The 57,671-nt window shown below is 60.7% G+C and carries 55 protein-coding genes and 1 tRNA gene (2 of these 56 running past the window's edge); 51 read left to right on the top strand and 5 right to left on the bottom strand.

The window, feature by feature from the left end; all coding sequences use genetic code 11:
• Positions 1–540 carry the 5' portion of a 3-deoxy-7-phosphoheptulonate synthase gene (aroF, locus tag DW136_RS03520; protein WP_118289071.1) on the bottom strand. The gene continues 486 nt to the left of window position 1, outside the view, so the window shows 540 of its 1,026 coding nt (coding positions 1–540); it begins with the start codon at positions 538–540; the stop codon falls past the left edge of the window.
• A gap of 204 nt (positions 541–744) precedes the next feature.
• Between aroF and DW136_RS03515 the strand changes: the two genes are divergently transcribed.
• The 20 genes from DW136_RS03515 (at position 745) to DW136_RS03420 (ending at position 21,516) form a co-directional block, all read left to right on the top strand.
• A tRNA-Arg gene (locus DW136_RS03515) sits at positions 745–821 on the top strand.
• Positions 822–897: 76 nt separating this feature from the next.
• Entirely contained in the window at positions 898–3,621 is a 2,724-nt protein-coding gene (locus DW136_RS03510) for an HAD-IC family P-type ATPase (RefSeq protein ID WP_118289070.1), read from the top strand.
• Between the two features lie 103 nt (positions 3,622–3,724).
• Positions 3,725–4,867, top strand: a complete 1,143-nt coding sequence (locus DW136_RS03505) for a zinc ribbon domain-containing protein (protein WP_158571428.1) — start codon at positions 3,725–3,727, stop codon at positions 4,865–4,867.
• A 107-nt stretch (positions 4,868–4,974) separates the two neighbouring features.
• Positions 4,975–5,517: a peptidylprolyl isomerase gene (locus DW136_RS03500; protein ID WP_118260059.1), complete on the top strand. Its 543-nt coding sequence runs from the start codon at positions 4,975–4,977 to the stop codon at positions 5,515–5,517.
• An 11-nt stretch (positions 5,518–5,528) separates the two neighbouring features.
• Positions 5,529–6,833 carry a tetratricopeptide repeat protein gene (locus DW136_RS03495; RefSeq protein WP_055309859.1) on the top strand — a complete coding sequence of 435 codons (1,305 nt, stop codon included), beginning with the start codon at positions 5,529–5,531 and terminating at the stop codon, positions 6,831–6,833.
• A 127-nt stretch (positions 6,834–6,960) separates the two neighbouring features.
• A complete protein-coding gene (locus DW136_RS03490) occupies positions 6,961–7,992 on the top strand; it encodes a rod shape-determining protein (RefSeq protein ID WP_006236061.1) in 1,032 nt (343 codons plus the stop codon).
• A gap of 78 nt (positions 7,993–8,070) precedes the next feature.
• Positions 8,071–9,012 carry a rod shape-determining protein MreC gene (gene mreC, locus DW136_RS03485; RefSeq protein WP_118289068.1) on the top strand — a complete coding sequence of 314 codons (942 nt, stop codon included), beginning with the start codon at positions 8,071–8,073 and terminating at the stop codon, positions 9,010–9,012.
• Between the two features lie 11 nt (positions 9,013–9,023).
• Entirely contained in the window at positions 9,024–9,590 is a 567-nt protein-coding gene (locus tag DW136_RS03480) for a hypothetical protein (protein WP_117735138.1), read from the top strand.
• 13 nt (positions 9,591–9,603) lie between these two features.
• Positions 9,604–11,673, top strand: coding sequence for a penicillin-binding protein 2 (gene mrdA / locus DW136_RS03475; RefSeq protein WP_118289067.1), 2,070 nt, complete (start codon positions 9,604–9,606; stop codon positions 11,671–11,673).
• A 9-nt stretch (positions 11,674–11,682) separates the two neighbouring features.
• On the top strand, positions 11,683–12,909 hold the full coding sequence (locus DW136_RS03470) for an FtsW/RodA/SpoVE family cell cycle protein (RefSeq protein WP_118289066.1): 1,227 nt from the start codon (positions 11,683–11,685) through the stop codon (positions 12,907–12,909).
• 18 nt (positions 12,910–12,927) lie between these two features.
• Positions 12,928–13,857, top strand: a complete 930-nt coding sequence (locus tag DW136_RS03465; protein ID WP_118289065.1) for a YcjF family protein — start codon at positions 12,928–12,930, stop codon at positions 13,855–13,857.
• A gap of 10 nt (positions 13,858–13,867) precedes the next feature.
• A complete protein-coding gene (locus DW136_RS03460; protein ID WP_055309861.1) occupies positions 13,868–15,745 on the top strand; it encodes a TIGR03960 family B12-binding radical SAM protein in 1,878 nt (625 codons plus the stop codon).
• A complete protein-coding gene (locus DW136_RS03455) occupies positions 15,742–16,554 on the top strand; it encodes a TIGR03936 family radical SAM-associated protein (protein ID WP_118289064.1) in 813 nt (270 codons plus the stop codon). Before DW136_RS03460 ends, DW136_RS03455 begins: the two co-directional genes overlap by 4 nt.
• Before the next feature lie 67 nt (positions 16,555–16,621).
• Positions 16,622–16,996 (top strand): 50S ribosomal protein L21, encoded by a 375-nt coding sequence (rplU, locus tag DW136_RS03450; RefSeq protein WP_035138585.1) that lies wholly within the window; start codon positions 16,622–16,624, stop codon positions 16,994–16,996.
• Between the two features lie 33 nt (positions 16,997–17,029).
• Complete coding sequence (rpmA, locus tag DW136_RS03445) at positions 17,030–17,287, top strand: 50S ribosomal protein L27 (protein ID WP_089573443.1); 258 nt, start codon at positions 17,030–17,032, stop codon at positions 17,285–17,287.
• A gap of 84 nt (positions 17,288–17,371) precedes the next feature.
• On the top strand, positions 17,372–18,838 hold the full coding sequence (gene obgE / locus DW136_RS03440) for a GTPase ObgE (protein ID WP_199580148.1): 1,467 nt from the start codon (positions 17,372–17,374) through the stop codon (positions 18,836–18,838).
• Positions 18,839–18,841: 3 nt separating this feature from the next.
• Positions 18,842–19,519 (top strand): nicotinate-nucleotide adenylyltransferase, encoded by a 678-nt coding sequence (gene nadD / locus DW136_RS03435; RefSeq protein WP_118289062.1) that lies wholly within the window; start codon positions 18,842–18,844, stop codon positions 19,517–19,519.
• An 86-nt stretch (positions 19,520–19,605) separates the two neighbouring features.
• Positions 19,606–20,139 carry a bis(5'-nucleosyl)-tetraphosphatase (symmetrical) YqeK gene (yqeK, locus tag DW136_RS03430; protein ID WP_199580152.1) on the top strand — a complete coding sequence of 178 codons (534 nt, stop codon included), beginning with the start codon at positions 19,606–19,608 and terminating at the stop codon, positions 20,137–20,139.
• Positions 20,140–20,197: 58 nt separating this feature from the next.
• Positions 20,198–20,638, top strand: a complete 441-nt coding sequence (rsfS, locus tag DW136_RS03425) for a ribosome silencing factor (protein WP_369831825.1) — start codon at positions 20,198–20,200, stop codon at positions 20,636–20,638.
• A 137-nt stretch (positions 20,639–20,775) separates the two neighbouring features.
• Entirely contained in the window at positions 20,776–21,516 is a 741-nt protein-coding gene (locus DW136_RS03420) for a transposase (protein WP_118289059.1), read from the top strand.
• Positions 21,517–21,567: 51 nt separating this feature from the next.
• Here the strand turns inward: DW136_RS03420 and dinB are convergent, their stop codons facing one another.
• Positions 21,568–22,821, bottom strand: coding sequence for a DNA polymerase IV (gene dinB, locus DW136_RS03415; RefSeq protein WP_199580146.1), 1,254 nt, complete (start codon positions 22,819–22,821; stop codon positions 21,568–21,570).
• A gap of 201 nt (positions 22,822–23,022) precedes the next feature.
• On the opposite strand from dinB, the gene rpsP reads away from it, so the two are divergent.
• The 26 genes from rpsP to DW136_RS03285 all read left to right on the top strand — a co-directional run bounded on the left by rpsP (position 23,023) and on the right by DW136_RS03285 (position 49,818).
• Positions 23,023–23,364 (top strand): 30S ribosomal protein S16, encoded by a 342-nt coding sequence (rpsP, locus tag DW136_RS03410; protein WP_022094749.1) that lies wholly within the window; start codon positions 23,023–23,025, stop codon positions 23,362–23,364.
• A 42-nt stretch (positions 23,365–23,406) separates the two neighbouring features.
• Entirely contained in the window at positions 23,407–23,652 is a 246-nt protein-coding gene (locus tag DW136_RS03405; protein ID WP_171021534.1) for a KH domain-containing protein, read from the top strand.
• A gap of 34 nt (positions 23,653–23,686) precedes the next feature.
• Positions 23,687–24,178 (top strand): ribosome maturation factor RimM, encoded by a 492-nt coding sequence (gene rimM / locus DW136_RS03400; RefSeq protein WP_233546527.1) that lies wholly within the window; start codon positions 23,687–23,689, stop codon positions 24,176–24,178.
• A gap of 10 nt (positions 24,179–24,188) precedes the next feature.
• On the top strand, positions 24,189–24,947 hold the full coding sequence (trmD, locus tag DW136_RS03395; protein WP_118289056.1) for a tRNA (guanosine(37)-N1)-methyltransferase TrmD: 759 nt from the start codon (positions 24,189–24,191) through the stop codon (positions 24,945–24,947).
• Positions 24,948–24,949: 2 nt separating this feature from the next.
• Positions 24,950–25,513 (top strand): signal peptidase I, encoded by a 564-nt coding sequence (gene lepB, locus DW136_RS03390; protein ID WP_118289055.1) that lies wholly within the window; start codon positions 24,950–24,952, stop codon positions 25,511–25,513.
• Between the two features lie 59 nt (positions 25,514–25,572).
• Complete coding sequence (locus tag DW136_RS03385; protein ID WP_006236091.1) at positions 25,573–26,484, top strand: glycine--tRNA ligase subunit alpha; 912 nt, start codon at positions 25,573–25,575, stop codon at positions 26,482–26,484.
• A 3-nt stretch (positions 26,485–26,487) separates the two neighbouring features.
• Positions 26,488–28,584 carry a glycine--tRNA ligase subunit beta gene (gene glyS, locus DW136_RS03380; protein WP_118289054.1) on the top strand — a complete coding sequence of 699 codons (2,097 nt, stop codon included), beginning with the start codon at positions 26,488–26,490 and terminating at the stop codon, positions 28,582–28,584.
• Positions 28,585–28,618: 34 nt separating this feature from the next.
• The gene (locus DW136_RS03375; RefSeq protein WP_118289053.1) at positions 28,619–29,488 is read left to right on the top strand and encodes a pyruvate, water dikinase regulatory protein; all 870 of its coding nucleotides are present in this window, start codon (positions 28,619–28,621) and stop codon (positions 29,486–29,488) included.
• 406 nt (positions 29,489–29,894) lie between these two features.
• Complete coding sequence (gene ppdK / locus DW136_RS03370; protein ID WP_118289052.1) at positions 29,895–32,645, top strand: pyruvate, phosphate dikinase; 2,751 nt, start codon at positions 29,895–29,897, stop codon at positions 32,643–32,645.
• 210 nt (positions 32,646–32,855) lie between these two features.
• On the top strand, positions 32,856–33,197 hold the full coding sequence (rplS, locus tag DW136_RS03365; protein ID WP_006236098.1) for a 50S ribosomal protein L19: 342 nt from the start codon (positions 32,856–32,858) through the stop codon (positions 33,195–33,197).
• Positions 33,198–33,290: 93 nt separating this feature from the next.
• Entirely contained in the window at positions 33,291–34,079 is a 789-nt protein-coding gene (locus DW136_RS03360; RefSeq protein WP_118289051.1) for a ribonuclease HII, read from the top strand.
• A gap of 189 nt (positions 34,080–34,268) precedes the next feature.
• Complete coding sequence (locus DW136_RS03355) at positions 34,269–34,754, top strand: YraN family protein (protein ID WP_055285132.1); 486 nt, start codon at positions 34,269–34,271, stop codon at positions 34,752–34,754.
• Complete coding sequence (locus DW136_RS03350; RefSeq protein ID WP_118289050.1) at positions 34,754–36,277, top strand: YifB family Mg chelatase-like AAA ATPase; 1,524 nt, start codon at positions 34,754–34,756, stop codon at positions 36,275–36,277. Before DW136_RS03355 ends, DW136_RS03350 begins: the two co-directional genes overlap by 1 nt.
• Positions 36,277–37,209 (top strand): DNA-processing protein DprA, encoded by a 933-nt coding sequence (locus tag DW136_RS03345; protein WP_118289049.1) that lies wholly within the window; start codon positions 36,277–36,279, stop codon positions 37,207–37,209. Before DW136_RS03350 ends, DW136_RS03345 begins: the two co-directional genes overlap by 1 nt.
• Positions 37,210–37,223: 14 nt before the next feature.
• Positions 37,224–38,561 (top strand): methylenetetrahydrofolate--tRNA-(uracil(54)-C(5))-methyltransferase (FADH(2)-oxidizing) TrmFO, encoded by a 1,338-nt coding sequence (gene trmFO / locus DW136_RS03340; RefSeq protein WP_118289048.1) that lies wholly within the window; start codon positions 37,224–37,226, stop codon positions 38,559–38,561.
• A complete protein-coding gene (locus DW136_RS03335) occupies positions 38,558–39,478 on the top strand; it encodes a tyrosine recombinase (protein ID WP_118289047.1) in 921 nt (306 codons plus the stop codon). Before trmFO ends, DW136_RS03335 begins: the two co-directional genes overlap by 4 nt.
• Positions 39,479–39,689: 211 nt before the next feature.
• The gene (gene rpsB, locus DW136_RS03330; RefSeq protein ID WP_006236109.1) at positions 39,690–40,418 is read left to right on the top strand and encodes a 30S ribosomal protein S2; all 729 of its coding nucleotides are present in this window, start codon (positions 39,690–39,692) and stop codon (positions 40,416–40,418) included.
• A gap of 45 nt (positions 40,419–40,463) precedes the next feature.
• Positions 40,464–41,333 (top strand): translation elongation factor Ts, encoded by an 870-nt coding sequence (gene tsf / locus DW136_RS03325; RefSeq protein ID WP_022094736.1) that lies wholly within the window; start codon positions 40,464–40,466, stop codon positions 41,331–41,333.
• Positions 41,334–41,451: 118 nt separating this feature from the next.
• Positions 41,452–42,174, top strand: coding sequence for a UMP kinase (gene pyrH / locus DW136_RS03320; RefSeq protein WP_118259777.1), 723 nt, complete (start codon positions 41,452–41,454; stop codon positions 42,172–42,174).
• A 2-nt stretch (positions 42,175–42,176) separates the two neighbouring features.
• Entirely contained in the window at positions 42,177–42,713 is a 537-nt protein-coding gene (gene frr, locus DW136_RS03315) for a ribosome recycling factor (RefSeq protein WP_006236112.1), read from the top strand.
• Between the two features lies 1 nt (position 42,714).
• The gene (locus DW136_RS03310; protein WP_117790406.1) at positions 42,715–43,509 is read left to right on the top strand and encodes an isoprenyl transferase; all 795 of its coding nucleotides are present in this window, start codon (positions 42,715–42,717) and stop codon (positions 43,507–43,509) included.
• A 2-nt stretch (positions 43,510–43,511) separates the two neighbouring features.
• On the top strand, positions 43,512–44,426 hold the full coding sequence (locus tag DW136_RS03305) for a phosphatidate cytidylyltransferase (RefSeq protein ID WP_233546523.1): 915 nt from the start codon (positions 43,512–43,514) through the stop codon (positions 44,424–44,426).
• Complete coding sequence (gene dxr, locus DW136_RS03300) at positions 44,426–45,613, top strand: 1-deoxy-D-xylulose-5-phosphate reductoisomerase (RefSeq protein WP_118289046.1); 1,188 nt, start codon at positions 44,426–44,428, stop codon at positions 45,611–45,613. The genes DW136_RS03305 and dxr overlap by 1 nt, the downstream gene beginning before the upstream one ends.
• A gap of 25 nt (positions 45,614–45,638) precedes the next feature.
• On the top strand, positions 45,639–47,000 hold the full coding sequence (locus DW136_RS03295; protein WP_118289045.1) for an RIP metalloprotease: 1,362 nt from the start codon (positions 45,639–45,641) through the stop codon (positions 46,998–47,000).
• A gap of 13 nt (positions 47,001–47,013) precedes the next feature.
• On the top strand, positions 47,014–48,096 hold the full coding sequence (gene ispG, locus DW136_RS03290) for a flavodoxin-dependent (E)-4-hydroxy-3-methylbut-2-enyl-diphosphate synthase (protein WP_118289044.1): 1,083 nt from the start codon (positions 47,014–47,016) through the stop codon (positions 48,094–48,096).
• Entirely contained in the window at positions 48,097–49,818 is a 1,722-nt protein-coding gene (locus tag DW136_RS03285; RefSeq protein ID WP_233546522.1) for a proline--tRNA ligase, read from the top strand.
• Positions 49,819–49,998: 180 nt separating this feature from the next.
• On the opposite strand, the gene DW136_RS03280 is transcribed toward DW136_RS03285, so the two are convergent.
• Together DW136_RS03280 and adhE are read right to left on the bottom strand one after the other, a co-directional pair.
• Positions 49,999–50,763 (bottom strand): aminoglycoside phosphotransferase family protein, encoded by a 765-nt coding sequence (locus tag DW136_RS03280; RefSeq protein ID WP_006236119.1) that lies wholly within the window; start codon positions 50,761–50,763, stop codon positions 49,999–50,001.
• 88 nt (positions 50,764–50,851) lie between these two features.
• Positions 50,852–53,500, bottom strand: a complete 2,649-nt coding sequence (gene adhE, locus DW136_RS03275; protein ID WP_117758530.1) for a bifunctional acetaldehyde-CoA/alcohol dehydrogenase — start codon at positions 53,498–53,500, stop codon at positions 50,852–50,854.
• A 331-nt stretch (positions 53,501–53,831) separates the two neighbouring features.
• Between adhE and DW136_RS03270 the strand changes: the two genes are divergently transcribed.
• Both DW136_RS03270 and DW136_RS03265 read left to right on the top strand, forming a co-directional pair.
• Entirely contained in the window at positions 53,832–54,071 is a 240-nt protein-coding gene (locus tag DW136_RS03270; protein ID WP_118289043.1) for a transposase, read from the top strand.
• Positions 54,056–54,607 carry a hypothetical protein gene (locus tag DW136_RS03265; protein WP_118289042.1) on the top strand — a complete coding sequence of 184 codons (552 nt, stop codon included), beginning with the start codon at positions 54,056–54,058 and terminating at the stop codon, positions 54,605–54,607. Before DW136_RS03270 ends, DW136_RS03265 begins: the two co-directional genes overlap by 16 nt.
• 196 nt (positions 54,608–54,803) lie before the next feature.
• Here the strand turns inward: DW136_RS03265 and rpmB are convergent, their stop codons facing one another.
• Positions 54,804–54,992, bottom strand: coding sequence for a 50S ribosomal protein L28 (gene rpmB / locus DW136_RS03260; protein ID WP_022094725.1), 189 nt, complete (start codon positions 54,990–54,992; stop codon positions 54,804–54,806).
• Between the two features lie 451 nt (positions 54,993–55,443).
• On the opposite strand from rpmB, the gene pyrR reads away from it, so the two are divergent.
• The 3 genes in view from pyrR to DW136_RS03245 are tightly spaced (at most 4 nt apart) and all read left to right on the top strand, a layout consistent with a single transcriptional unit that may run on beyond the window.
• Positions 55,444–56,028, top strand: a complete 585-nt coding sequence (gene pyrR / locus DW136_RS03255) for a bifunctional pyr operon transcriptional regulator/uracil phosphoribosyltransferase PyrR (protein WP_006236123.1) — start codon at positions 55,444–55,446, stop codon at positions 56,026–56,028.
• A 4-nt stretch (positions 56,029–56,032) separates the two neighbouring features.
• Positions 56,033–56,977 carry an aspartate carbamoyltransferase catalytic subunit gene (locus DW136_RS03250; RefSeq protein ID WP_035138537.1) on the top strand — a complete coding sequence of 315 codons (945 nt, stop codon included), beginning with the start codon at positions 56,033–56,035 and terminating at the stop codon, positions 56,975–56,977.
• A protein-coding gene (locus tag DW136_RS03245; RefSeq protein ID WP_118289041.1) for a dihydroorotase crosses the window boundary here: on the top strand, positions 56,961–57,671 show its 5' portion. It continues 579 nt past the right edge of the window; only the first 711 of its 1,290 coding nucleotides appear in the window; its start codon is at positions 56,961–56,963; the stop codon falls past the right edge of the window. Before DW136_RS03250 ends, DW136_RS03245 begins: the two co-directional genes overlap by 17 nt.

The raw sequence follows: 57,671 nt of genomic DNA, 5'->3' as shown, positions 1-57,671 counted from the left end.
GTCGATCTTCTTGTCCAAGAAGACCTGCACGTCGCGCGGGTCCATGATCTCGGTGACGATCGGCATGTCGAGCTCGGCCGAGGCTTCGCACAGCAGGTCCAGGCCGGCGGGGCCCATGCCCTGGTAGGCGTAGGGGGAGGTGCGGGGCTTGTAGGCACCGCCGCGCAGCATCGTGGCGCCGGCGGCCTTCACACGGCGGGCGATGCGGATGAGGTTCTCGCCCTCGACGGAGCACGGGCCGGCGATGACCTGGAACTGATCGCCGCCTACATGTACGCCGTGGCCGCAGTCGATGACGGAGTCCTCGGGGTGGAACTTGCGGTTGGCGCGCTTGAACGGCTCGGAGACGCGCTGTACGCGCTCGACGACGTCCATAGACTCGAGCAGGAACGGGTCGATCTTGGTCGTATCGCCCACCAGGCCGATGATCGTCTCGTTCTCGCCGCGCGAGACGTCGGTCTTCAGACCCTTTTTCTCAATCCAGCTGACGATGTGGCTGACGGCCTCGTCGCTGGCGCTCTGCTTTAAAATTGCAATCATGGTGTGCCTCTCACCTCGATGGATAACCCTTGCAAAAACGGCCCGCATCGCGAGCCGTGTATATATGGTGCATGAGAGTTTATACTAATTGCTCCACTTTTGCGTTCTAAAGCGAGTCATCGCGCCACGTCTCCCACGGAATTGCAAAGCTTTTTCTTTTATTTTGTTAGCCCGTGGCGCACTTGGGTATAATGCCAACCGTTCGCCCTATTAGCTCAGGGGATTAGAGCGTCTGCCTCCGGAGCAGAAGGCCGTTGGTTCGAATCCAACATGGGGCACCATCGAACGTAAGACCGTCCGAACCTCGCATGGTCCGGGCGGTTTTTCTTATACCGACGCGACGTGATGGGACGTGGTATGGCAGCAACGGATATCGAGCGCGGACTCTCGACCGCCGAGGTCGAGGAGCGCATCGCCGCCGGTAAGATCAACCGCAACATGGAGCTCAAGACCAAGTCGGTCAAAGAGCTCATCATCGAGAACCTCTGCACGCTGTTCAATTTGATCAACGTGATCTTGGCGATCTTGGTGTTGCTGACCGGTTCGTTTAAGAATCTGACGTTCCTGTTCGTGGTGTTCCTCAATACCGCTATTGGCGTCATTCAATCCATGCGTTCCAAGAAGATGGTCGATAAGCTCACGCTGTTGACATCCAAGAAGGCCATCGCGGTGCGCGACGGCGCCGAGGTGGAGCTCGACTTGGACCAGATCGTGCTCGACGACATCATCCGCCTGGGGCGCGGTGATCAGATTCCCGCCGACGCCGTGGTGGTTTCGGGCGAGGCACTCGTGAACGAGAGCCTGCTGACGGGCGAGAGCGACCTTATTAAGAAACAGCCCGGTTCCGAGCTCATGAGCGGCAGCTTTATCGACTCGGGCCTGCTGCGCGCCCGCGTGATTCATGTCGGCGCCGACAACTACGTGGCCAGTTTTAATAACGAGGCCAAGTACGTCAAAAAGGTCAATTCCGAGATCATGAACGCGCTGAACGCCATCGTGCGCTTTGCGAGCATCATCATGATCCCGCTCGGTTTGGCGTTGTTTGCCTCGAGTGTGAGCGAGCTGTGGGATGCCGCGGCAACCCCGGGCGATAGCGCGCTTTCGTGGTGCTTCTCCGAGCTGTTGGCTGGCCATGTGCCTTCGTCGGCGCTGCTGTCCACGGTGGGCGCCTTGCTGGGCATGATCCCGCAAGGCCTGGTGCTTCTGACCTCGTCGGTGCTCGCCATCGCCACGGTGCGCCTGGCCCGCCGCAAGGTGCTGGCGCAGCAGCTCTACTGCATCGAGACGCTCGCTCGCGTCGACGTGCTGTGCCTGGACAAGACGGGCACCATCACGTCGGGCCGCATGGAGGTCGAGGGCACCTACCCGCTGCCTGTTGAGGGTGTTGGCTTTGGCGTGGACTCGGAGGAGGCGGCTGTTCCCGTCGATACCACAGTGCTCGATTTTGCGCTGGCTAACGTGGCACGTGCGACTTCGGCCGATGCCAACGAGACCTGCCAGGCGCTGCTCAACTATTACGCTGATCGCCCGGTCGAGGTGTCTGAGCCGCTGTCGGTCATTCCGTTCTCGTCGTCTAAAAAATGGAGTGGCGCTTCTTTTGCGCAGGGCTCCTATGTGATGGGCGCCGCGCAGTTTGTGCTTTCGGAGCGTGTGTTTTCGCAGGTCGAGAACCGTGTCGCCGAGCTTGCCGATACCTGCCGCGTGCTCGTGGTGGCGCGCGTGGACGGCTTTACGCCCGATGGCGATATGGTGGGCGAGGCCGAGCCCGTGGGCTTTGTGACCATCCGCGACGAGATTCGTACCTCGGCGGCCGAGACCATCGGCTACTTTAACGAGCAGGGCGTGACCCTCAACGTGATCAGTGGCGACGACCCGCGTACGGTGTCGTCGATCGCGCGCGTGGTGGGCGTGCCGGGAGCGGACGCTTATGTGGACGCCACGACGCTCGATACGCCGGCAAAGCTCGATGCCGCAGTGGACCGCTACCATGTCTTTGGTCGTGTGACCCCGCAGCAGAAGCGCGAGCTCGTGCAGGCGCTCAAGCGCCGCGAGCACACCGTGGCCATGACGGGCGACGGCGTCAACGACGTGCTGGCGCTCAAGGAGGCCGACTGCTCCGTCGCTATGGCGGCCGGTTCCGATGCCGCGCGCAACGTGGCCGAGATCGTACTCGTCGACAACGACTTTGCCTCGATGCCCGCCGTGGTGGCCGAGGGCCGTCGTTCCATCAACAACCTGCAGCGTTCGGCCTCGCTGTTCCTGACCAAGACGCTGTTCTCGATGGGCCTGGCGGCGCTGTGCATCGCGTTGCCGCCGTACCCCTTCGAGCCCATCCAGATGACGCTCATCAACTTCTTCTGCATCGGCGCGCCGGGCTTTGTGTTGGGCCTGGAGCCCAACAATGCTCGCGTGAAGGGGTCGTTTTTGACGAACGTGCTCAAGCGGGCACTGCCGGCGTCGATTGCGGTCATTTTGGCTGCGGCGCTCGATATCTTTGTGGCGCGCGTGTTTGGCTTTAACCAGCTCACGCTGTCTACGATGTGCCTGCTTACATCGTGCGCGGCGAGCGTCAGCCTGATCTGGCGCATCTCGCAGCCTCTCACGCCCTTACGTGTGGTGCTCTTTGTGTTTGTAGTCGCCGGCATCTTGGTGGGCGTTATCGGATTCCCGGAGCTGCTGTCTATTGCCAACCTGTCGATGGGCCAGATGGTTATCTTGGCTGTCATCGTGGTCTTTACCTGCTCGGTGTTCTTTAAGCTCGCCACGATGATGGATTCGTTCAAGCCGCGTCGTCGTCATGCCGCAACTGGTTTTGGCCGCGGTGTTCGCGTCCGCCTGGGTCGCGGTGGCGGCAAGGTGAGCTCGACGGGTTCGACGGCCGAGCGTTTTGCCAAGCGCGTCGCCGCCGACATGGCGCAGCGCCGCGAAGCTCGCACCGTTCGTGAGGCCGAGGCCCGCGCGCTCGAGGGCGTGGCTCAGGCCCAGCCCAAGAAAAAGAAGCCCACGGGCGCCAAGCGCTCCCGCGTAACCAAGTCCGCCCAAGGCATCAAAGTCTCGATGCCAAGCAAGAAGAAGAAGTAGCTACGCGCCCTGCCGATGTTGAATTGGTGCCTTGCTCCTGTGGGGCCGTGTCGATGTTATGCTCTAACCTCAATTGTTTGAATTGCTTCGGAAAGAGGATGCCGTGATCTGCCCGCATTGCCTAAAGACCATCGAGGACGGCGCCTCGTTCTGCCCCTATTGCAACGCATACGTTGGTCCGGGCGATGGCCCCGAGCATACCGAGTTCGTGTTCTGCGAGGGCTGCGGTGCCCGTCTTTCTCCGCATGATCGTACGTGCCCCAAATGCGGACGCCCCGCTCCGGGTATCCTCTCCGAGGACGCGGCCGCATCCGATTTGGCTGCGGGCCGCACGGCGGGCTTTCCGCGCCTAACGCAAGAGCAGATCGATACCGAGGTGCCGCATGCGCCGACCTCTGCCGCTGCGGTTCTTTCGGACGCCGCCGACCCCAATGAGACCTGCGTGCTGCCGGCTTTCGATAAGGATTTCGGTATCCCCAAGGTCGTTATTCCCACGCCGGTTTCCCTGCACGACGATCCTCAAAAACCCAAGCGTAAGGTGCATCCCGACGAGGACGCTTATCACAAGCACAAGCGTCATATTCCCAAGCCGCTCATCGTCATCGCGATCCTTGCCGTCGTGTGCGGTGGTGCCTATTGGTTCGTGACGGCCGATCCCATGGGTGTTATGCCCGGATTCTATGACCAGTTTGGCCAGGCCGCGCAGACGACCTTCCCTACGCGCCAAAAGGGCGAGGCGACTGAGGACGATACCAAGCAGGACGATTCTGCCGAGGTGGTCCAGGAAGAAACCGTGCTGACCGATGATCAGCTCTATACCAGGCTCGATGGTCTGTATCAGACCATCGTATCCTACGGTGACGAGGATCAGATCGGCGAGGTCATCGACTCCTTCAACAACGGCTATCTCCGAACGCCGCTGTCCACCCGTCAGGAGCTGTCGCAGAGTGCCTACGCCCTGCGCGACCAGATCAAAAAGACGCAAGATGAGCTCAACAACCTGAAAGTACAGGACGATACGGTCTATGCGGACGACATCGCCCACCTAAAGCAGCTTGCCGAGTGGATGTATGAGCGCGTTGACGTGATCTGCCAGAGCTGGGATATCTCGCTGGCCATTCCCGATGGTGAGTCGATGAGTTCTCACCAAAGCGAGATCCTGGCGCCCATCGCACAGGGCGGCAACAGCGCGCTGAACCAGTACGATGCCAACGTGGGCTCCTGGAAGCCGCAGCAGCATTCCTAAAATTAGTTCGCCATAGTCGGCATAACCTACGTGCGCAATTGATGTAAGCCCGTGCTTATTGCTACAATTCGTACAAATATGCTTTAAACGCACGAGGAAGGAACCACATGTTTGGTTTTAAGAAAGAGCTCTACACGCCCGAGTATCAGCTTGCCGGCGACGAGTGCGCCGTAATCGAGACGTCGAAGGGTACCATCAAGGTCAAGTTTGACGGCGAGGGCGCTCCCATTCATGTCGCGAACTTCTGCGAGCTTTCAACGATGGGCTTCTATGATGGCCTTAAGTTCCATCGCTATGTGCCCGGTTTTGTCATCCAGGGCGGCGACCCCAATACCCGCGACATGTCCGGCGCCGACGTCGCTGCCGGTCTTGAGGGCCCCGACGGCATGCCCGGTACCGGTGGCCCCGGCTACTGCATCAAGGGCGAGTTTGCCACTAATCCGCGCAATAGCCATGTCGATGGCGCCCTTGCCATGGCACGCTCCATGGACCCCGATTCCGCGGGTTCGCAGTTCTACTTCTGCCTGGGTGCCCAGCATAACCTCGATTCCGGTTACACCGTCTTTGGAACCACGGTCGAGGGTCTCGATGTGATTTCGCAGCTGCGTGCCGGCGACGAGATCGTCCATATCGAGATCGTTCACGAGTAAAGGGGACTTCCTTGAATAGCCAGCTGATCCAACAGGGCCGCGCCGCTTACCGCGCGGGTGATTTTTCCGCTGCAGCCCAGATGCTTGGGGCGGCAAAGACTCCCGATGAGATTATGGGCGAGGCCGATCACCTTCGTGGCAACGCCTTGATGCACCTGGGCATGTATGCCGAGGCCGCCGAGGCCTATGCCGCCGCCCTCAACGACGGCACCTACGGCAAGCGCGGCGCGCTGCTCACCAACCGCGGCAAGGCGCTCGCCGCCGTGGGCGACTACACGACGGCCGCCCAGGCGTTCTCTGCTGCTACGCAGGATGCTTCCTATGCCACGCCGTTTAAGGCCTATCTGGGCCTGGGTAACGCGCTGTTCCAGTCGGGCGACTATGCCAACGCGGGAACCGCCTTCCGTCAGGCTGCCATCGACGGCGCCAATCCGGCTCCTGCCGCCGCACTCGGCGAGCTCGGTCGCTGCTTCATTAAGCTCGGCCGTCCGGCGGATGCCGTGGAGACCTACCGCACGGCTATCGACTTTGCCGGCCCCCGCGACGACACGCGTGCGCTCAACGCCGGCATGGGTCAGGCGCTTTCTGCCGCCGGCCGTCCCTCCGACGCGCTCGACGCCTTTAACGCCGCTACTGCCGATGGCATCTACCAGCTCACCTCCGAGCAGGCCGACGAGCTTGCCCGCGTGCACGATTCGCTTGCCGCGCTGTCTGCCCAAACGGCTATGGCCACGGCTCCGGCGCCCGCGATGGACGCTCCTGCCGTCGATCCGCTCGATCCTACGGGCGCGACCGGTCAGTTTATGCCCGATCCCTCGGACACCGGCTTCTTTACGCTGTCCGAGTCCGAGATGGTCCAGCAGGACCGTCAGGATCGTAAGCAGGCCAAGGTCCGTCGTCGCCATCGCCACACGGGTCTCAAAGTCTTCATCGTGCTGCTTCTGCTCATTTTGATCGCCGCGGGCGGTCTGGGCTTTGCCTACACGCGCGGCTTTGGCTTCCCGTCTCAGGAGTCTGTCGTTACCGATCTGTTCCAGGCTGCCGGCGACGGTGACACCGCAAAGGCCGAGTCTTGCCTGGCCTCGAGCCTGTCCGAGGACGCCAAGTCGATGATCATCTCCTCGATTCCGCAGGGTGCCACCGTGTCCGTCGAGGGCATGGATCAGTCCATGACCGAGACGACCGCTAAGGTGAAGGCATCGCTGTCCAAGGGCGGCGAGCAGGAGTACACCGTCAAATTCGTGCGCTCCGACAACCATATCGGCTGGGCCGTTTCCTCGCTCGATATGGATTTCTCGGCTGCTGACAACCAGTAGTGACCTTATGGGATTTAGCTTTGCCCGGCGCTTCACCGCAAGTGAGGTGCCGGGCTTGCGCTAGTATGATGAGCTAGTAGTTTTCCAGCAATCATCCAACACATCAGGAGTTGCGTTGTTTTCTTTGATGGATATGTTCTTTGGTAGCTATGCGGGCGATCTTGCCATCGACCTCGGCACCGCCAATACGCTTGTCTCAGTGCGCGGCAAGGGCATCGTTATTCGCGAGCCCTCTGTTGTCGCCATCGACAAGAATGACGAGCGCATCTTGGCGGTCGGTATCGAGGCAAAGCGCATGCTCGGCCGTACGCCCGGCAACATCGTGGCCGTTCGTCCCCTGAAGGACGGCGTCATCGCCGACTTCGACGTTACCGAGGCCATGCTTCGCTACTTTATCGACAAGGCGTCCGAGAAGCGCTATCCGTGGACTCCGCGTCCGCGTGTTGTCGTCTGCGTTCCCTCCGGTGTCACGTCGGTTGAGAAGCGCGCCGTTTTTGAGGCCACGATCCAGGCCGGTGCCCGCCAGGCCTATCTGATCGAAGAGCCTATGGCTGCCGCCATCGGCGCCGACCTGCCCGTCGAGGAGCCCACCGGCTCCATGGTCATCGACATCGGTGGTGGTACCACCGAGGTTGCCGTTATCGCTATGGGCGGCATCGTCGTCTCGCAGTCCATCCGTATTGCCGGCGACGAGTTCGACCAGGCCATCCTCACGCACGTTCGCGATGCCTACAACCTGGCCATCGGCGAGCGTACGGCAGAGGACATCAAGATCAAGGTCGGCTCCGCCGTGCCGCTCAAGGACGAGCTCGACGTCGAGGTCAACGGCCGCGACGTGATCACCGGTCTGCCCAAGACCGTGCGCATCGAGAGCGAGGAGATTCGTCGCGCGCTCAACAAGCCGCTCGACGAGATGGCCAAGGCCGTCAAGGACGCACTCGACGCCACGCCTCCCGATCTTGCCTCGGACCTTATGTACTACGGCATTTTGCTGACCGGTGGCGGCGCGCTGCTGCGCGGTCTCGACGTGCGCCTGCGCGATGAGACCGGCGTTTCGGTCAACGTTAGCCCCACGGCGCTCGATAACGTCGTTAACGGCTGTGCCCGCGTGCTCGAGGCCAATGCGTTTGATGGCGGCTTCGTCCAGACCAATGCTTAATTTCCAAAAGGTGGATTCCATTTGGCACGATCTTCGGGTTTCTCCACAAATCTGAATACCAAGCGACAATCAACGGGTATGCGCCCGTTGATTGTTTTCAGCCTGATTTCGGTGTTGTTGCTCACGTTTTATATTCGTGAGGGCGAGGCCGGGCCGATTCATGCCGTGCGTTCGGGCGTGACGACGATTACCTCGCCGGTGCGCTTCGTGGGCTCGGCTGTGGCGGCTCCCTTCAATGCGATCGGCAACGTGTTCTCTAACCTTACGGCGTCGCAGGACACGCTTGACGAGCTTAAGAAGCAAAACGAGGAACTGACCTCTAAGGTTGCTGAGCTCTCCGAGGCTCAAAAGACCGCTGAGCGTCTGGAGGGGCTGGTCGGCCTGCAGTCGACCTACAACCTCAAATCGACCGCAGCTCGTATTGTCGGCGCCTCGGGCGATGCCTGGACTTCGACCGTAACCATCGACAAGGGTTCTGCCGATGGGCTTTCCATCAACATGCCTGTGACGAGTTCGGCCGGTGTTATCGGACAGATCATCGAAGTCTCGGCCAAGACGTCCACCGTGCGCCTGATTGGCGACGAGAACTCGGGCGTGTCCGCCATGGTGCAGGACACGCGCACCCAGGGCATGCTGCAGGGTCAGGCTGACGGCACGCTGCGTCTTGAGTACGTGAGCGTCGACTCCGACGTTAAAGTTGGCGACATCATCGTTACTTCTGGCATCGGTGGCGTGTTCCCCAAGGGCCTTCCGCTCGGCACCGTCTCTTCGGTTGAGAAATCGGCAAACGACGTTTACTACACCATTGTGGTGCGCGCTCAGACCACGGCCGAGAACAATGAGGAAGTGCTGGTCATTACCTCGCTGACCGACGAACAGTCGGCCTCGGATGAAGATGTGAGCACGGCCAACAGCACGCCGCAGGGAACGTCGCGCGATGCTGCGACCAAGACGAAGGACGAGAGCTCGGATGACAGTTCCGACACGTCCGAGACGACCGATTCCGGCTCGAGCGAATAGGGGGCATGTCCATGGATCTACACGAGCAGGGGATGAGCTCCCGCACGTTTGTGATCGCCGCCATCGTGTGCGTGCTGCTGCAGGCAGGCCTCGCACCGCAGATCTCCATTGCGGGCGGTCGCGTCAACTTTATGATTATTCTTGTGTGCCTGAGTGTGTTCTCGGGCGACCCGACCCGTGCCGTCGCGTGCGGTTTTTGCAGCGGCTTGTTCTATGACCTGTCCGCTGCCGTGCCGGTGGGCGTTATGTCGCTCCTACTGACCGTGGGTTCTTTTGCCCTGGTGCACAGCGCCGCCGGTCAGACGGGCGGTACCCCGAGTGCGCGCGGCATCACGGTGGGCACCTTCGCGCTCGTCATTAATGTGATTTACAGCATCATCTTGCTGTTTATGGGTTTGGAGACGAGCTTTGTCGTGGCGATTTTCGGCCATGCGCTGCCGTCTTCGATCCTGACGGGTCTGGTTGCCATTCCATTTTTGATGTCCGGCGTCGTGCCGCAGTCCGGCTATGGATTCTCCGCACGTGGCGGACGCCAGACGGGTATGCGCTTTAAGCCCAAGACCCGCAAGCTCAAATAGGGGAGGCCCGTAGATGTCTTCCCAGATGACGGTTATTATCGCCGGTATCGTGCTGGTCGTGGCCATCGTGGTCGCGCTGGTCATCATGCGTCGGGGCGATTCCCGTTTTACCTACGATACGCAGCATGGAACGGCCCCACGCGCCACCGAGGGCGAGGGCAATACCGCGGCGACCGCCTTTAAGGGCCGCTTTTCCATCCTCACCGCGGGTGTGGGCGCGATGTTTGCGGCGCTTGCCGTCAAGCTGTGGGGCATGCAGATGGTCTCGTCGGACTATTACGAGAAGCAGGCTAATAGCAATCAGACTCGCACCGTTACCACACCCGCTGTGCGCGGCCGCATCCTCGACCGCAATGGCGTGGCGCTTGTCCAGAACCGTCCCTCACTTGCTGTCGTGGCCTACCGCGATCTTGCCGAGGATGAGGTTCTGGTTCGCCATCTTGCCAACGTGCTCGGTATGCCCTACGTGGCGGTTCTGCGCAATATCCAGGACAATTCTGAGGGCGCCCAGAGCCTGCATACCATCGCGACGGACGTCCGTCGCTCCACGGTTGCCTATATTCAAGAGCACGCCGGCGAGTTCCCGGGCGTCAAGATTGCCGAGCGTACTGAGCGCCAGTATCCATATGGCGAGACGGCATGCCATATCTTGGGCTATACCGGCACCATTACCTCCGAGCAGCTCGAGGCCCAGAATAAGAAAACCTCTGGCGATGATGATGCTTCTGCTGGCCGGATTACGTACCAGTCGGGCGATATCGTGGGCCAAGCGGGCGTTGAGAGCTACTACGAAAACCTGCTGCAGGGTATTCGTGGCGAGCAGACCGTCAAGGTCGATGCCTCGGGCAATGTGACCGGTCAGGCCGGCGCCGTGCCCGCGAAGGCCGGCTCCGACATTAAACTCACGCTCGACCTTAAAATCCAACAGGCCTGTGAGACGGCGCTGTCGAGTGCTATCGAGCTTGCCAAGACCACGGGCCACAGTAACGCCGGCAACGGTGCCGTGGTGTGCCTCGATCCCAACAATGGCGAGATCCTGGGCATGGCGAGCGAGCCCAAGTTCGATCCGTCCGTCTTTATCGGCGGCGTCTCAAATGACGTGTGGACTGAGCTTAATGATGACAAGGGTTCGCACCCGCTGCTCAACCGCGCCATTAGCGGACAGTACATGTCGGCTTCGACCATCAAGCCGCTCTCGGCGCTGGCAGGCCTTGAATTTGGAACTTATACCTCCGGCCAGACCACGAACTGCACGGGCTATTGGACGGGCCTAGGCAAGTCGTGGGGTAAGTACTGCTGGCTGCATTCCGGCCACGGCACCATGACGCTGCAATCGGGCATCGCCAACTCGTGCGACCCCGTTTTTTACGACATGGGCAAGGCGTTTTTCTACAACGACCATCATCCCGAGGGCCTGCAGGAGGTCTTTCGTCGCTGGGGCCTAGGCAAGACCTGCGGTATCGATCTGCCGAGTGAGGGCGCGGGCCGTATTCCCGATGCCGAGTGGAAAGAGTCGTACTTCACCGACGCCTCTGCTGAGGACCGCAAGTGGAATGCCGGCGATATGACCAACATTGCCATCGGCCAGGGCGACATCCTGGTGACGCCCCTGCAGATGGCGTGCGCCTATATGGGTCTTGCCAACGGCGGCAAACAGTACGTTCCTCACGTGTTTTTGTCTGCCGTGTCGCGCGATGGCGACGGCGATGCCTATAAGTACAACGGAAAGGGCAAGAAGAAGCGCCTAGAGGCCAAGATCAACAGCGATTCGGATTTGGCTCTTGTTCGCAACGGCATGCACGACGTGATTTACACGGCATCGACGTCCCTGGCGGCTCACTTTGGCACCCTGACGCCGCAGGTATACGGCAAGTCGGGCACGGGCGAGAAAAGCGGCGAGGACGAATACGCGTGGTTCTGCGCCTATGCACCGGCCGATGATCCCAAGTATGTCATCGCTACTGTCCTGGAGCAGGGCGGCGGTGGCTCGGATACCGCGATGCATGTCGTGCGCGACGTGCTCGGCGTGATTTATGACGAGCCCGATACCTCTTCGGCCTCGGGCGATTCTTCGGTTCGATAGGAGGTTGCGATGGATTTTTCTCCGGCGGATCTGTTCCGTTCAACCAAGACCGGCTCTCGCAGCAGCCTGGACCGCGTCAACAAGCAACTTTCGGCCTCGCGCGGCACGTTTCGCCAAAAGGTGCATATCGGCGTGCTCGTGGCTACTGTGGCGCTCGTCGCCTACGGTGCCATCATTATCTGGTCGGCTTCGCAGTTTAAGGCCGATGCCTCGTTCTCACGCCATCTGCTGGGAATTGGCATCGGTGCGGTGCTGGCGGTGCTGGTCTGGCGTACCGACCTGCGCGGTATTTCCAATTTCTCGACGGCGTTGCTCGTCATCGACCTGATCGTGATCCTCTCGCCCAAGATTCCGGGTCTGTCCTATACGGGCGGTCTGGGCATGACGGGCTGGATCAAGATTCCCGGTATCGGCTTGACATTCCAGCCGGTTGAGCTTGCCAAGCTCATCACCATCTTCTTTATTGCTACGCTTGGCTCGCAGTATAACGGTCGCATCGATACCGCTCGCGACTACGTCAAGCTCTGCGGCATGCTGTCCATTCCGTTTTTGGCCGTCGTTGCCATGGGCGACCTGGGCTCGGGCCTGGTCGTGCTGGTTTCGGGCGCCATCGTCATTTGTATGAGCGGTGCACGCCGCGAGTGGGTGCTGTCGACCCTAGCCCTGCTCGTGGGCCTGGTGGCCCTCGTCCTGGCGCTCGATTCGGTCTTTGATTCGCTGCTCGGCCACGATGTGCTCATCAAGCAGTATCAGATGAACCGCCTGACGGTCTTTATCGACCCCGATAATGCCGATTCGGACGATGCGTACAATCTGCAGCAGTCGTTGATCGCGGTCGGCTCGGGCGGTTTCTTTGGTAAGGGCCTGGGGCATGCGACGCAGTCGGCCGGCGGCTTTCTGCCTGAGTTCCACACCGACTTCGTCTTCGCCTTCCTGTCCGAGACCTTTGGCTTTTGCGGTTCCTTTTTGCTCCTGTGCCTCTACGTGCTGCTGATCTTTTCGACGATTCGCGTCGCCTTTAAGTGCGAGTCTCTGTTCCTACGCTTATCATGCGTAGGTATCGTCGGCATGTGGGCGTTCCAGACCTTCGAAAACATCGGCATGTGCATCGGCATGATGCCGATTACCGGTATTCCGCTACCGTTTATTAGCTTCGGTTCGTCTTCGATGATGATTCAGCTGCTGACGGTGGGTATCGTACAATCCATATGGCGGCATCGTTCGGGCGCCGCGTAACCGCTGGAGGGGTTTGCTATGAAAATTCCCGTAGATAAGCTGACCCGCGCTTTTAAGATGGGCGCGTCCGTTAAGAAGGATTCCGATACGCCGGTGCGCGTCTCGGTCTATCTGGATTCGTCCGCCTCGCGCTTTCTGGCCGAGACGGTGCGTGACGCCTTTGTGCCGCAGACGACCTCGGGTATTGTGCGCGTCGAGCGTCTGGGGGAGGAGCGAATTGCTCCAAAGACCGATACCGATGTGGTGCTGGTGCTCTCGTGTGGTTCCGACCGCTTGGAGAGTGCCGTGCAGGAGCTCGTGATCGCCGGCGCGCCCGTGTGCGTGCTTGCCGAGTCCGCTGTTGAGGTGCCGTTTATCGAGGAGTCCACGCCCATGCTCGGCGTGGTAGCGGCAACCGATAAGACGTATCTGCTCGAGACGCTTGCCCGCTGGATTCTCGATCGCACCGACAAGGAAACGGCTTTTGCGGCGAACTTTGCCTTCATGCGCATCGCGGCCGCCAATCGTATCATCACCTCGTGCGCGCTCACCAATATGGCGACCGGTGCGCTGGTGTTTTTGCCGGGCGCCGATTATCCCGTTATGGCGCTGGCGCAGGTGGGCATGCTCTTTGAGCTCGCTGCCGTCTTTGGACGCGGCATTAAGCCTGAGCGCGGCTACGAGGTCGCGGGCGTGCTTGCCGGCGGTCTTGTGATCCGCGCGGTCACCCGCGCGCTCGTCAAGCAGACGCCACATATTGGGTTTGCCGTCAAGGCGCTCACTGCTGCCGCGGGCACCTACGGCATGGGCCGTGCGCTCGTTTCGCTCTACGAGCGCGATGTCGACTACGGCCGTGCCAACGAGGTAGTCACTGCTACGTTCTCCCGCGTTCGCGATCTGGTGACCACGGTCGCGGGCGCTACCCGTCCTATGGCGTCCTACCAGGACGCATCCGATCTCGCAGCTTAGGGGTTTTCCGTTGCGCGTTGCATACCAAGATTGTTTTCATTTAATTGAGCCGCTGCTCGCCAAGGTCGAGAAACCGAGCCGCTATATCGATCACGAGTGGGGCACGCTTTCCAAGGCCGATGCCGACTACCGTTGCTGCTTGATCTACCCGGATGTGTACGAGGTCGGTCTGCCTAACCAGGGCATCGCCATCCTCTACAACATCCTTAACCAGGCCGAGGGCATCTCCTGCGAGCGCGGCTATGTGCCGTGGCCCGATATGGGTGACGCCATGCGCGAGGCGGGCATTCCGCTGCTGTCGCTCGAGGGCGCAGCGCCGGTCGCTTCGTTTGATATCGTTGGCCTACATGTGCCGCACGAGATGGCGGTGACGAACTTCCTCGAGGCTCTCGACCTCGCTGGCATTCCGCTGTTAGCGGCCGACCGAGGTGAAGACGACCCAATTATCATCGCCGGCGGCCCCTCGGTGTACAACCCCGAGCCGTACGCGGCCTTCTTCGATGCCATCCTCATCGGCGAGGGCGAGGAGTCGCTGCTCGAGACCTGCCAGCTGCATCGTCGCCTGCGCGACGAAGGAGTCCCGCGCGCACAGATTGTTGAGCAGCTTGCATCCATTGCCGGCAACTACGTGCCGTCGCTCTATGAGGTTCGTCACGACGAGCCCTGTTCGCCGCATGGCTACACCGTGCCGCGTGAGGGTAAGGATGCGCCGACTGTGGTCTACAAGCGCGTCGTCGAGGATTTCGGCGCCACGAATCCGCTGTCGCAGTCGTGCGTACCCTATGCGCAGCTGGTCCACGACCGCCTGTCTATCGAGATCCTGCGCGGCTGCGCCCGCGGCTGTCGTTTTTGCCAGGCCGGCATGACGTATCGCCCGGTGCGCGAGCGCTCGGCCGACCAGATCGTCTCGTCGGTGATTCAGGGTCTGGAAAAGACCGGCTATGACGAGGTGTCGCTGACCTCGCTCTCCACGACCGACCACTCCTGCATTCGCGACGTGCTCGGCAGGCTCAACCGTCGCCTGGAGGATACGGGTATTCGCGTGTCTATTCCGTCGCAGCGCCTGGATTCGTTTGGCGTGGATATGGCCGAGTCGGTCGCCGGCGAAAAGAAGGGCGGCCTGACGTTCGCGCCCGAGGCTGGCAGCCAGCGCATGCGCGACATCATTAACAAGAACGTGACCGAGGAGGACCTGGACCGTGCCGCCAAGGCGGCCTTCGAGGCCGGCTGGAACCGCATGAAGCTCTACTTTATGATGGGCCTTCCCGGCGAGCGCGACGAGGATATCGTGGCCATCGCCAATCTGGCCGATCACGTGCTGGAGCTCGGTCGTTCCGTGGTGCCCAAGGCTCGTCGCGGCTCGATCTCGGTGTCCATCTCGGTTTCGGTCTTTATCCCCAAGGCTGCCACGCCGTTCCAGTGGTGCCCGCAGCTCGACTACGACGACGTCAAGCGTCGCCAGAAGCTGCTTATCACGAGCGTTCGCAACCGTGCCGTCCGCGTGCATTACCACGATGCCGAGACCTCGCTCATCGAGGCCGCGCTGTCCCGCGCCGGTCGTGACATGACGCCCGTCATCATCGATGCTTGGCGCTCGGGCTCTCGCTTTGACGCCTGGGTAGAGCATTTCTCGCTCGATAACTGGAAGGAAGCTGCCGCCAAAAACGGCATCGACCTCAATGAGCTTGTGCACCTGCCCTACGAGTTGGACTGGCGCCTGCCGTGGGAGCACGTGAGCCCCGGCTGTACGCGCGGCTTCCTCGAGCGCGAGTACCGTCGCTCGCTCGAGGGCGTCACGACTCCCGACTGCACCCGCACGTCGTGCACCGGCTGCGGAATCTGCCCCACGCTTCACGCCAAGAATGTATTGATGGGTGATCGCGCATGAGTGAGCGCCTGACCGACAACCCCACGCTCTTTAGACTTCGTGTTCGCTATGGCAAGCGCGATCGCCTTAAGTACCTGGGCCATCTCGAAGTAATCCATACCATAGAGCGCATCGTGCGCCGTGCGGGACTTCCCTATGCCGTCACGCAGGGCTTCTCTCCACACATGCGCGTGGGCTTCTCTTCGGCGCTACCGGTGGGTACGTCGTCGACCTGCGAGTGGTGTGACCTGTTTATGACCGAGTTCGTGGCGCTCGACGAGGCGTTTGGGCGCCTGGCTGCGGCGTCTCCGGCCGATCTGGCACCCATCGAGGCGGCGTACATCGACGTGCGCACGCCGGCGTTGACGGCGCAGCTCACGCGCCTGTCGTACCGCATCGACCTGCACTTGGATCCCGAGGCGCCCGTAAGCGCCGATGAGGTGCGTCGTGCGATCGACACGCTGCGCGCGGACCATGGCATCGACTACGCGCGTGGCAAAAAGAGCAAGCGCTTGGATTTGGATCACACGCTCGTGGGCTATGAGCTCACGGCGGGGGAGCGCCCGGATCATTTGGTGCTCATGCTCGACACCCATGCCGACAACGAGGGCTCCATGCGTCCGGAAATTTTGCTTTCCGCTGCTGATGTTTTGTTGCAGGGCTTGACCCCGGGCGTCGATGCACCTATTGTTTCCACCGGTATGCAAGACCTCGTGACCATCTGCTCCTACGATGTCGAGCGTCAGAATCAAGCATGCGAGGACGACGAGGGCCGACTCGTCAGCCCCATACCTGTGCGAACTTGTGGATTTGCTCCACATACTCGTTGACGGGGGTATTATCGCCTGCTACTATATTCGGCTGTTGCACTAACTGATGCATGAAGGGCAAGTAAACATGTACGCAATCGTTAACACGGGCGGCAAGCAGTACAAGGTCGCCACCGACGATGTCATCACCGTCGAGAAGATCGAGGGCAATGAGGGCGACAAGGTCACCCTGCCGGTCATCTTCCTCAACGATGGTAAGAAGATCGTCACCGATCCCGACAAGCTGGCCAAGGCCAAGGTTACCGCTCAGATCGTTGAGCAGTTCAAGGGCGAGAAGCAGCTGGTCTTCAAGTTCCACAAGCGTAAGCGCTATCGTCGTCTGAAGGGTCACCGTCAGCAGCTCACCAAGCTGAAGATCGTGAAGGTCCAGGCTACGTCCCGCGCCAAGAAGGCTGTCAAGGCAGAGGCCGAGGCTGTTGCCGAGGCTCCCGTCGCCGAGTAGATTACACTCGTAACGAAAGAGTAGGTATACACAATGGCACACAAAAAAGGACTCGGTTCCTCCCGTAATGGCCGTGACTCCCGCGGTCAGCGCCTTGGCACGAAGCGCTTCGCCGGCCAGACGGTAACCACGGGCACGATTCTCGTCCGTCAGCACGGCACGCACATCCACCCGGGTGAGAACGTTGGCCGTGGCAAGGACGACACGCTGTTCGCGCTGGTCGACGGTACCGTTGAGTTCCACAAGGGTATCAAGCACAGGGTCAGCGTACGCCCGCTCGCGAACGCGTAATTCACCCTTCATAGAGCACATATGTGGGAGGCACTTGAGTTTTAGGATTCAAGGGTCTCCCTCTTTTTGTAGGAGGCGATTCTGTTGTCACAGTTCACCGATATCAGCCGCATTAACGTGTGCGGCGGCGACGGCGGTGCCGGATGCATGTCGTTTAGGCGCGAGGCCTTTGTCCCCAAGGGCGGCCCCGATGGCGGCGACGGCGGTCGTGGCGGCAATGTCGTCATCCAGGCCGATGCTCAGCTGTCTTCGCTGATCGATTACCGCTTTAAGCATCACTTCCGCGCCGAGCGCGGCACGCACGGGCAGGGTGCCCGTCGTAACGGTAAGAGCGGCGAGGACCTGATTCTCAAGGTCCCTATGGGTACCGTGGTGCGCGAGCTCGACCCCGAGACGCAGACCCCGATGTTCGAGATTGCCGATCTGGTGCACGACGGCGAGCGCGTTGTCGTGGCCCCTGGTGGCGCCGGCGGCTTGGGCAACACGCACTTTGTGACGTCGGTGCGCCGCGCGCCCGCGTTTGCTCAGCTGGGCGAACCGGCAGAGGAGCACTGGATTGAGCTCGAGATGAAGCTTATGGCCGATGCCGCGCTCGTGGGCTTCCCCTCGGTGGGAAAGTCCTCGCTCATCGCGCGCATGAGTGCCGCCCGTCCCAAGATTGCCGACTACCCGTTTACCACGCTCGTGCCCAATCTGGGCATGGTGCGTGCCGGCGAATATTCTTACGTCGTTGCCGACGTCCCCGGTCTTATTGAGGGCGCGAGCGAGGGCAAGGGTCTGGGGCACCAGTTCCTGCGCCACATTGAGCGTACGGCTCTGATCATGCATGTCGTCGACATGACGGGCGGTTTTGAGGATCGCGATCCGGTTGAGGATTACCACATCATCAACCGCGAGCTTGAGCAGTATGGCGCCGAGCTTTCGGAGCGTCCGCAGATCGTTGTCGCCAACAAGTGCGATGCGCCGGGCACGGCTGACAAGATTGCCGATCTCAAACGCGCCGCGCTCGACGATGGACATATGTTCTTTGCCGTGTCTGCCGTGACGGGCGCCGGTCTCAACACGCTGATGCTTGCCGTGGGCGAGCAGGTGGCTAAGCTGCGCGCCGAGTTGGCTGTCTCCGATGAGCCGGTCGATCTGCGTGACGATGAGTGGGAGCGTCGCCGCCTGCAGCGCGAGAAGCGTTTCCGTATTGTTCAGGAAGAGCCCCATGCCTTCCGCGTGGTCGGTCGCGCCATCGAGCGCATGGTCATCCAGACCGACTGGGAAAACGAGGAAGCCGTCATTTACCTGCAGCATAAGTTTGCGCGTATGGGTGTTGACGACGCGCTCGAGAAGGCCGGTTGCCGTGCGGGCGACGAGGTCCGCATTTGCCAGCGCGCCTTTGACTTTGAGGGCGCCGAGGACTTCTCGGAGTACGAGGAGCTCGAGGATGCTGGCGAGGACGTTGCCGTTGAGACCATTGACATGACCGATGCTGCGGATGAGGGCGTCGAGGTTGTCGATGCGGCGGGTGCCGCGGACGATGCCGAGACCCCGGAGGGCGAGTAAGCCATGTCGCTGCGCGGTGGAATCGGTTTGCCCGAGCTGCCTATCAAGGATGGGCAGGAGTTTCGGCTTGGCATTATGGGCGGCACCTTTGACCCGATTCATTACGGGCACTTGGTAACCGCTGAGCAGGCGCGTGAGTCCCTCGACTTGGATGCCGTGCTCTTTATGCCGGCGGGCTCTCCTGCTTTTAAGCTTGACAAGCCGGTGACGCCTGCCGAGGACCGTTATGCCATGACGGTCCTCGCCACCGCTGCGAATCCGGCTTTTTTGGCGAGCCGCTTCGAGATTGACCGTCCGGGCGTTACCTATACGGCCGATACGCTTCATGCCCTTCGCGACTTTTACCCGCCGCAGGTAAAGCTCTACTTTATTACGGGCGCCGACGCGATTATCGATATTGTGACCTGGCATGATGCCGAGCGAATCGCTGAGCTTGCTACCTTTATTGCGGCGACGCGACCGGGTTTTGATATCGATACGGCGCGTGCCCGAATCAAAGAGTCGGGGCTGCCGTTCGATGTGCGCTATATTCAGATTCCGGCGCTGGCGATCAGCTCGACGAACATTCGTAAGCGAGTTGCCCGCGGCATGAGCGTGCGCTATCTTACGAGCGAGTCTGTGCTCGGCTACATTCGCAAGCGCAGGCTATATGCCGATTTGGGCCAAGAAGATTTTGAGTGATGGGGGCTACGTTGTCGGTAGAGGATCAGTTTGAGGGCGATGAGCGCGCGCTGCTCAAGCGCATTCAAGAGCTGCTCGATGTTCGCATGAAAGATAAGCGCAAGCGCTATGTGCATTCGCTGGGTGTTGCCGAGACCGCACTTCATCTGGCCGAGGTCTACGGCGTTGACCGCTTTGATGCGGCTGCCGCCGGCTTAATTCACGACTGGGACAAGGTTCTTTCCGATGACGAGCTCGTGGCCCGCGCGCTTCACTATGGCATCAAGGTTGCCGGCTCTCCTTCCGCCGCGACGCCGCTTTTGCATGGCCCTGTTGCCGCCTATGAGCTTCCGCAGCTTTTTCCCGAGCTGTCGCCGGCTGTTTTCCAGGCTGTCGACCGTCACACCGTGGGTGCCTGCGACATGACGCCGCTCGATATGGTGGTCTTTGTGGCAGATGCCATCGAGCCCAACCGCCACGGCGACTATGCCCATGCGCTGCACAAGATGGTGGGGGAGTCGACGCTTGACGAGTTGTTCTTCTCCTGTTTTGCGCAGGGTCTGGTCTATGTGATCCAGTCCGGGCGCTATCTTTATCCCACGGCTATTACGATTTACAACCATTACGCCCAGCTGCGCTAGCTCGGGTGTGTCTAGAAAGAGGTATTCCATGGCCGACGAGACCATGACTGACGAGACCATGACTGACGAGCAGATTCTTGAAGGTGTGGAGCACAAGAGTTTCGTTGCCACGTCCGACCGCACCGCCGCCTCGCTGTCCGCGAGCGGTGTCGCCGCCGAGGATGTCGCCCGCGCCGCCGCGCAGGCCGCCTACGACAAGAAGGGCGAGGACGTGCAGGTGCTCGACCTGACCGAGCTTTCCGACGTGTGCGACTACTTTGTGCTTGCCACCGGTACCAACAACCGCCAGGTCGATTCGATCGTCGACGAGATCGAGGAGAAGGTCGCCGAGGCTTGCGGCGAGCATCCGTTCTCCATCGAGGGCCGCGAGCAGAAGACCTGGATGCTCATGGACTACGGCTCGGTTGTCGTCCACGTCTTCACTCCCGAAGCCCGCGACTTCTACCGCCTAGAAAAGCTCTGGGGTGACGCCCCCCAGCTCCCCCTCAACCTCCTCTAAATGATTTTTCTGGGACGGGGATATAATAATCATTGCTACCGTTTGCCGAACCGCTCACTTTTGTTGGGCGGTTCGGCCTTTTTCTTTCCTTCCTTTTGTATGCTGTGACTACTACAACATCGGAAGGGAGGGCTTCGATGACTCGCGTTGCCCGTGCGTTGTCCGAACTTGGCCATTATCACGTTATGCTCAAGGGTTGTGCTGGCCAGCTGATCTTTGAAGACGATGACGATCGCCTCTATTTTCTTAACCTATTGAATAGACGGTTTACGCCCGCTCATATTCGCCTGCTCGCCTGGTGCCTCATGGACAATCATGTTCACCTGCTGTTTGATGACCCCGATAATCAGATGAGCGTTTCCATGCATGCGATTGATACGGCATATGCGAAACACTTCAATCAAAAAACCGGCCGCCGCGGACCGGTGTTCCAGGAACGATTTAAGAGCGTGATCATTTCTGACGATGAGCAGCTGCTCCGTTGCGTTCGATATATCCATGACAACCCTGCAAAGGCTGGAATTTCTTCTGCTCCTCTTTATCGTTGGAGCAGCTTCCACGAGTATTTCTCTCATCCCGAGATTTGCGATTGTGACGGCATCCTCGATCTATTTGGGGGTACGGAAGCGTTTTATCTTGCGAGTACCGACGGTAAGCCTAATTCTTACTTTCTGCCCGAGGGTAAACACATTTCCGACATGGACGCGCTGGAAGTTGCCCAGGCCCTTTTGGCTCCGCTTGAGCCTTATCAGCTTAGAACTTTGCCGAAATCAGAGCGTAATCGTCTATTGGCAATGCTGAGGCATCGGGGATTTACGATTGAGCAGATTGCGCGTCTGACGGGAATCGGGACCAATATCATTCAAAGGGCGAAATGAAGCTCCAAATGATTATAAAATCCCCGTCCTAGAATACTCATTTCGGACGCACTAGTCGGTGAAGCGGGATTGGCGGCCGAAGGATAGGGCGGTGTCGCCGAACTTGTCTCGGACGGCGTCGATAGCGACGGAGAGGTCGCGTCGGTCGCTGGATTGGGCCCCGCGGTTATCGACTTCGCAGAACAGGTCGGTTTGGATACCGCCTTGGTGGTTGAAGTCGCTCATTCCGATGCCTGCCAGACGCACGTGCATGCCTTCTTGCCAGATGTTGTCGAGCAGTTCGAGTGCAACCGCCACGAAGATGTTCTCATCGTCGGTCGGATGAGGCAGCCGGCGCTGTGCCGTACGCCCGCTGCCATACGAATACTTAAGCTTGAGCGTCACCGTGGCGCCTGTTAGTCCCCGACGGCGCAGACGGCGTCCCACTGACTCTCCCAACAGCGCAATCGCCGCCTCAATATCCCCACGCTCAGTCAAATCTTTAGCAAAGGTGCGTTCATTGCTGACCGACTTGACCTCGCGCTCTTCATCGAGGCTCGTGACTTCAGAGATTTCGAGTCCCAGCGCACGCTGACGCATGCGCTCGCCGTTGACGCCAAAAATAGAGGCCAAGGTGGATTCCGGTGCACGTGATAGCTCGCCGAGGGTGTAGATGCGCATGCGGCGCAGTCGCTCCTCGGCCGAGCGCCCGATGCCGCTCATGGCAGATACCGGCAGCGCGGCCAAAAAGCGCTGCTCGGTTCCGGGGCGCACGATGGTCAGCCCAAACGGCTTATCCCGCTCGCTTGCGATCTTTGCGACCGTCTTGTTGCAGCCCACGCCAATGGAGCACGTCACTCCCAGCGCTGCCACGCGGTCGCTTATACGTCGCGCAACCAGGAGCGGGTCTTCGGGCGCAAAGCGGCCCGGTGTGAGATCGATAAAGGCTTCGTCGATGGATACGCGCTCAACACGCGGGGTCTCGTCGGCGAGAATCGCCATGACCTGCGCGCTGACCTCACGATAGCGATCAAAATGCCCATGCGTCCAAATGGCTTGCGGGCACAGGCGCCGCGCCTCGGCCGAGGGCATGGCGGAGTGCACGCCAAAGCGACGTGCCTCGTAAGAACAGGTGGACACAACGCCCCGCGATTCGGCGTCTCCGCCCACAATGAGCGGCTTGCCGCGCCACTCGGGATGATCGAGCATCTCAACGCTCGCAAAAAACGCATCAAGGTCCATCAGACCCACCGCCGGGCCCGTCCAGGGAGGCGGTGTGACGCCCATGGCATCCTCATAACCGTATGTATGTTCGCGTCTTTCCATGTCATGAGTATACCGCGCAGCTCATGTGGGGTGCGTGTATGTGCTTGCAAATCCCGAATTCTTGTCTAAGATATGGATTTGCCCTCGACTACACCGAAGAAGTTGGTCTCACGGACTTCACCTGCCCGCGTCGATGGCGTATTATGTTCAACTGTTTGTTTGTAGTTGCAGCCTAAAGCTGCTTGGTTGGAGGAGTTTCCTTTGGCAGTCAAGATTCGCCTTGCTCGTCACGGCGCTAAGAAGCGTCCGTACTACCGTGTCGTCGTCGCCGATTCCCGCGCCCCGCGTGACGGTCGTATCATCGAGGAGGTTGGCCGCTACAACCCGATGACCGCCCCCAAGACCATCAACCTCGACCTCGAGAAGATCGCCGACTGGCAGTCCAAGGGCGCTCAGCTCACCGACGCCGTCGCCGCTCTGGTCAAGGCCGCCAACGAGGGCGAGAAGACCGAGACCGTCGTTAAGAAGTCCAAGAAGCAGCTCGCCAAAGAGGCCGAGGCCGCTAAGGCTGCCGCTGAGGCCGCTGAGGGCGCCGAGGAGTAAATCGTGCCTGAGGTTGACGCTGCACAGCTCGAGGGTGAGGCAATGCTCTCAGATCGCATCGCCGATCTCGTCGAATATCTCGTTGTTCAGATCGTCGACGACCCGGATTCCGTGAGCCTCGAGGTCATCGATGGTGACGACGCCTCTACGATTGAGGTTTCGGTCGCCGAGGATGACGTCGCTAAGGTCATCGGCCGTCGTGGCCGTACCATCAAGGCCATTCGCACGCTCGCCCGTGCACTGGCCGCTCGCCTCGACACTGCTGTCGAGGTAGAGGTTCTGGGCTAGGACCTTGAGGTCCCAGTACAAAAACATCGCCCGTGTGGTCAAGCCGCACGGAAGGAAGGGGGAGGTCCTCGCGCAGCCGCTGCGGGGGCTTCCTTCTGTATTAGAGCCGGGTATGCGCGTCGCCCTGACGCCGCCGGCGCTCAAGCGCGACCGCTTTTGCACGGTCGTGTCCGTCACCGATACGGGCGATGGCGATCTGGTCTCGTTTGAGGGCATTGACGACTTGACGGCCGCCGAGGGCATCATGGGATGCTACGTGTTGGCAAATCGTGACGACTTTGAGCTCGATTCGCTCGACGCTGCCTATACCGACCTGTTGGGTCGCGAGGTGGTCGACGAGCGCTTCGGTTCGCTCGGCACGATCGTCGAGATCATGTCGACGCCCGCTAACGATGTTTGGGTTGTCGAGGATGATCGGTACGGCGAGGTACTGATTCCCGTGATCGAGCAGGTTGTGCTCGATCTTCCCGACACGGGAACAATTTCCGTCCACGTTATGGACGGCCTGATCGATATGGACAAGTAGGGAGGACAACATGCTGATCGAGACCCTTTCGGTCTTTCCCGAGATGTTTGAGCCCGTCATGTCCACGTCGATTTTGGGCCGCGCCCGCAAGGCCGGCCTTTTTGATTTTAAGGCGTATAACCTGCGCGACTGGACGCACGACCGCCATCGTACCGTCGATGACGAGCCGTACGGCGGCGGGCAGGGCATGCTCATGAAGGTCGAGCCTATTGCTGAGGCCATCGAGGCCATTAGTGCGGAGGGTCCCAAGCCGACGGTGGTGTTCTTCACCCCGTGCGGCGAGCCCTTTACGCAGCATGTGGCCGAGCGCCTGCTCAAAAGCGAGCGCCTGCTGTTTGTGTGCAGCCGTTACGAGGGCGTCGACGAGCGCGCGTATGCGTATGCCGACGAGCGTCTGTCGATCGGCGACTATGTGCTTACGGGTGGCGAGCTACCCGCTATGGTCGTTGCCGACGCTGTCGTGCGCCTGATTCCCGGCGCCCTTGGTGACGAGATGAGCAACGTCGACGAGTCGTTCTCGACCGCCGAGGACGGTGGCCTGCTCGAGTACGCGCAGTACACCCGTCCCGCCGAGTTCAACGGCGAGGGCGTGCCGCCGGTGCTCGTGAGCGGTGACCATGCCAAGGTCGATGCCTGGCGTCGCAAGAACGCCATCGAGCGCACCTGCCGCTGGCGCCCCGACCTGATCGAGACGGCGCGGCTTACGCCTGAGGAGCGCGCGTACGCGCAAGAGATTTTGGACGCTTCTTATTCGCTAAGCGAGGAGTGAGAATGGTTCCATCGCAGCATTCCGTGCTAAAGGGTGCGTTTGAGTGGATCGTGGTCGTCGCGATTGCGCTCGTCGCCACCTTTTTGATTCGCTCGTTTGTGGTTGAACCCTTTGTGGTGCCTACCGGCTCCATGGAGTCCACGATCGAGATTGGCGATCAGATCCTGGCGCAAAAGGTGAGCCTCGAGCTCGGGCAGCCCGTCAAACAAGGCGATATCGTGGTATTCCACAACCCCGATGGCACCTCCGAGCACGATGTTCTCGTCAAGCGCGTTATTGCCACGGCCGGCCAGACGGTCGACCTGCAGGACGGACACGTGGTCGTTGACGGCCAGGCGCTCGACGAGGACTACACGACCGGCATGAGCTGGCCGCTTTCGGTCCAGGCCCCTGGCGCTCAGGTGAGCTATCCCTACACCGTTCCCGACGGGTGCGTGTGGGTGATGGGCGACAACCGCGAAAACTCTGCCGACTCGCGCTACTTTGGTCCCGTTGATCGTTCTGATTTGATCGCCGTGGCGCTTGTGCGCTACTGGCCGCTCAACCGCATCGGCGCTATCGACTAAAAACCGCTATAGTACAGTACCTAACCGTGTAATCGTTTCGACGAGGGGATATTAGAGGCATGAACGCTTCATCGCTTTCCTTCCAAGACATCATCCTGCGCCTCCAGCAGTACTGGGGCGAGCAGGGCTGCGTCATTATGCAGCCCTATGACTCCGAGGTCGGTGCCGGTACCTTCCATACCGCGACCACGCTGCGCTCGCTCGGTCCCGCCGAGTGGCGCACCTGCTATGCGCAGCCCTGCCGCCGTCCCGCCGACGGCCGCTACGGCGAGAACCCCAACCGCATGCAGCACTACTATCAGTTCCAGGTGCTCATCAAGCCCTCGCCGGTCAACGCCCAGGAGCTCTACCTGGGTTCGCTGGCCGCCATTGGCCTGGACCCCAACGACCATGACGTCCGCTTTGTCGAGGACGACTGGGAGAGCCCGACGCTCGGCGCCTGGGGCCTTGGCTGGGAGGTCTGGCTCAACGGCATGGAGGTCACGCAGTTTACGTACTTCCAGCAGGTGGGCGGCATCGAGGTCGACCCCGTGCCCGTCGAGATCACCTATGGCCTGGAGCGCATCGCCATGTACGCCCAGGGCGTCAACTCCGTCTACGACCTGGTGTGGAGCTATCTGCCCGACGGCACGCCCATGACCTATGGTGACGTGTTCCTCGAGAACGAGCGCGAGTTCAGCGCTTACAACTTTGAGGTCGCCAACGTCGAGATGATGCGTCAGAAGTTTGACGACTACGAGGCCGAGTGCCATTCCTGCCTGGAGCGCAAGCTGCCGCTGCCCGCATACGACTGCGTCATGAAGTGCAGCCACGCTTTCAATCTGCTCGATGCCCGCGGCGCGCTGTCCGCGGTCGAGCGTGCCAACTACATCCTGCGCGTCCGCGCCGTCGCTAAGGCGTGCTGCGAGGCCTACATGGCCGAGGTCGCCGGAGTCAACGAGAATGCCGACCAGGAAGGCGAGGTGGCGTAAGCCATGGCAGACGCTAAGGATTTCCTGTTTGAGATCGGTACGGAGGAAATGCCCTCCGCACCGCTGAACAATGCTGTCAAGCAGCTTGGCACCATGATTGCCAAGGGCCTCGACGAGGCCGGTCTGGCCCACGGCGAGGTCCGCGTGGTCTCGAGCCCACGTCGTCTGGCTGCACTCGTTGCCGACGTCGCCACCGCGACCGATGAGGTTCACGAGGTCAAGCGTGGTCCTGCGGCCAACATTGCCTTCGATGCTGACGGTAACGCCACCAAGGCCGCCCAGGGCTTCGCTCGCAAGTGCGGTGTGGCTGCCGAGGATCTGGTCCGTCGCGAGGACACCGACGGTCGCGAGTATGTCTTTGCTGAGAAGAACATTCCCTCCGCACCGGCTACGCCGATTCTGACCGCCCTGTGCGAGAAGACTATCGCTGGCCTGCAGTGGCCCAACTACCGCTCCCAGCGCTGGGGTCACGAGCATGCGACCTTTGTTCGTCCGGTCCGTTGGATCTGCTGCCTTTTGGGCGAGGATGTTGTGCCCGTGTCGTTTGCCGACGTGACAAGCGGCAACACCACGCGCGGTCATCGCGTGCTTGGCCCCGGTGACCATGTGGTCGCCAGCCCCGCTGTTTACGAGCAGGTGCTCGAGGACGCCGGCGTGCTTTCTGCCGAGCGCCGTCGTGAGGCCATTCTTGCCGGTATCGCCGAGGTCGAGGCTGCGCGCCCCGGCTGCCACGTCGATACGCCCAAGAAGGTCTTTGAGGAGGTCATTAACCTCTGCGAGTGGCCGACGGTTCTCGTCGGTACCTTTGATGAGGAGTTCCTCAAGGTCCCGCACGAGATCATCTGTGAGTCCATGCTCACCAACCAGCGCTACTTCCCGATCTACGACGGTGAGGGCAAGCTCACGCGTGAGTTCGTGGTCGTCTCCAACAGCAAGCCCGAGAACGCCGAGCGCGTGATCGACGGCAACGAGCGCGTCGTGCGCGCCCGTCTGGACGACGCCAAGTTCTTCTACGAGGAGGACTTGAAGATCTCCCTCGACGAGTTCCGTGAGCTCCTGGCCAAGGTCGCTTTCCAGGAGAAGCTCGGCAGCGTGCTCGCCAAGTCCGAGCGTATTGAGCAGCTCGCGCTTGCGATTGCCCGTGAGGCACACCTCGGTGCTCACCTTGCAGCCGACGCCGGCCGTGCCGCACACCTGTGCAAGGCCGACCTGGTTTCCAACGCCGTCGTTGAGTTCACGAGCCAGCAGGGCGTGATGGGCGGTTATTACGCGACCGCGATGGGGGAGAACGACGAGGTCGCCCATGCTATTCGCGATCACTATCGTCCTCGCTTTGCCGGTGACGAGCTGCCCGAGGGCACCGCTGGCTGCATCGTGGCCTGCGCCGACAAGCTCGATACCATCGCCGGTATCTTTTCCATCGGCGAGCCCCCGACCGGCTCTTCGGACCCCTATGCGCTGCGTCGTGCCGCTATCGGCATCATCAACATCCTGCGCGACCGCCTGCCGATCGACCCCACGTCGCTCATCGACTTCGCTCTCGAGCTCTATAGCGAGCAGGGTATTGAGTTCAATGCCGCCGAGGTCGCCCAGCAGGTCCGTGACTTCTTCCATGGCCGCTTGGTGAGCATGGCCCGCGACGAGAAGATTCCGGCCGATACCGTCGCCGCCGTCTCCGCGGTGCACATCATCGCCCCGTCCGTCTTCTTCGCCCGCTGCGCCGCGCTCGACGAGGCCCGCAAGAACGATGCCGAGACCTTCGACAACCTGGCTACCGCCTATGCCCGCGCCGCGCACATCTCCAAGCCCGAGCTGGGTGCGGAGTATGACCGCAGTCTGATGGGTGAGGCCGAGCTCGCGCTTGCCGACGCCTCCGAGGCTGCTCAGACTGCTGTCGATGCCGCCCTCGCTGCCGAGGACTACCCGGCCGCATTTGCCGCCCTTGCCGCCCTGCGCGCGCCCATCGACCGTTTCTTCGACGAGGTTATGGTCATGGACAAGGACGAGCAGCTCCGCGATAATCGCCTTAAGCTGCTCAACCGCTTCGAGGCCGTTTTCTCCGGCATCGCCAACATTGGTGAGCTTGCCCGCAAAAAGTAAGCTAGCCTGCGCGTAAGCGCAAAAGGAGCCCCGCATGGATTGCCCGGTCACCGCTCGTCCCACCGTTATCGTTATCTCCGACTCGCTCGGTGATACCGCTTGTGAGGTGGTGCTTGCGGCGTCCGGGCAATTTGATGAAGGGGCTTTTCACGTTTTGCGCCTGCCCAAGGTGACCTCCGTGGAGCAGGTCAAGTCATTTGTGGGGCCGCGCGTCGATGCCGACCATCGCGATATCGCCGTGTTCCACACCATTGTCGACCCGGCCCTTCGTGCTCGTGTGCTCGACTACTTGGGCATGCTGCACATTCGCTCGGTCGACCTGATCGGTCCGACGCTCGCCGTGCTGTCGTCGCTCATCGGTGTGCCGCCCAAGGGCGTTGCGGGCGTGATTCACAAGACCGATGACCGCTATTTTCATCGCATTGAGGCTATGGAGTATTTCGTTGAGCACGATGACGGGCGCGGCTGCGACGATCTGTCGGGTGCCGATATCGTGCTGCTGGGCGTATCCCGCACGTCCAAGACGCCGCTGTCGATGTATTTAGCCTATCAGGGTTACAAGGTTGCCAATGTTCCTTTGGCCCATGGCATGGAGCCGCCGAAGTCAATTTACGAGGTCGACCCGATGCGGTTGTTCGGCTTGATTTCGACCGTCGATGTGATTTTCGAGATTCGTGATAGTCGCCTGGGCGACGACTACGCCCGCGCCGTCGCCGGCTCCTATGCCGAGCCTGAGAGCGTGCGCAGCGAGCTCGAGGAAGCCCGTGCACTCATGAAGCGTCTGGGCTGCTTTGTGGTGCGTACCGACGGTAAGGCAATCGAGGAGAGCGCCTCCGAGATCATTGCCCACCTCGAAGAGATTCAGGAAGCCAGGGCCCGCCGTGCCGCCCGTCGCGCTCAATAAAGCTAGCTTATGTGGGACGGGTTTGTCTGGGTAGCTAATTTGGGACGGGGCTATTTTAGCTACCCATAATCCAGATACGGCTTGGGGCCGAACGCTCGTGTGGGGTAGCTAAAATAGCCCCGTCCCAAATTAGCTACCCAAAGAGACTACCTGAAAATAATGCATGATTATGATAAAGCGATTTAGCAAAAACATCGCATCTGACCTGCATTTTTCTTGCAGTGATATCTTCATAAGGTAACCACCTTTACCTACCGTTTACCGCCAAATTTACCACGTTTACCAACCCACTCGCCCTCTACGCAAGTCCGCTCAATGCCCGCCGTATAGTACCCTCACGGCTCGCATCCGGCGGGTCGATTCGTTACCACGGTCGTGTGCGAGAGCGCATGGAAGGGGAAGTATCGTGAGCGATTGCAAGAGGGTTTACCGTTTTGGAGCCGACGCCCAGGGCACCTGTGTCACTGAGGGCGACAAGTCCATGAACTTCGTGCTTGGCGGCAAGGGCGCAAACCTTGCCGAGATGAGCCGCATCGGCCTGCCGGTTCCCGGTGGCTTTACCATTACCTGCCAGACTTGCGTCGAGTACTCCGGTGCCGGCAACGTCTGGCCCGAAGGCGCACTCGATGAGATCGTTGCCGCCGAGGCCGACCTCGAGGCCCGCTGTGGCAAGAAGCTCGGTGACGACAATGATCCGCTGCTCGTATCGGTTCGCTCGGGCGCTCCGTTTTCCATGCCCGGCATGATGGACACGGTCCTCAACTTGGGTCTCAACGACGACTCCGTTCAGGGTCTCATCGCCCAGACGCAAAACCCGCGCTTTGCCTGGGATAGCTACCGTCGCTTTATCCAGATGTTCTCCAACGTCGTTATGGGCGTTGACGCCGACCTATTCGAGAATGCCCTGACCCAGGCCCGCCTGGTCGCTGGCGTCCGCGTCGACTCCGAGCTTTCGGCCGAGGATCTGCAGGAGCTCGTCGAGACCTTCAAGGGCATTTTCTCCGAGAACGTCGAGGCCGCCCTGTATCCCGAGCTCGAGGTCGCCGACGGCAAGCCCGTCTTCCCGCACGATCCTGAGCTCCAGCTGCGCCTTGCCATCCAGGCCGTCTTTGGCAGCTGGTTGAACGAGCGCGCCTGCATCTACCGCAAACAGCACGGCATCTCCGACGAGCTCGGTACTGCCGTCAGCGTCCAAGCCATGGCCTTTGGCAACAAGGGTGAGACCTCTGCGACCGGCGTCGCTTTTACGCGCAATCCGGCCGATGGCACTAAGGAGTTCTACGGCGACTTTCTGGTTAACGCCCAGGGCGAGGACGTCGTCGCCGGCATCCGTAACACCGAGCCCATCGCCGACCTCAAGACCACCCCGGGCCTCGAGTCCGCAGGTGAGGAACTCGAGCGCGTGTTCCTGACGCTCGAGGATCATTACCGCGACATGTGCGATATCGAATTCACCATCGAGCAGGGTAAACTTTGGATGCTTCAGACCCGCGTGGGCAAGCGCACCGCTACCGCCGCCCTGCGCATCGCCATCGAAATGGTCGAGGAGGGTCTGATCACCCGCGAGGAGGCCGTGAGCCGCATCGATCCCGCGCAGCTCGACCAGCTTCTGCACCCGCAGTTTGACGCCTCCAAGAAGTACGAGGTGCTGGCCAGCGGTCTTAACGCCAGCCCCGGTGCCGCCGTGGGCGAGGTCGTGTTCTCGAGCGATGACGCCGTCGCGCGCGCCAACGAGGGTCACAAGGTCATTCTGGTTCGTTGGGAGACCAACCCCGATGACCTGAAGGGCATGGTCGCCGCCGAGGGCATCCTGACCAGCCACGGTGGCAAGACGAGCCATGCCGCCGTTATCGCCCGCGGCATGGGTGCGCCCTGTGTCTGCGGCGTTGAACGCTTCCACATCGACGCCGCAGAAAAGGTCGTGCGCATCGAGGGCAGCGACCGCGTATTGCACGAGGGCGATGTCATCTCCATCGACGGCACCCAGGGCATCGTCGTCGACGGTCCCGTCGACCTGGTCTCCGCCGAGCTTACCGGCGACCTGGACACTATCCTGTCCTGGGCCGACGAGATCCGTCTGGAGGAGACCTGTGGTCATGCCAACCATGTGCGCGTCAACGCCGACAATCCCGAGGATGCCGAGCTTGCCCTCGAGTTTGGCGCCGAGGCTATTGGCCTGTGCCGCACCGAGCATATGTTCCTGGGCGATCGCAAGAACATCATCCAGAGCTTTATCCTGTCTGACGATGAGGCCGTGAAGCAGCAGGCCCTGTCCGACCTGCTTAAGGTCCAGACCGAGGACTTCCTGGCGATGTTCAAGACCATGTCTGGTCGCGATGTGGTCGTCCGCCTGCTCGATCCGCCGCTTCATGAGTTCCTGGATAATCCTCGCGAGCTCGAGGTCGCCATCACCAAGAAGGAGGCCGCTGGCGCCAGCGAGGAAGAGCTTGCCGTCCTGCGCACCCGCCTGCGTCGTATCGACGGCATGGTCGAGTCGAACCCCATGCTCGGCCTACGCGGCGTGCGCCTGTCCGTCGTCTTTAGCGATCTGCCGCTGATGCAGGTCCGCGCCGTCGCCACGGCTGCCGCCCGCCTTATCAAGGAGGGCGTCGACCCGCGCCCCGAGATTATGGTCCCGCTCGTTTCCATCACGGCCGAGCATGTCCAGACCCGCGAGGTCATCGAGCGCGTGATCGCCGAGGTTTCCGCCGAAGAGGGCGTCGAGCTCAACATTCCCGTGGGCACGATGCTCGAGCTGCCGCGCGCCTGCATGGTCGCCGACGAGATCGCCCAGCACGCCGACTTCTTCTGCTTTGGCACCAACGATCTCACCCAGACGACCTTTGGCTTCTCTCGTGACGATGCCGAGGCCAAGTTCATCCCGCTGTACATGCATAAAAAGATCCTGAAAGACAACCCCTTCGAGACCATCGACGCGGCAGTGCTGGAGCTCGTGCGCTTGGCCGTCGAGAAGGGCCGCGCCACCAATCCCGACATGCACTTTGGCGTGTGCGGCGAGCACGGCGGCGACCCCAAGTCCATCAAGGGCCTGTTTAACGTGGCCGACGTGGACTACGTTTCCTGCTCGCCCTATCGTGTGCCCCTCGCGCGCCTGGCTGCCGCTCAGGCCAAGCTCGAGGCCAAGCGTTCCGCCTAGCGTTTAGCGTTTAGACGCCTAGCGTAGTCCCCCTTCATGCCGCCCGTCTCATTCGTGAGACGGGCGGTTATCATGTGCGGGTTTTGTCTTTTTGTCTGCGTAAAAAATTGTTCTTGCAGCAGAAACCCGCGCGTGTATACTCGAATACGTTTGTTCAACTACGTGCCGGCCAAGGTGGTACGGCACCTCTAGAAGAGTAAGGAATTGCACATGGATTACATCCGCGCAATCGAGCGTCAGCAGATCCGCGAGGACATTCCTCAGGTTCGCGTCGCCGACAACGTCAAGGTTCACTACCGCATTAAGGAAGGCGACCGCGAGCGCATTCAGGTCTTCCAGGGCGACGTCATCCGCATGGCCGGCGCCGGTGCCCGCGAGACCTTCACCGTCCGCAAGATGTCCTTCGGTGTCGGTGTTGAGCGTACCTTCCCGCTTCACAGCCCCAAGATCGCCAAGCTCGAGGTCGTTCGTCATGGTCGCGTTCGTCGCGCCAAGCTGTACTACCTCCGCGACAAGGTGGGCAAGGCTGCTCGCATCCCCGAGAAGCGCTAAGAAGATCGCAGCGTCTGTCCACTCGTTTGGACACAAGGGTCACCTTCGGGTGGCCCTTCTTTTTATCTGATTTGCATACAAGGAGGGCCTGGTATGGCCAACATGACGAGCTCGGTTTCGGCATCGCAGGTTGCCGGAGAGCTGGCAAGCGCTACGTTTGAGGAGATTCCCGCCCTCGTGGAGCATTATCGCGAGGACCCGCGCCAGCAGGTGATCAAGGCTTGTGAACGCGCCCTCAAACGCCATGCCAAAGAGGTTGCCGAGCGCGAGCGCGTTAATGGCATGTACGAGCTTATGCATGAGCTTGGCGGCGATGGGGTGATCGTTGGTGTCGACGAGGTGGGTCGCGGATCGGTGGCCGGTCCCCTGACGGTGTGCGCCGTGTGCCTTCCCATGGAGCCGCGCGTTTGGGGTATCAACGATTCCAAAAAGCTCACGCCGGCGCGCCGCGAGCTGCTCTCGGTGAAGATTGCCGAGGTGGCGACGGCGATCGGTTTTTGCCATATCGCGCCGAAGGATATCGATGAGATGGGCATGGCCCGCGCCATCCGCGCTGCCGTCGCGGGCGCCGTGGCCGATACGGGGCTCGAGCCCGACTGCGTCCTCATGGATGGCAACCCCTTGGGCGCCGTTCCTAACGAGCGCGATGTGGTGAAGGGCGATGCCAAAATCGCCTGCATCGCTGCGGCGTCCATCATGGCCAAGGTCACGCGTGACGAGATGATGGTCGAGTACGACGCCGAGTACCCCGAGTACCATCTGGCAGAGTCGAAGGGCTATGCGAGCCCCGAGCATATCGAGGCCATTCGCAAACATGGACTTTGTCCGCTGCACCGCGTGAGCTTTTGCGGAAACTTTCTGCAGACTGAGCGCCTTTTCTAGGTCAATTGTGGAGACAGGGACCTCTGGAGTTTTATAAACCTGCTGGTAGCGGGCCGTATGCAACACCATTGCTGCGTACAGCCCGTTTTTTGACGGCATTTGGTCAGCTTTTGGTTTGCATCCGGTACTTACCCGCATGAAAGGTGCCCTCATCATCGGGGCAATGCAGTGTGCGGGAAAGGAGACCCCATGAGTGCCGCAAGCAAAAAGAGCAAGACGCAGCAGCTCAAGGAGCGTTGGGAAAACGGCGAGCTCGACTGCGGGGCGATGACGCCCGAGTTTATCAAGGGACTCAGTCCCCGCGAGCTGGGTATGCTGGGCGAGCTGATCACCATCGACTACTTTAACGAGCGCGGCTACACCTTGCTGGAGCAGGGCTATCGTTGCACCGAGGGCGAGGCCGATCTGGTGCTGCTCGATGAGCTCGACGATGTCGTGGTGATGGCCGAGGTCAAGACGAGACGCGTCGCCCTGGATTGCACCACGCGGGTCTTTCCCGAGGAGGCCGTGGACGCCCAAAAGCAACGCCGCTACCGCCGCATCGCAAGTTGCTATCTCATGGAGCATTATCCGCTCAAGGCGATTCGCTTCGATGCCGTGGGCGTCACCATTCGCGGCGGGCATATCGCTGAGATCGAGCATCAGTACAATGCGTTCGATTGGCAGGTGTCGTGATGGCGTTCGAGACGTTTGCCGTACACGCGGCCTGCATCCGCGGCGTCGAGGCGATTCCCGTCACGGTCGAGGTCTCGCTTGCCGGTGGCGTTCCGGGCATTCAGATGCTCGGCATCCCGAGTATGGAGGTGATGGAGTCACGCGGTCGTATTCGCTGCGCGATGCGCTCCGCCGGGTTCGAGATCCCACGCTCGGGCATTACGGTCAATCTGGCGCCCGGCGATATTCGCAAGACCGGTAGCGGCTTTGATCTGCCCATCGCCATCGCGGTTCTAGCGGCCGATGGTCAGATTCCCCGCGACAACCTCGATCGTTGTCTTATCGCTGGTGAGCTTGGCTTGGACGGTACGGTCCTTCCCGTCAAGGGCGAGGTGGCGTTTCAGCTGCTGGCTCGCGACATGGGGCTGTCTTTCATCGCCGGCAGGTCCGATCAGCATGTGCCGCTTGCGGGCGTGGATTGCGGATTTATCGATCATTTGTCTCAGCTTGCTCATGGTATGGGCGATGCCGCGCGGCACTACTTGGATTCTGAGGGCGTCGAGGTGACCTTTGAGCCCGAGCTCGACTATGCCGACGTACTGGGGCAGGAGGTTGCCAAACGCGGCATGGCGCTTGCGGCGGCAGGAGAACTCGGCTTGCTCATGATTGGGTCCCCGGGATCGGGCAAGACGATGCTTGCGCGCCGTATGACCGGCATCCTGCCCGAGCTTTCCGTTGAGGATCAGCAGGAGGCGCTGTGCATCCATTCGGTCTTGGGCGAGAACATCGATGACTTATTGGCAGGTCATCGGCCGTTTCGAAGCCCCCATCACAGTATTTCAACGGCGGGCCTCATTGGCGGAGGACGCCCGGTGCATCCGGGTGAGATCAGCCTGGCTCATGGCGGCGTGCTCTTTTTGGACGAGCTTGCCGAGTTTCCCACGGGTGTGCTGCAGACGCTGCGTCAGCCTATCGAACGCGGCTATGTGAGGATCGTGCGCGTCGACGGGGCCTTTACCTTCCCGTCGCGCTTTCAGCTGCTGGCTGCGAGCAATCCCTGCCCCTGCGGTTTTTTGGGCGATCGCGAGGTGCCGTGTCGCTGCTCGGCGGCGATGGTGGAGCGCTATCGGGCAAAGCTGCGCGGTCCTTTGGCCGACCGTATCGACATGATGATCGATGTGACCCGTCCCGACCCCCAAGTGATTATCGAGGGTGCGGAGGGTATGTCGTCGGCTGAGTTACGTGACTACGTTGTGCGCGGTCGAGCTTTTCGCGCTTGGCGCGAATCCCGTATGGACGATGCGGACGCCGAGGCCGAGGATGATGAGACGCGGTCCATTGACGGCGTCGTTTCGACCTTTGAGCTCGATGGTGCGGCGGAGAAGTGTGTGCTCGGCCTGTCGAAGCGCACGCATCTCACGGGCCGCGGCATCGTGCGCCTGGTGCGTATCGCGCGTACCATCGCCGACGTCGCCGAGAGCGAGCAGGTGACTCAGGACCACGTGCTCGAGGCGGCGATGTACCAGGGAAGGAGGGACCAGTGATGGCCGAGGGGAGCTTCGAACTGCATCCAGGTGACGCGTTGTATCCCGAGACCGTTTTGGAGCTTTCTGATGTACCTCAGACGCTCTATGTGCGCGGCAACCCCGAGGTGCTTTCGACGCCTGCGCTCTCCATCATCGGCGCGCGCAAGGCCTCGCCGTATGGTCTTGCCGTGGCAGAGCTTGCGGCAAAGGTGGCGGTCGAGGCGGGCGTGACGGTTGTTTCGGGCGGCGCGGTCGGTTGTGACCAGGCCTCGGGTTGGGCTGCGGTCAACGCCGGCGGCAAACATGTCGTGGTGCTGGGGACGGGCGCCGACGTGGTCTACCCGCGTTCGAGCGCGGGGCTTATTACTCGCACGCTCGATACGGGCGGCGCGGTCGTGTCGATCTCTCCGTGGGGCATGGGTCCGCGCAAGTTTGCCTTTCCGCGCCGCAATCGCGTGATCGCGGCCCTGTCGCAAGCCCTCTTTGTATCCGAGGCGGGAATGCCTTCCGGGACGTTTTCTACAGCCGAGGCTGCTATGGATTTGGGGCGCGAACTTCTTGCTGTGCCCGGGTCGATCCTATCGCCCGAGTCGCGTGGCACGAATTACCTCATTGCGAACGGTGCCTGCTGCATCATCGACGAGGAATCTATCGAGATGGCTATCTCACGCATCTACGGTACCCTGCGCTACTCGCGCCCCGATGCTCCCGGCATTGCCGACCTGGATCCAACACAGCAGACCGTGATGCATGCGCTCATCGCCTCTCCGCTCAAGGTTGATGACATTGCGGCGCTCGTCTCGCTCGATGCAGTCGGCGTACTCAAACTCTTGGGTTCGCTTGAGCTCGAGGGGCTTATTGAGCGCATGATGGATGGAAGGTATGCGCCCTCCAAGTTTGCCCTTCACGCCCAGACACCCTTCGGTCACAATGGAAAACGTGTCAATTAGAAAGGTGTTTGCAGATGCTGTTTGATCAGGTGACGGTTATCGGTGGCGGTCTGGCGGGATCGGAATGCGCGATCCAGCTGGCAGACCGCGGGTTTGCCGTAAAGCTGTGCGAGATGCGCCCCCAGGTGAGCTCCCCGGCCCACCATACCGATCACCTGGCAGAGCTCGTCTGCTCCAATTCGTTTAAGTCGACCCGTCCGGACTCTGCGGCCGGTTTGCTGAAGGCCGAGCTTGAGCGCATGGGCTCGGTCCTGCTCGATTGCGCCCATCGCGCGGCTGTTCCCGCCGGTGGTGCCCTGGCGGTCGACCGTGTCAAGTTTTCCGAGCTTGTCGAGGCCGAGGTTGCCGCCCGTCCCAATATCGAGATCATTCACGGCGAGGTCACGCAGATTCCCGAGGGTCACGTGGTCATTGCCGCCGGCCCCTTGTGCTCGCCGGCGCTGAGCGAAGAGGTCATGAAGCTCGTCGGTGGCGATGCCCTAGCATTCTTTGATGCGGCGGCGCCGATCGTCGATGCCTCCACGCTCGATATGGACGTGCTGTTCTCGCAGTCGCGCTACGAGGAGCAGGGGAGCGGCGACTATCTCAACGCTCCGCTCAATAAGGAGGAGTACGAGGCCTTTATCGAGGCGCTTACCACGGCCGACCGCGTGGTGCTCAAGGACTTTGAGGGCGGCGATTTGTTCCAGGCCTGCCAGCCTGCCGAGGAAGTTGCGCGCACCGGCAAGGACGCCATTCGCTTTGGCGCCATGAAGCCCGTCGGTCTCACCGACCCGCGTACCGGACGTCGCCCCTGGGCGGCGATTCAGCTGCGTGCCGAGAACAAGGAGAAGACCGCCTATAACCTGGTGGGCTTCCAGACCAATCTGACCTTTGGCGAGCAGAAGCGCGTCTTCCATATGGTGCCGGGCCTGGAGAACGCTGAGTTCTTCCGCTACGGTGTCATGCACCGCAATACCTTTGTCGACGCCCCGCACGTGCTCGATGGCACCTTTGCCGTGCCCGGTACCGGCGTGCGCCTGGCCGGTCAGATCACCGGCACCGAGGGCTATATGGAGGCCGTGGCGACGGGTCTGCTCGCGGCGCTCAACACCTATGCCGAGGCTATCGGTGCCGCGAGCGTCGAGCTGCCGCGCGTGGGCGCCCTGGGCGCGCTCGTGGGCTATGCGACCGATCCGGCAACGGTGGGCTATCAGCCCATGCACGTCAACTTTGGCTTGGTGCCGCCGCTCGAGGACGGCAAGCGCCGCAGTAAGCGCGATCGCTACCAGGCGTATGCGGACCGTGCGCTCGAGGCCCTTGATGCCTATCTGGCAACTCGCCCCGATCTGTTTGGAGGCGACCGGTCATAGCCTTTGACCTGTACGACACCGTCGACTCGTTTATCGCCTATATCGCACGTGTCGAGGGGCTTTCTCCCAACACGGTGACGGCCTATGGCTCGAGGCTGGAGCGCTTTGCTGCCTGGTGCGAGTGCGAGGATATCGATGCTTTCGCTGCCGACGTGCGCACCATTCGTCGCTATCTTGCCGAGCTTTCGCGTGAGCAGGTTGCTCCCCGAACGCTTGCGGCGCATCTGTCGGCTATCCGATCGCTCTATCGGTGGATGGCTGCCGAGGGGATCGTGGAGGGCGATGCGGTCTCGGCAATTTCCTCGCCCAAGCTCCCGCGAGATCTGCCCGGTGTGCTGACGAACCAACAGGTGGAGGCACTCCTCAAAGCTCCCGATACCTCAACTCCCGCGGGACTGCGCGATGCGGCGATGCTCGAGCTGCTCTATGCCTCGGGTGCTCGTATCTCTGAGCTCGCAGCACTCAATGTGGAGTCCATCGCTTGGTCCGAACGCACGCTGCGCCTGTGGGGCAAGGGGAGCAAGGAACGTATCGTCCCTCTGTATCGTCGTGCGCTCGAGGCGACGCGTCTCTATATTGAGGAGGGCAGGCCGGAGTTGCTCGCTCGGGCAAAGCGCCGTGACCCCGCTACCGGGCCGCATCCGCTGTTTATCTCGGCGCGCGGAAACCGCATGAGTGCCGCCATGCTCAGGAGGCGGTTCCATATGCTCACGTCGCTTGCCGGCATACCTGCCGATATCGCCCCGCATGTGATGCGCCATACCTTTGCGACCGACTTGCTCGAGGGCGGCGCGGACCTGCGCTCGGTTCAGGAGCTGCTGGGGCATGCGAGCCTGTCCACAACGCAGATCTACACGCATCTCACGCCCGATCGACTCAAGCGCGCCGTGAGTCAGGCCCACCCCCGCGGCGAGTAGAAGGGGTCTCCCGCGCCGAGGTGTGTGGTTTTGATTGCGGGTTGGCAGGAAGAGGTAATCCTGCTATCATTCATCGGGTTGCTTTACGGCAACAGGTTTTTATCACGCACGCGCGGCTACTTCATACCGTGGTGCCCGGGCTTTGGTAGCACATGTCCGGGTTGGTTTTGGAGGATGACCCCGCGCGGAGGCAAACCACAGGAGGTTTAACATGGCTACCAAGATTAATATCCGCACCCTGCTCGAGGCCGGCTGCCACTTCGGTCACCAGACCCGTCGCTGGAACCCCAAGATGAAGCCGTTCATCTTCGGTGAGCGCAACGGCATCTACATCCTCGACCTCAAGCAGACCATCCTCGACGCCGACCAGGCTTACACCTTCGTCAAGAACGTCGCCAAGGGTGGCAACGTGCTGTTCGTCGGCACCAAGAAGCAGGCTCAGGAGGCCGTCAAGAACGCTGCTGAGCGCGCCAACATGCCCTACATCAACCAGCGTTGGCTCGGCGGTATGCTGACCAACTTCGTCACCATCCGCTCCCGCATCAACCGCATGGAGGAGCTCGAGGCCATGGTCGAGGACGGCCGCATGGCAGTGCTCCCCAAGAAGGAGCAGGCTGTGCTCGGCAAGGAGCTCACCAAGCTCCAGACCAACCTCGGTGGCGCCCGCGACATGAAGGGTCTGCCCCAGGCTCTCTTCGTCATCGACACCAAGCGCGAGGAGAACGCCATCAAGGAGGCCCAGCGCCTGAACATCCCCGTCGTCGCCCTGATCGACACCAACTCCGATCCCGACGAGGTCGAGTACGGCATCCCCTGCAACGATGACGCTATCTCCGCTGTCACCCTTATGTGCGAGCTCATGGCTGACGCCTGCCTCGCTGGCTCCGGCAAGGAGCAGGTCTCCGAGGCCGAGATGGCCGCTGAGCCCAAGGCCGAGTAAATCAGTCTTAGTTAATTCTTTTTCATCTCTTTGAAAGGAACCACAATGGCCCAGATTACCGCCGCTATGGTCAAGCAGCTCCGCGAGATGACCGACTCCCCGATGATGGAGTGCAAGAAGGCTCTCGTCGAGGCTGACGGCGACATGGACGCCGCTGTCGACGTTCTGCGCAAGAACGGCCTTGCCAAGGCTGCCAAGAAGGCTGGCCGTGAGACCAACGAGGGCGCTGTCGCCGCGTTCGTCTCCGAGGATGGCAAGACCGGCGCTCTGCTCGAGCTCTCCTGCGAGACCGACTTCGTTGGCTCCAACGCCAAGTTCACCGGCTTTGCTTCCAAGGTCGCTGAGGTTGTCGCTACCACCGAGCCTGCTGACGTTGACGCTCTGCTCGAGAAGCCGATGGGCGAGGAGACCGTTTCCTCCGAGCTCACCGAGATGATTCACATCATGGGCGAGAACATGAAGATCTCCCGTTTCGCCGCCCGCAAGGCCGAGAACGGCGCGCTCGCTTCTTACATCCACATGGGTGGTAAGATCGGCGTCCTCGTCGAGTTTGCCTTCGAGAAGGCCGAGACCGCTCAGGCTGAGTCCTTCAAGACCTTCGCCCACGACGTTGCCCTTCAGGTTGCCGCCGTCGCCCCGATCTGCGCCACCCGCGATCAGGTTCCGGCCGAGACCGTCGAGCACGAGAAGCAGATCTACATGGCTCAGGCTGCCGAGTCCGGCAAGCCCGAGGCCATTCAGGAGAAGATGGCTGTCGGCCGTCTGGAGAAGTTCTACAAGCAGTCCGTGCTCACCGAGCAGGAGTTCATCAAGGACAGCTCCCTCACCATCAAGAAGTACGCTGAGCAGGTCTCCAAGGAGCTCGGCGACACCATTACCGTCGTTGCCTTTGACCGTCTGGTCCGTGGCGAGTAAATAAGCTCTTGTAGCTGGTAATGAGCAGGCTGTGGGTTTTACTCACAGCCTGCTTTTTCATGGCTCTTCTTAGAGCCTTTGATAGAATGTTGAGAGTTCAATCTAAAGGAGGATCGCTTTGTCCGACATCCGATATAAACGCGTGCTTCTTAAGCTTTCCGGCGAAGCACTGATGGGCGACGGCCACTACGGCATCGACCCCAAGGTTACCGACCATCTTGCCAAACAGGTCAAGGAGCTGCTCGCCGTTGGCCATGAGGTCGGCGTCGTTGTCGGCGGCGGCAATATTTTCCGCGGCATGGCCGGCGCTGCCGGTGGCATGGAGCGTGCTCAGGCCGACTACATGGGCATGCTCGCGACCGTTATGAACGCGCTCGCCCTGCAGGATGCCTTCGAGCACAACGATGTTCCCTGCCGCGTGATGAGCGCTATCCAGATGAACGAGATCTGCGAGCCCTATATTCGCCGTCGCGCTATCAACCATCTGTCCAAGGGCAACGTTGTTATCTTTGCTGCCGGCTCGGGCAATCCGTACTTTACGACCGACACCGCTGCGGCCCTTCGCGCCTGCGAGATCGGTGCCGAGATTCTGATCAAGGCCACCAAGGTCGACGGCATCTATGACAAGGATCCCGTCAAGTGCGCCGATGCCGTCCGCTTTGACAAGATCACCTACCATGAGGTGCTCGTCCGCGGCCTGCAGGTTATGGATTCCACGGCTACGGCTCTGTGCCAGGATAACCGTATGCCGATTTTGGTCCTCAACATCGATGGCGAGGACACCGTCAAGCGCGCGCTCGCGGGTGAGCCCGTCGGCACGCTCGTCTATCAGGAGGATTAAGCATGGCAGAGAACATCACCGCCCATATGGACAAGTCGCTCGAGTCCCTCAAGCATAATTTCTCCAAGGTCCGTACCGGCCGCGCCAACGCCAACATTCTGTCCGACATCACCGTCGATTATTACGGTGTTCCCACGCCGGTCACGCAGGTTGCCGCCGTCAAGACCCCCGAGGCCCACATGCTGCTCATCGAGCCGTGGGACAAGGCGCTTATCAACGCCATCGTAAAGGCCATCGGCGCTTCCGATCTGGGTATTACCCCCAACTCCGATGGCACCGTCGTTCGTCTTCCGTTCCCGGCTCCCACTGAGGAGCGCCGTCGCGAGCTCGTCAAGGAGTGCCGCGAGTACGCCGAGCAGGCCAAGGTGTCTATCCGTAACATCCGTCGCGACTTCAACAACAAGCTCGAGCGCGATGAGGAGCTCACCGAGGACGATGTACGTCGCGAGCAGGCCAAGGTCCAGAAGCATACCGATGAGTATGTCGCCAAGGTCGAGGAGCTTCTGAAGGAAAAAGAAGCCGAGGTCATGGAGATCTAAGGTGCAATACGACGAGCATAAACTGGTCGAGTACTTTGCCGACGCCCCTGCGGGCGTCGGTTTTTCCGACCTTGACCTCAATAGCATTCCGCACCATATCTCGTGCATCATGGACGGCAACGGTCGTTGGGCCACGTCGCGCGGTCTTGCACGCACCGAGGGCCACAAGGCGGGTATCGTCTCGCTGCGCGAGATCATTACCGCCTGCGTGCGCCTGGGCGTCGACGTGCTTTCGGCCTATGCATTTTCGACCGAAAACTGGAATCGACCGCAGCACGAAGTCAACGTTCTGATGCACCTGTTTGCCAAGACGTTTATCGACGAGCTGCCGCTTCTGAAGCGCGAAAATGTGCGCGTAGTCTTTTTGGGTGACATTTCCGCGCTGCCCAAGAAGACTCGCGACGTTTTTGAGCGCGGTCTTGCCGAGTGCGCCGATCACACCGGTATGACGCTGGCGCTTGCCGTCAACTACGGCGCGCGTGCCGAGATTACCCGCGCTGTCCGTCAGATCGCATCCGACGCTGCCGCCGGTAAGATCGATCCTGCCGCAATTGATGACGACATGGTGGCTTCCCACCTCTATACCGCCGGTCTTCCCGATCCCGAACTTGTGATTCGCACCTCTGGTGAGCTGCGCCTTTCGAACTATCTGCTGTGGCAGGTGGCTTATTCCGAATTCTACGTCACCGATACCTATTGGCCCGACTTTGATCGTTGGGGCCTTGTCGACGCCATTTTGGCCTATCAGGGCCGTGACCGTAGGTTTGGTGGACTGAGCAAGACCGAGGAGGCTTAATCGTGTCCGATCGTCCCAAGGCATCTGCTCCCAAGACGCCAGTTTCCGCGGCGCCTGCGCGCAAGGCTGCCACTGCGGGAGCACCTGCAGCGAAGAGCGGCACCGGTTCGTGGCTGGCGGGCTTTATTACCCGTGCCGCCGCCGGTATCGTCTACGCCGTCGTCTTTATCCTGTGCCTGGTTTTGGGTATCGTGCCCACGGCCATCTTTGTTTCCGTCATGAGCGGTCTGTGCTGCTATGAATTTTTCCGTATGACAAGGCTCGATGGCAAGATGGCGAACGAGCGTATGGGTATCGCTGCCGCCGTGCTCTTTCCGCTGTCGGCGTTGGGCGATTCGATGTTGTTGAATGCCCTGCTTTTTGCCCTGATGCTCGCGGTGGGCATTTGGTATGTCTGGTCGCCGCGTACCCGCATCTCTGATGTGGCCGTGACACTCATGGGTCCCATCTACACTGGTTTTATGCTGTCGGCTATCGTGCTGCTGCGCGATGCCGTGCCCGGTTTTGCCGGCGCTCTACTTTCGGTGGGCGTTTGCGCGTCCCTTTGGGTCTCCGATTCGTTTGCCTACATCGTCGGCAGCCGTATCGGCAAGCACAAGATGGTCCCCAAGATCTCTCCCAAAAAGAGCTGGGAGGGGTTTGTCGGTGGCATCCTGGGCTCGGTTTTGATTTGGCTCATCCTGTGGGCGACGCACTTCTACAAGCTCAGCCTGCCCTATGCGCTGCTGTGCGGCGTGGTCGTGTCCATTTTGGGCGTTATCGGCGACCTCATCGAGTCACGCATCAAGCGCGGCGTGGGCGTCAAGGATTCCGGCAATCTTATCCCGGGCCATGGCGGTATGCTTGACCGTAGCGACTCGCTTATCTTTGGCTGCATTACCGCGCAGCTGCTTTTGATGATCGGAGGCGTGCTGTAATGTCATTCCAGACGACGTATGGCCCCGATGGACGCCTCCGTGTTGCCATCCTGGGTTGTACGGGCTCTATTGGCACCCAGGCGCTCGATGTGTGCCGCCAGCATGCCGATCGCCTGCAGGTGACGGCGCTGTCCGTTAATTCCAGCACCTCGGAGCTCGTTGCCGCTGCCCGCGAGTTTTCGGTTTCGGCGGTTGCCGTGGCCGATGTCGCTCATGGCGATGACGCCGTGCTGCAGGAGTTGCCCGAGGGAACGAAGCTCGGCGTTGGCGCGCAGGCGGTTTGCGAGCTCGCTCGTCGCGACGATGTCGACTGCGTGCTCGTCGCTATTGTGGGCGCCGCCGGTCTCGAGGCGAGCCATGCGGCCTTGACCTCGAATAAGCGCCTTGCTCTTGCCAACAAGGAGTCCCTCGTCGTCGGTGGCGACTTGCTTATGCCGTTGGCGCAACCGGGCCAGCTTATTCCGGTCGACTCTGAGCACTCCGCCATTTACCAGTGCTATCTGGGGGAGAACCCGCGCGAGGCTCATTGTATTTGGCTCACCTGCTCGGGCGGTCCGTTCTTTGGCCGCACGCGCGACGAGCTCGATCGCGTGACGCGTGCCGATGCCCTCGCACATCCCACGTGGGCCATGGGTGCCAAGATCACCATCGACTCCGCCACCCTCATGAACAAGGGCCTGGAGCGCATCGAGGCCATGCACCTGTTTAACTGCGATCTCGATTTCATCAACGTTGTCGTGCAGCGTCAGTCCAAGATTCACTCTATGGTCGAGTTCGCCGACGGCTCCGTGATGGCGCATCTCGGTGCTTCCGACATGCGTATTCCCATCCAGTTCGCGTTCTCGTATCCCGAGCGTTGGGATACCCCGGCGCCTCGTATCGATTTTCGCGAGTTGGGGCAGCTCACGTTTGATGCTGCCGACATGGATACCTTCCGCTGTCTGGCACTGGCCGAGCGTGCCGGCAAGACGGGTGGCACCATGCCGTGCGTGCTTAATGCCGCCAACGAGGTCGCCGTCGATGCCTTCCTGCACGATGGCTGCAGCTTTACCGATATCGATCGCATTGTGGAATCCTGCATGGATGCCCACGATATGCAGGCGGTCGATTCGTTTGAGCAGCTTCGCGACATCGATGCGTGGGCGCGTGAAAAGGCTGCGCAGGTGCTCGTCGCAACCCGTTCCTAACCCATAAGGATTGCTTTTTCGTTTTATGGATACTGTTCTGAGCGTTCTCTCATCGGTCTTTTGGGGCCTGCTGATGCTTTCCGTCCTCGTGTTTTTGCACGAGGGCGGCCACTTTTTGGCGGCGCGTGCCTGCGGCGTCCGTGTGACCGAGTTCTTTTTGGGCCTGCCGTGCCGCTTTGACATCCATTACACGTCGCGTCGCATTGGAACCAAGTTTGGCGTGACCCCGCTGCTGCTGGGTGGCTACGCTGCCATCTGCGGTATGGACCCGACCGACGTCTCGTGCGCCGATCGCGTGCTCGCGGCTATCTATCGTCATGGTCGCGTGACCGTGGCCGATCTTGCCGTCGAGCTCGAGCTTTCCGAGGAGGATGTGCTCGAGGCATGCGCCCTATTGCTGGGCTGGGGCTCCATCGCACCCTGGTATGAGGAAGGGGAGAAACCCTCGCCGAGCTACTATCCCACCAAGTATCAGACACTGCCGCGAGACACGGCAGGCTATACCACCTTTGACGGCCGCCGTTTCGATCGCGAACACTCAACTGCCGAGGGCGATGTGTGGGTGCTGCCGTGCGGCGAGGCCGAGTTCCTTGCGCAAGAGCGCTCGCATACCTATCTTGGCCAGGGCTTTCTCAAGCGCGCCTTTATGCTGCTCGCGGGCATTCTCGTCAATATCCTGACGGGTTTTTTGCTCCTTATGAGCATCTATTCCATTGCGGGTGTCACCGTGCCGATCGATACCAACGTGATCGGTCAGGTTGACGAGGGGTCTATTGCCGCCAAGGCGGGTATCGAGGCCGGCGATGCGATCCTTTCGGTCGACGGTGTTTCATGTTCCACTTGGATGGACGTCTACGATGCTATCGGCAAGGCCGCCGGTAAGGACGATATCGCCATTGAGTATGAGCGCGATGGCAAGCAGTGCTCGACCACGGTTGCGCTTAAAGAGGACGAGCGCCTAGGTGTGTATGCCTCTACGCAGGTGGTCCGTTTGGACCCCATCACTTCGGCGCGCCTCTCCTTCTCGTATGTTGCGCAGACAGCGGAGGGCGTGATGCGCCTGCTTCAGCCGCAGCATACGATGGAGATCCTCGATCAGTCCTCTTCGATCGTGGGTATTAGCGTCATGTCCTCGCAGGCAGCTGCTGCCGGTCCCATCACGTTCTTGTCGTTTGCCGCGCTCATTTCGTTCTCACTGGGCTTTATGAACTTGCTGCCTATCCCGCCGCTCGATGGCGGCAAGCTGCTTATTGAGATCATTCAAAAGATTGCTGGCCGCGAGCTGCCGCTCAAGGTCCAGACGATCGTGAGCTATGTGGGCGTCGCGCTCTTCGCATTGCTGTTTGTCTATATGCTTCGTTCCGATATCCTTCGATTTATTCTGTAGGGGAGTGTTTGGATTGTCTCTATCCCATTCTTTGCCGCGCGAGCTGACGCGCCCCGTGCATGTGGGCGGCGTGCAGATCGGCGGCGGCGCGCCGGTGGTGGTTCAGTCCATGACCTGCACCGATACCGCCGATGCTCAGACAACGCTTGGGCAGGTTCGCGCGTTGGCGCAGGCGGGCTGCGATATCGTGCGCGTGAGTGTACCCACCGAGGCCGCGCTCGAGGGCTTCCGTACCATCTGTGCCGAGTCCCCGGTGCCGATCGTTGCCGATATTCACTTTAACCATAAGCTCGCCATCGGCGCCGTCGAGGCTGGTGCCGCCAAGCTGCGCATCAATCCCGGCAATATCGGCGATTGGGCTAAGGTCGACGCGGTGATCGATGCTGCTGGTGCCGCGGGCTGTGCGATTCGTATCGGCGTCAATGCCGGCTCGCTCGAGCAGGACATCGCCGAGCGCGAAGACCTCACGCAGCCCGAGAAGCTCGTGATGTCGAGCGAGCGTTTTGTGCAGCACTTTGAGGACCGTGGGTTTACCAACATCGTGCTATCCGCCAAGGCCCATAGTGTACAGACGACGCTTGATACCTATCGTGCCCTGTCGCGTGAGATTCCCCACGTTCCGCTTCACCTGGGCGTAACCGAGGCGGGTACCAAGCTCCAGGGCACCATCAAGAGCTCTGTAGGCTTGGGTATCTTGCTTTCCGAAGGCATCGGTGACACCATGCGTGTGTCGCTCACGGCCGATCCGGTCGAGGAGCCGCCGGTCGCCTGGGGAATTCTACAGTCGCTGGGTCTGCGTCGCCGTGGTCCCGAGATTGTCTCGTGCCCCACGTGCGCCCGCTGCCAGGTTAACCTCATTCCCATCGCCGAGGAGGTCACCGAGCGGCTTAAGAACTATTCCGCGCCGCTTTCGATTGCCGTGATGGGATGTGCGGTCAACGGCCCCGGAGAAGCATCTGACGCCGACCTGGGTGTTGCCTGCGGGCGTGGTCAGGGCCTGCTCTTTTCGCATGGCCAGATCATTGGTAAAGTAGCTGAGGATCAAATTGTCGACGCGCTGATGGCCGAGGTCGACAAACTTATTGAGGAGAAGTAAATGACTCGAGCAATGTATATGTCTAAGCTCTATGCGCCGACGCTTAAAGAGGATCCGGCGGACGCTGAGCTCGCCAGCCACCGCCTGCTGCTCCGTGCCGGCATGATCCGCAAAGAGGCCGCCGGCCTGTATTCCTACCTGCCGCTTGCATGGCGCTCGATCCGCAAGATCGAGAACATCGTGCGAGACGAGATGGACGCTGCCGGCGCCCAGGAGCTTATGATGCCTATCATGGTCGACGCCGAGTTGTGGCGTGAGTCTGGCCGCATCGACGCCTACGGTAAGGAGCTCGTGCGCTTTGATGACCGTCACGGTCGTGAGTTTGTGCTGGGCCCCACGCACGAGGAGACTGTCACGGCCCTGGTGCGCAATGAGCTGCGCTCTTACAAGCAGCTGCCGGTGAATCTCTATCACATCCAGGATAAGTTCCGCGACGAGTTCCGTCCCCGCTTTGGCCTGATGCGCGGCCGCGAGTTCATCATGAAGGACGCCTACAGCTTCTCCGCCACGCAGGAGAGTCTGCAGGAGGAGTACGACAAGATGAAGCAGGCCTACGCCAACATCTGCGAGCGCTGCTACATCAAGGCCCTGCCCGTTGTCGCCGACTCCGGCGAGATCGGCGGCGACACCTCCGTCGAGTACATGGCTCTGGCCGAGGCTGGCGAGGCCTCGCTGGTCTACTGCGATGATTGCGGCTTTGCTGCCGACGACGAGGCGGCAAGCACCAAGGTCGTCGTGACCGAGGGCCCCGGCGACGGTACGCTCACCAAGGTCGAGACCCCGGGCATGGGCACCATCGAGGCCGTTGCAAAGTTCTTCGGCTTCCCCGAGAACGGTACGCGAAAGTCGCTGGCACTCATCGATGCCGAGGGCAAGCCTGTCGTGGCCATTGTCCCAGGTGACCACGAGCTCAACGATTGCAAGGCCGAGCATGTCTTTGGCAAGGGCTATCGCATGATGACCGATGAGGAGCTCCAGACCTACGGTCTGCATAAGGGCTTTATCGGACCGGTTAACCTGCCCGAGGGTATTCGTCTGGTCTGCGACGAAAGCCTGCGTGAGTCTAAGCAGTGGGCCTGCGGCGCCAACGAGGTTGACTATCACTTTACCTGCGCTTGCCCCGAGCGTGACTTTACCGTTGACGAGTGGGCCGACCTGGTTACCGTCGTTGCCGGCGATCCCTGCCCGCACTGTGGCAAGCCGCTCTCCGCTGCCCGCGGCATCGAGGTCTCTCAGGTCTTCCAGCTGGGCACCAAGTATTCCGAGGCCATGGGTGCCACCTTTATGGACGAGGACGGCAAGGAGAAGCCGCTCATCATGGGTTGTTACGGCGTGGGCGTGTCCCGCTCGCTCGCTGCCGTCGTGGAGCAGCACAACGACGAGCACGGTATCGTCTGGCCGGTCTCCGTTGCCCCGTACGAGGTCGCGGTGATTCCGCTTGATCCCAAGAAGGAAGAGTGCGCTACCGTCTGCGAGCAGATTGTTGATGGCCTGTGTGGTGAGGGTATCGAGGTCGTCGTCGACGATCGCGATGAGCGTCCTGGCTTTAAGTTTGCCGACAACGACCTCATGGGCTTCCCGTATCAGGTGGTGCTCGGCAAGCGTGGCCTCAAGAATGGCACGGTGGAGCTCAAGGACCGTGCTACCGGTGAGCGTGAGGACGTGGCGATCGATGAGGTCGTCGCCAAGGTCGCCGAGCTGGTGAAGGCTGCCCGTCGTTAATCTACGATTTCGCTTGTAGTTCGATATACGGGACGGCCCCGCATTTCTCCAGATAGGGGAGATGTGGGGCCGTCCTTCTATCTTGTAGCATCCTCGATATCTAAAAGGAAAACCCCACAGCCCTAATGAGCTGCGGGGTTTTTCCTTTGTGCCTCCGATGCGAAATGAATCGCTCAGATATTACTGATAATCGACGACGTCGATCCAGTTCTTAAGGAACTCATCGTTCACGTTGCGCTTACGAGCAAGCTCGGAAGCGGCGACGATGCTCGTCCACTGACGCACGACCTGCATGGGCATGTCGGCGCGGTCGCAGTAGAGCTCCAGGTAGGCCTCGGCCTGGTCCTTGCTGTTGAGGGCAAAGAGCAGGTAGGTGGTGGCAACGTCGGCAGCAGGGGAGCCCTGGGTGGCATGTGCCCAGTCGCACACATACAGCTGGCCGTCGTCGCCGACGATGACGTTGGAGGGGTTGAAGTCGCCGTGGCAGACCTTGAACTCCTTGGTCATGCCGTCTAGACGCTCCTGAAGGTTGTAGCGCGTGGTGGCATTGAGTTGATCAAGGCTGTCGATCATGCGGGCGAACTTGTCGCGCTGACGGTTGAGCAGCGGGGAGGTGTAGCCGTGGATCTCGATCTGGAGGTCGACGAACATCTCGAGGTACTCACCAAAGCGCTGGGGCTCGGCAGTCATCTTCTCGGCAAGGGTGGTGCCCGGAACCTTCTCGGTCACGAGAGCCCAGCCGTTGGCGTTCTCGAGCTGGGAAACCTCGAGAGCCTTGGGGCTGCGGATGCCGCACTCATTGATGCGGGCAAGATTCAAAGCCTCGTTGAACACGTCGGAGACAGGCTTGGTCTCGTTAAAGACCTTGACGATCTTGTCGCCCAGGTCGTAAACGACCTTGTTGCCACGGCGGACGAGCTCGGTCTTGGAATCGGGTAGCAGCATGGTTGCATCCTTTCAACGATGCGATAGAAGCGACGGCGGGGGTGTGTGAAACACCCGTGCACCCCCGCCGTTAAAAACCGTGCTAAAACTAGCAGACGGCGTAGTCCTGAGGCTCGCGGCCGTAGTAGGCGTCCAGGTAGAGCTCCTTGATCTCGCTCATGAGCGGGTAGCGCGGGTTTGCGCCGGTGCACTGGTCGTTGAATGCCTGCTCGGTCATCTCGTCGAGGGTGTCGAGGAAGTACTGCTCGTCAACACCGTAGTCGGCGATGGTCTTCTTGACGCCGATGAAGTCCTTGAGTTCCTCGAGCTTCGTGATGAAGTTCTCGAAGACCTCCTTGTCGTCCTTGCCCTCGATGCCGCAGTACTTGGCCATCTCGGCGTAGTTGTGCAGCGCGTTGGGGTAAGGATACTGGGAGAAGGTACCCATCTTGACGGGAGCCTCGGCGGCGTTGTAGCGCATAACGCGGGTCAGGATGACGGCGTTGGCGAGGCCGTGAGGCAGGTGATGGAAGGCGCCGAGCTTGTGAGCCATGGAGTGGTTGAGGCCCAGGAAGGCGTTGGCGAAGGCCATACCGGCCATGCAAGAGGCGTTGTGCATCTCCTCGCGGGCATGCGGGTCCTTGGCGCCGTTCGTGAAGCTGGAGGGCAGGTTCTCGAAGACGAGCTTAGCAGCGCGCTCGGAGAGGCCCTTGGTGTAGTCGGAAGCCATGATGGAGACGTAGGACTCGATGGCGTGGGTCATGACGTCGATGCCGGAGGCAGCGGTCAGGCCGCGCGGGGCGGTCATGCAGTTGTCGGCGTCGACGATAGCCATGTTGGGGAGCAGCGCGTAGTCGGCGAGCGGCCACTTGATGCCGGTCTCCTTGTCGGTGATGATGGCGAACGGCGTGCACTCGGAGCCGGTACCCGAAGAGGTCGGGACGGCGACGAAGTAGGCCTTCTTGCCCATCTCGGGGAAAGTGAAGATACGCTTGCGGATGTCCATGAAGTCCATGGCCATGTCCTCAAACTTGCACTCGGGGTGCTCGTACATCATCCACATGATCTTGCCGGCGTCCATAGCGGAGCCACCGCCGACGGCGATGATGACGTCCGGCTCAAAGAGAGCCATCTGCTTGGCGCCGCGACGTGCGCACTGCAGCGACGGATCGGGCTCGACGTCGTAGAAGCAGTCGTGGGCGATGCCCATCTCGTCGAGCTTGGCCTCGATGGCGCGGGTGTTGCCATTCTTGAAGAGGAACTGGTCGGTGACGATGAAGGCGCGCTTCTTGCCCATGACGGTACCGAGCTCGTCGAGAGCGACGGGCGTGGAACCCTTCTTGAAGTAGACCTTCTCGGGAGCGCGGAACCACAGCATGTTCTCACGGCGCTCGGCCACAGTCTTAACGTTGATCAAGTGCTTCACCCCAACGTTCTCGGAGACGGAGTTGCCGCCCCAGGAGCCGCAGCCCAGGGTCAGAGACGGCTTCATGCCAAAGTTGTACAGATCACCGATGCCGCCGTGCGAGGACGGGGTGTTGATGACGATACGGCAGGCCTTCATGACGTGCTCGAACAGGCTGATCTTCTCGGCCTGGGCGGGGTGCACGTACAGAGAGGCGGTGTGGCCCGGGCCACCGGCGAGCACCAGGTGCTCGGCCTTGTCGACGGCCTCCTGGAAGTCCTTGGCGTGATACATGGCCAGGACCGGGGAGAGCTTCTCGTGGGAGAACTCCTCCTTGGCGGGGTCGGTGGAGGTGACCTCGGCGATCAGGATCTTGGTCTTGGCAGGAACCTCGATGCCGGCGAGCTCGGCGATCTTGGCGGCAGCCATGCCGGGAATGCGGTGATCGAGAGCGCCGTTCTTGAACATGGCGGCACGCAGGGCCTCCATCTCGGCACCCTGCTTGACGAAGTAGCAGCCGCGCTTCTGGAACTCGGCTTTGACCTGGTCATAGATGGTGTCGATGACGGTCACGGACTGCTCGGAAGCGCAGATCATGCCGTTGTCGAAGGTCTTGGAGTGGATGATGGAGTTGACGGCGAGCAGCACGTCGGCGGTGTCGTCGATGATGACCGGGGTGTTACCGGCGCCAACGCCCAGGGCGGGCTTGCCCGAGGAGTAGGCGGCCTTGACCATGCCCGGGCCACCGGTGGCGAGGATGATGTCGACGTCGCGCATGACCATGTTGGTCAGCTCGATGGAGGGGACATCGACCCAGCCGATGATGCCCTCGGGGGCGCCGGCCTTGACGGCGGCGTCAAGCACGAGCTTGGCGGCGGCGATGGTGCACTTGGCGGCTGCCGGGTGCGGGGAGATGATGATGCCGTTGCGGGTCTTCAGGCTGATCAGCGTCTTGAAGATCGCGGTGGAGGTGGGGTTGGTCGTCGGGATGACGGCGCCCACGATGCCGATGGGCTCGGCGATCTTGGTGATGCCGTAAGCCTCGTCGCGCTCCAGAACGCCACAGGTCTTGGTGTTCTTGTAAGCGTTGTAGATGTACTCTGCGGCGTAGTGGTTCTTGATGACCTTGTCCTCAAGAACGCCGCGGCCGGTCTCCTCGATGGCCATCTTCGCCAACGGGATACGAGCCTTGTTGGCGGCCATGGCGGCCTCATAGAAGATCTTGTCGACCTGCTCCTGCGTGTACGTAGCAAAAAGCGCCTGGGCCTCTCGCATCTGAGCGAGCTTAGCCTCAAGCGCCTCTACGTTGTCCACAATTGCGGGAGTAGTGTTTTCCGGTGACTTTTTCACCATTTGTGTCTCCTTGCGATCGGAGATTTACCCTACGCCTTGCATGATAGCAATAAATAATTCGGTGAGCGGTAAGATTCCTGTAAAAGGCACACTAAAACGCTTCAACAAACTGAAACGTTTCAACTAATTATCTGCCTGCTGCATCGCCCCGCTCATTGGGGACGCAGTTCACATGGGTGCTTTCACTCATTTGGGACAGACATCGATTTGTCATTTTGTCGTTTTGGGCATGTTTTTGTCGTTCATTGTATATAAATAGGTCACAGGCTCAGCATTTCGCGTTGCTTCTCTCCTTTTAGGTGTTGCCTGTACAGTTTTGAAAGGAGAGATTATGCCCCGATGCGCCCGCGCCGTTTCGCTCACCGGCTATTACCACGTCTATGACCGCGGCAATTCCAAACAGATTATTTTTGAAGATGACTCCGACCGCTATCGTTTCTTATCGGACATCTCGGACAGGTTTGCTTGCCATGACGTGGCGGTGTTGGCCTGGTGCCTTATGGACAACCACTTCCATTTGATGGTTGATGACCCATTGACAACCTTTCAAAGGCAATGCAGTGCGCGCTGACGGCCTATGCCAAGTATTTCAATGGGAAAACCGGAAGAACGGGCCACCTGTTTGATAATCGCTATTCGCGGGTCGCGGTCGAGTCGGACACGCAGGCGGTGCAGTTGCTCGATTATATCCATCTCAATCCCGTGAAAGGTGCGCTCGACTCGCTTGATGCCTACCGCTGGTCAAGCTACAAGGCATATCAGCTGGGCTACGATCCCTTTGACATCTGTGATGCGGCCCCTATGCTCGATATTGTCGGGGGATCTCGTCGCTATTGCGAGCATCTTAAGGAAGTTGCCGGGCGTATTTGGTCAGTGGAGATTCTTCCGCGTCGACGGATCCCCGATGAGGACGCTCTTTCCGTTGCGCGCGAATTCCTGCTCAGCATAGATCCTGCGCTGCTCAAGGCCCTGCCTCGCCCCGAACGTGATGCGTGTCTGCTGAGGCTCAGGCGGGCACATCTCACGGTCAAGCAAATTGCCCGTATCACTGGCATTGGCGCTACAAGCGTGACCAAGGCCACCACAGGCTGGAAGGATGCAGCGTGAGGCAGGGGCCGGAGCCAGTCGGTGTGCCGCTTGCGTGCGCCATGTCTGTCCCCAATGCGTGAAAACACTCATGTAAGTCTGTCCCCAATGAGTGCAAAAAGGCGCCCTCCGTAGGGGAGGACGCCTTTGGTAAGTTCTATGTGAACGCGAGGTCTTTGACCCGGAGAGTCCGAGGTACTTGTTGGTAAGACCTTATTTAGGAGCGCGCAACCTTGCCGGACTTGAGGCAGGTGGAGCAAACGTTCATCTTGCGACGGTGACCATCGACGACGACGTAGACGCGCTGAATGTTGGGGCGGAACTTACGGTTGGTGACGCGGTGAGAGTGGCTGATGGAGCGACCGGCAACGGGGTGCTTACCGCAAACTTCGCAAACTTTGGACATAACTGACCCTCCTTGGGCGACAAACGAACATGTCGCGTTAACAAACAAGCCTGAACTATAGCACAGAAGTCGCTCCCTGTGCGCAATCTACACAGAGATATTCCTCTTTTGGCGATAGTGCCCACGCTACGGCCCTGGACGTAGATCCGATTTGCGTGCAGCAGAGGGGATTATGCCAGCTCGCAACAAGGTTTTCAAGCTCGTCCCACAAATATATATAGGTTTATGGAACGCCTGCGCCCGTTTATGGATTGCTTTGTATTTATGCTCGCAATTACGCTCGAGGTTGGCTACACTATTCGTTGACCATTAAAGGGGTACGAGATACCCACATGGAATTACATAGCTGCCAAAGAGCAGCCCTTCCTGTGGGTGTCTGGTCCGTTTTAAGCGGTCGGGCATCTATTTTTTTGACTGTGTCAGCAGTCAAGACATGTGAGGAAGGAGATCGATGGGCACGACTTCCCCCAAGGCGGTCATCATGGACGAGACCGCCGTCAATCGAGCGATGACCCGCATCGCGCACGAGATTCTCGAGCGCAACGAGGGCTGTGAAGACCTCGCTCTGGTCGGCATCGTCACGCGCGGCGACCTTCTGGCAAAGAAGCTCGCTGAGGAGATCAAGGAGATCGAGGGCGTCGACGTTCCGCTCGGCAGCCTGGACATCAGCTTCTACCGCGACGACTATGCAACCAATTTCGCTCCCGCGATCCACGCTACCAACATTCCCTTCAGCGTCGACGGCAAGCGCGTCGTGCTGGTGGACGACATCCTGTATACGGGCCGTACCATCCGCGCCGCTCTCGACGCCGTCATGGACCTGGGCCGTCCGAGTCGCATTGAGCTGGCAGTCCTCGTTGACCGCGGCCACCGCGAGCTCCCCATCTCGCCGGACTTTGTCGGCAAGAACGTTCCCTCGTCGCATGAGGAGAACGTGCACCTATATATGAAGGAAGTCGACGGCCACACCGCTGTCGAGATTAACGACGTCGCGCCGGGTTCCCACGTGGGCTCCGCGCCGCTGGGAGGTGAGTAGTACCGTGGCGTTCAACCATAAGCACCTGATCGACATTACCGAGTACTCCGAAGAGGATATCAAGCTCATCCTCGAGACCGCCAAGGCGTTCTCCGAGGTCAACGAGCGTGCCATCAAGAAGGTCCCCACGCTCAAGGGCAAGACCATCGTCAACATGTTCAACGAGCCCTCGACGCGCACCCGTAGCTCCTTCGAGCTCGCCGAGAAGCGTCTTTCGGCCGATAGCCTCAACTTTGGTGGCTCCTCGACCTCCACGGTCAAGGGCGAGAGCCTTGTCGACACCGTCGAGACCCTCAACGCCTATAAGATCGACTGCATCGTCGTGCGCGACAAGCACGCCGGCGCTCCCTACATCGTCACGCAGAACTCGCCCGCGAGCGTCATCTGCGCCGGTGACGGCAAGCACAACCATCCTACGCAGGCCTTGCTCGACCTGTACACCATCTGGGAGCACAAGGGTGACTTCCACGGTCTGAAGGTCGCCGTCGTCGGCGATATCGCCCACTCCCGTGTCTGTGGCTCGCTGATCCCCGCCCTTAAGATCATGGGCTGCGAGACCTATGCCGTCGCCCCCGGCACGCTGCTGCCGCCGGCGCCCGAGGTTCTGGGCTGCGACCACGTGACGAGCGACCTCGATTCCGTCCTGCCCGAGCTGGACGTCGTCTACATGCTGCGTGTGCAGCAGGAGCGCCTCGAGGGTGCCCCGTTCCCGACCATTCGCGAGTACCACAAGCTCTTCGGCCTGACCAAGGACCGCGAGAAGCTCATGAAGCCCGACGCGATCATCTGCCACCCGGGCCCCATCAACCGCGGCGTCGAGTTCGACTCCTATATGGCCGACCACCCGCAACGCTCCGTCATCCTGGAGCAGGTCTACGCCGGTATCTGCGTGCGTATGGCTATCCTGTATCTGCTGCTTGGAGGTGCCGATAATGGCCTTGCTTCTTAAGAATGCCCACGTCGTCGACCCGTCCGTCGATCTTGACGGTGTCGTTGACGTCCTGATTGACGGCGACAAGATCGCCGAGGTCGACGAGAATCTCTCCGTCGAGGGGGCCGAGGTCCGCGACCTTTCCGGCAAGTACCTCGTCCCCGGCCTGGTGGACATGCACGTTCACCTTCGCGAGCCCGGCTACGAGGTCAAAGAGGACATCGAGAGCGGCACCCGCGCAGCTGCCAAGGGCGGCTTTACCGGCGTGTGCGCCATGCCCAACACCGATCCCGTAACCGATAACGGCACTGTCGTTGAGTTCGTCAAGTCCCGCGCTGCCGAGGTCGGCCACTGCCGCGTCTATCCGTCGGGCGCCATGACCCGCGGTCTTAAGGGCGAGGCCATGTCCGAGATGGGCGATATGGTCGCCCACGGCGCCGTCGCCTTCACCGACGACGGTCGCGGCGTGCAGGGCGCGGGCATGCTCCGTCGCTGCATGGACTACGGCAAGATGTTCGGCAAGGTCTTTATGAGCCACTGTCAGGACGAGGACCTGGTCGGCCACGGCCAGATCAATGAAGGCAAGGTTTCGACCCGTCTGGCTCTCGAGGGCTGGCCGGCTGCCGGCGAGGAGCTCCAGATCGCCCGCGACATCGAGATCGCCAAGCTGACCGGTGCCAAGCTGCACATCCAGCACATCTCCACCGCCCAT

Origin of the sequence: Collinsella sp. AM12-1, assembly GCF_003472325.1 — a bacterium.
Classification (GTDB): domain Bacteria; phylum Actinomycetota; class Coriobacteriia; order Coriobacteriales; family Coriobacteriaceae; genus Collinsella.
The sequence above is the reverse complement of the archived record's forward strand: the minus strand, read 5'-3'. Positions and strand labels throughout refer to the sequence as shown.

Bases quoted from the DNA above. Each gene is read 5' to 3' on its own strand.
- DW136_RS03510 (WP_118289070.1), top strand. From the start codon at position 898: ATGGCAGCAACGGATATCGAGCGCGGACTCTCGACCGCCGAGGTCGAG.
- DW136_RS03500 (WP_118260059.1), top strand. From the start codon at position 4,975: ATGTTTGGTTTTAAGAAAGAGCTCTACACGCCCGAGTATCAGCTTGCC.
- DW136_RS03490 (WP_006236061.1), top strand. From the start codon at position 6,961: ATGGATATGTTCTTTGGTAGCTATGCGGGCGATCTTGCCATCGACCTC.
- mreC (WP_118289068.1), top strand. From the start codon at position 8,071: ATGCGCCCGTTGATTGTTTTCAGCCTGATTTCGGTGTTGTTGCTCACG.
- DW136_RS03480 (WP_117735138.1), top strand. From the start codon at position 9,024: ATGGATCTACACGAGCAGGGGATGAGCTCCCGCACGTTTGTGATCGCC.
- mrdA (WP_118289067.1), top strand. From the start codon at position 9,604: ATGTCTTCCCAGATGACGGTTATTATCGCCGGTATCGTGCTGGTCGTG.
- DW136_RS03470 (WP_118289066.1), top strand. From the start codon at position 11,683: ATGGATTTTTCTCCGGCGGATCTGTTCCGTTCAACCAAGACCGGCTCT.
- DW136_RS03465 (WP_118289065.1), top strand. From the start codon at position 12,928: ATGAAAATTCCCGTAGATAAGCTGACCCGCGCTTTTAAGATGGGCGCG.
- DW136_RS03455 (WP_118289064.1), top strand. From the start codon at position 15,742: ATGAGTGAGCGCCTGACCGACAACCCCACGCTCTTTAGACTTCGTGTT.
- rplU (WP_035138585.1), top strand. From the start codon at position 16,622: ATGTACGCAATCGTTAACACGGGCGGCAAGCAGTACAAGGTCGCCACC.
- rpmA (WP_089573443.1), top strand. From the start codon at position 17,030: ATGGCACACAAAAAAGGACTCGGTTCCTCCCGTAATGGCCGTGACTCC.
- nadD (WP_118289062.1), top strand. From the start codon at position 18,842: ATGTCGCTGCGCGGTGGAATCGGTTTGCCCGAGCTGCCTATCAAGGAT.
- yqeK (WP_199580152.1), top strand. From the start codon at position 19,606: ATGAAAGATAAGCGCAAGCGCTATGTGCATTCGCTGGGTGTTGCCGAG.
- rsfS (WP_369831825.1), top strand. From the start codon at position 20,198: ATGACTGACGAGCAGATTCTTGAAGGTGTGGAGCACAAGAGTTTCGTT.
- DW136_RS03420 (WP_118289059.1), top strand. From the start codon at position 20,776: ATGACTCGCGTTGCCCGTGCGTTGTCCGAACTTGGCCATTATCACGTT.
- dinB (WP_199580146.1), bottom strand. From the start codon at position 22,821: ATGGAAAGACGCGAACATACATACGGTTATGAGGATGCCATGGGCGTC.
- DW136_RS03405 (WP_171021534.1), top strand. From the start codon at position 23,407: ATGCTCTCAGATCGCATCGCCGATCTCGTCGAATATCTCGTTGTTCAG.
- trmD (WP_118289056.1), top strand. From the start codon at position 24,189: ATGCTGATCGAGACCCTTTCGGTCTTTCCCGAGATGTTTGAGCCCGTC.
- lepB (WP_118289055.1), top strand. From the start codon at position 24,950: ATGGTTCCATCGCAGCATTCCGTGCTAAAGGGTGCGTTTGAGTGGATC.
- DW136_RS03385 (WP_006236091.1), top strand. From the start codon at position 25,573: ATGAACGCTTCATCGCTTTCCTTCCAAGACATCATCCTGCGCCTCCAG.
- glyS (WP_118289054.1), top strand. From the start codon at position 26,488: ATGGCAGACGCTAAGGATTTCCTGTTTGAGATCGGTACGGAGGAAATG.
- DW136_RS03375 (WP_118289053.1), top strand. From the start codon at position 28,619: ATGGATTGCCCGGTCACCGCTCGTCCCACCGTTATCGTTATCTCCGAC.
- rplS (WP_006236098.1), top strand. From the start codon at position 32,856: ATGGATTACATCCGCGCAATCGAGCGTCAGCAGATCCGCGAGGACATT.
- DW136_RS03360 (WP_118289051.1), top strand. From the start codon at position 33,291: ATGGCCAACATGACGAGCTCGGTTTCGGCATCGCAGGTTGCCGGAGAG.
- DW136_RS03355 (WP_055285132.1), top strand. From the start codon at position 34,269: ATGAGTGCCGCAAGCAAAAAGAGCAAGACGCAGCAGCTCAAGGAGCGT.
- DW136_RS03350 (WP_118289050.1), top strand. From the start codon at position 34,754: ATGGCGTTCGAGACGTTTGCCGTACACGCGGCCTGCATCCGCGGCGTC.
- DW136_RS03345 (WP_118289049.1), top strand. From the start codon at position 36,277: ATGGCCGAGGGGAGCTTCGAACTGCATCCAGGTGACGCGTTGTATCCC.
- trmFO (WP_118289048.1), top strand. From the start codon at position 37,224: ATGCTGTTTGATCAGGTGACGGTTATCGGTGGCGGTCTGGCGGGATCG.
- rpsB (WP_006236109.1), top strand. From the start codon at position 39,690: ATGGCTACCAAGATTAATATCCGCACCCTGCTCGAGGCCGGCTGCCAC.
- tsf (WP_022094736.1), top strand. From the start codon at position 40,464: ATGGCCCAGATTACCGCCGCTATGGTCAAGCAGCTCCGCGAGATGACC.
- frr (WP_006236112.1), top strand. From the start codon at position 42,177: ATGGCAGAGAACATCACCGCCCATATGGACAAGTCGCTCGAGTCCCTC.
- dxr (WP_118289046.1), top strand. From the start codon at position 44,426: ATGTCATTCCAGACGACGTATGGCCCCGATGGACGCCTCCGTGTTGCC.
- DW136_RS03295 (WP_118289045.1), top strand. From the start codon at position 45,639: ATGGATACTGTTCTGAGCGTTCTCTCATCGGTCTTTTGGGGCCTGCTG.
- DW136_RS03285 (WP_233546522.1), top strand. From the start codon at position 48,097: ATGACTCGAGCAATGTATATGTCTAAGCTCTATGCGCCGACGCTTAAA.
- DW136_RS03280 (WP_006236119.1), bottom strand. From the start codon at position 50,763: ATGCTGCTACCCGATTCCAAGACCGAGCTCGTCCGCCGTGGCAACAAG.
- adhE (WP_117758530.1), bottom strand. From the start codon at position 53,500: ATGGTGAAAAAGTCACCGGAAAACACTACTCCCGCAATTGTGGACAAC.
- DW136_RS03270 (WP_118289043.1), top strand. From the start codon at position 53,832: ATGCCCCGATGCGCCCGCGCCGTTTCGCTCACCGGCTATTACCACGTC.
- DW136_RS03265 (WP_118289042.1), top strand. From the start codon at position 54,056: ATGCAGTGCGCGCTGACGGCCTATGCCAAGTATTTCAATGGGAAAACC.
- rpmB (WP_022094725.1), bottom strand. From the start codon at position 54,992: ATGTCCAAAGTTTGCGAAGTTTGCGGTAAGCACCCCGTTGCCGGTCGC.
- pyrR (WP_006236123.1), top strand. From the start codon at position 55,444: ATGGGCACGACTTCCCCCAAGGCGGTCATCATGGACGAGACCGCCGTC.